At 36.3% G+C, this 57,671-nt stretch carries 46 protein-coding genes, 2 pseudogenes, 1 riboswitch and 1 other annotated feature (1 of these 50 only partly in view); of the genes and pseudogenes, 8 read left to right on the top strand and 40 right to left on the bottom strand.

Translation table 11 applies throughout. The annotated features are described in order from the left end of the window. Nucleotides 1-149: 149 nt before the first annotated feature. Nucleotides 150-1,376 carry a serine/threonine protein kinase gene (locus BCR22_RS14690; RefSeq protein WP_069655627.1) on the bottom strand — a complete coding sequence of 409 codons (1,227 nt, stop codon included), beginning with the start codon at nt 1,374-1,376 and terminating at the stop codon, nt 150-152. 121 nt (nt 1,377-1,497) lie between these two features. Here BCR22_RS14690 and BCR22_RS14685 point away from each other — a divergent pair, with 121 nt between their 5' ends. After that, nucleotides 1,498-1,926: a helix-turn-helix domain-containing protein gene (locus BCR22_RS14685; protein WP_069655626.1), complete on the top strand. Its 429-nt coding sequence runs from the start codon at nt 1,498-1,500 to the stop codon at nt 1,924-1,926. A 67-nt stretch (nt 1,927-1,993) separates the two neighbouring features. Here BCR22_RS14685 and nhaC read toward each other — a convergent pair whose 3' ends face one another. The 3 genes from nhaC to tyrP all read right to left on the bottom strand — a co-directional run bounded on the left by nhaC (nt 1,994) and on the right by tyrP (nt 6,834). After that, entirely contained in the window at nt 1,994-3,367 is a 1,374-nt protein-coding gene (nhaC, locus tag BCR22_RS14680; protein WP_069655625.1) for a Na+/H+ antiporter NhaC, read from the bottom strand. Between the two features lie 142 nt (nt 3,368-3,509). Further along, complete coding sequence (gene tdc, locus BCR22_RS14675; protein ID WP_069655624.1) at nt 3,510-5,363, bottom strand: tyrosine decarboxylase; 1,854 nt, start codon at nt 5,361-5,363, stop codon at nt 3,510-3,512. Nucleotides 5,364-5,427: 64 nt separating this feature from the next. Further along, nucleotides 5,428-6,834, bottom strand: a complete 1,407-nt coding sequence (gene tyrP, locus BCR22_RS14670; RefSeq protein ID WP_069655623.1) for a tyrosine-tyramine antiporter — start codon at nt 6,832-6,834, stop codon at nt 5,428-5,430. A 383-nt stretch (nt 6,835-7,217) separates the two neighbouring features. Beyond that, nucleotides 7,218-7,420, top strand: a binding site (T-box leader). A gap of 51 nt (nt 7,421-7,471) precedes the next feature. On the opposite strand from tyrP, the gene tyrS reads away from it, so the two are divergent. From tyrS to BCR22_RS14655, 3 genes are all read left to right on the top strand, one after another. Further along, a complete protein-coding gene (gene tyrS / locus BCR22_RS14665) occupies nt 7,472-8,740 on the top strand; it encodes a tyrosine--tRNA ligase (protein WP_069655622.1) in 1,269 nt (422 codons plus the stop codon). Nucleotides 8,741-8,999: 259 nt separating this feature from the next. Continuing rightward, nucleotides 9,000-9,314 carry a YerC/YecD family TrpR-related protein gene (locus tag BCR22_RS14660; RefSeq protein WP_069655621.1) on the top strand — a complete coding sequence of 105 codons (315 nt, stop codon included), beginning with the start codon at nt 9,000-9,002 and terminating at the stop codon, nt 9,312-9,314. A gap of 121 nt (nt 9,315-9,435) precedes the next feature. Next, nucleotides 9,436-10,980 (top strand): glycosyltransferase family 39 protein, encoded by a 1,545-nt coding sequence (locus tag BCR22_RS14655; protein WP_069655620.1) that lies wholly within the window; start codon nt 9,436-9,438, stop codon nt 10,978-10,980. Nucleotides 10,981-11,038: 58 nt separating this feature from the next. Here the strand turns inward: BCR22_RS14655 and lpdA are convergent, their stop codons facing one another. From lpdA to BCR22_RS14600, 12 genes and pseudogenes are all read right to left on the bottom strand, one after another. Then, nucleotides 11,039-12,445 (bottom strand): dihydrolipoyl dehydrogenase, encoded by a 1,407-nt coding sequence (gene lpdA, locus BCR22_RS14650; protein ID WP_069638714.1) that lies wholly within the window; start codon nt 12,443-12,445, stop codon nt 11,039-11,041. Between the two features lie 7 nt (nt 12,446-12,452). Next, nucleotides 12,453-14,099, bottom strand: a complete 1,647-nt coding sequence (locus BCR22_RS14645) for a dihydrolipoyllysine-residue acetyltransferase (RefSeq protein ID WP_069655619.1) — start codon at nt 14,097-14,099, stop codon at nt 12,453-12,455. Between the two features lie 138 nt (nt 14,100-14,237). After that, a complete protein-coding gene (locus BCR22_RS14640) occupies nt 14,238-15,215 on the bottom strand; it encodes an alpha-ketoacid dehydrogenase subunit beta (protein WP_069655618.1) in 978 nt (325 codons plus the stop codon). Nucleotides 15,216-15,217: 2 nt separating this feature from the next. Next, nucleotides 15,218-16,333, bottom strand: a complete 1,116-nt coding sequence (gene pdhA, locus BCR22_RS14635) for a pyruvate dehydrogenase (acetyl-transferring) E1 component subunit alpha (protein WP_010764467.1) — start codon at nt 16,331-16,333, stop codon at nt 15,218-15,220. Between the two features lie 570 nt (nt 16,334-16,903). Next, a pseudogene (mgtA, locus tag BCR22_RS14630) lies at nt 16,904-19,528 on the bottom strand (magnesium-translocating P-type ATPase); the annotation flags it as partial. 749 nt (nt 19,529-20,277) lie between these two features. Next, a riboswitch (M-box (ykoK) riboswitch) is annotated at nt 20,278-20,446 on the bottom strand. A 169-nt stretch (nt 20,447-20,615) separates the two neighbouring features. After that, nucleotides 20,616-20,816 (bottom strand): hypothetical protein, encoded by a 201-nt coding sequence (locus tag BCR22_RS15325; RefSeq protein ID WP_141706590.1) that lies wholly within the window; start codon nt 20,814-20,816, stop codon nt 20,616-20,618. 201 nt (nt 20,817-21,017) lie between these two features. After that, entirely contained in the window at nt 21,018-21,953 is a 936-nt protein-coding gene (gene trxB / locus BCR22_RS14625; protein WP_069655616.1) for a thioredoxin-disulfide reductase, read from the bottom strand. A 390-nt stretch (nt 21,954-22,343) separates the two neighbouring features. Next, nucleotides 22,344-24,128, bottom strand: coding sequence for an ABC transporter ATP-binding protein (locus BCR22_RS14620; protein WP_069655615.1), 1,785 nt, complete (start codon nt 24,126-24,128; stop codon nt 22,344-22,346). Further along, the gene (locus BCR22_RS14615; RefSeq protein WP_069655614.1) at nt 24,128-25,879 is read right to left on the bottom strand and encodes an ABC transporter ATP-binding protein; all 1,752 of its coding nucleotides are present in this window, start codon (nt 25,877-25,879) and stop codon (nt 24,128-24,130) included. The genes BCR22_RS14620 and BCR22_RS14615 overlap by 1 nt, the downstream gene beginning before the upstream one ends. 163 nt (nt 25,880-26,042) lie before the next feature. Continuing rightward, entirely contained in the window at nt 26,043-26,264 is a 222-nt protein-coding gene (locus tag BCR22_RS14610; protein ID WP_069633758.1) for a YneF family protein, read from the bottom strand. A 253-nt stretch (nt 26,265-26,517) separates the two neighbouring features. Continuing rightward, nucleotides 26,518-27,408 (bottom strand): deoxyribonuclease IV, encoded by an 891-nt coding sequence (locus BCR22_RS14605; protein ID WP_069655613.1) that lies wholly within the window; start codon nt 27,406-27,408, stop codon nt 26,518-26,520. A gap of 87 nt (nt 27,409-27,495) precedes the next feature. After that, on the bottom strand, nt 27,496-27,948 hold the full coding sequence (locus BCR22_RS14600) for a DUF1801 domain-containing protein (RefSeq protein WP_069655612.1): 453 nt from the start codon (nt 27,946-27,948) through the stop codon (nt 27,496-27,498). 430 nt (nt 27,949-28,378) lie between these two features. Between BCR22_RS14600 and BCR22_RS14595 the strand changes: the two are divergent. Then, a pseudogene (locus BCR22_RS14595) lies at nt 28,379-28,707 on the top strand (iron chaperone). A gap of 150 nt (nt 28,708-28,857) precedes the next feature. Beyond that, a complete protein-coding gene (locus BCR22_RS14590) occupies nt 28,858-31,320 on the top strand; it encodes a transglycosylase domain-containing protein (protein WP_069655611.1) in 2,463 nt (820 codons plus the stop codon). Between the two features lie 111 nt (nt 31,321-31,431). Here BCR22_RS14590 and ccpA read toward each other — a convergent pair whose 3' ends face one another. Next, nucleotides 31,432-32,433: a catabolite control protein A gene (gene ccpA / locus BCR22_RS14585; RefSeq protein ID WP_069655610.1), complete on the bottom strand. Its 1,002-nt coding sequence runs from the start codon at nt 32,431-32,433 to the stop codon at nt 31,432-31,434. A 213-nt stretch (nt 32,434-32,646) separates the two neighbouring features. On the opposite strand from ccpA, the gene BCR22_RS14580 reads away from it, so the two are divergent. Continuing rightward, on the top strand, nt 32,647-33,747 hold the full coding sequence (locus BCR22_RS14580; RefSeq protein WP_069655609.1) for an aminopeptidase P family protein: 1,101 nt from the start codon (nt 32,647-32,649) through the stop codon (nt 33,745-33,747). A 51-nt stretch (nt 33,748-33,798) separates the two neighbouring features. Here the strand turns inward: BCR22_RS14580 and BCR22_RS14575 are convergent, their stop codons facing one another. The 6 genes from BCR22_RS14575 to hprK form a co-directional block, all read right to left on the bottom strand. Beyond that, the gene (locus BCR22_RS14575) at nt 33,799-34,389 is read right to left on the bottom strand and encodes a YtxH domain-containing protein (RefSeq protein WP_069655608.1); all 591 of its coding nucleotides are present in this window, start codon (nt 34,387-34,389) and stop codon (nt 33,799-33,801) included. A 28-nt stretch (nt 34,390-34,417) separates the two neighbouring features. Next, nucleotides 34,418-34,855, bottom strand: a complete 438-nt coding sequence (locus tag BCR22_RS14570; RefSeq protein ID WP_069655607.1) for a DUF948 domain-containing protein — start codon at nt 34,853-34,855, stop codon at nt 34,418-34,420. Nucleotides 34,856-35,293: 438 nt separating this feature from the next. Next, a complete protein-coding gene (gene galU / locus BCR22_RS14565; protein WP_069655606.1) occupies nt 35,294-36,190 on the bottom strand; it encodes a UTP--glucose-1-phosphate uridylyltransferase GalU in 897 nt (298 codons plus the stop codon). A gap of 19 nt (nt 36,191-36,209) precedes the next feature. Further along, complete coding sequence (locus BCR22_RS14560) at nt 36,210-37,226, bottom strand: NAD(P)H-dependent glycerol-3-phosphate dehydrogenase (RefSeq protein ID WP_069655605.1); 1,017 nt, start codon at nt 37,224-37,226, stop codon at nt 36,210-36,212. A gap of 376 nt (nt 37,227-37,602) precedes the next feature. Beyond that, a complete protein-coding gene (lgt, locus tag BCR22_RS14555; RefSeq protein WP_069655604.1) occupies nt 37,603-38,433 on the bottom strand; it encodes a prolipoprotein diacylglyceryl transferase in 831 nt (276 codons plus the stop codon). Nucleotides 38,434-38,682: 249 nt separating this feature from the next. After that, nucleotides 38,683-39,621, bottom strand: a complete 939-nt coding sequence (gene hprK, locus BCR22_RS14550; RefSeq protein ID WP_069655603.1) for an HPr(Ser) kinase/phosphatase — start codon at nt 39,619-39,621, stop codon at nt 38,683-38,685. Nucleotides 39,622-39,874: 253 nt separating this feature from the next. Between hprK and BCR22_RS14545 the strand changes: the two genes are divergently transcribed. Continuing rightward, a complete protein-coding gene (locus BCR22_RS14545; RefSeq protein ID WP_069655602.1) occupies nt 39,875-40,843 on the top strand; it encodes a GIY-YIG nuclease family protein in 969 nt (322 codons plus the stop codon). A 41-nt stretch (nt 40,844-40,884) separates the two neighbouring features. On the opposite strand, the gene BCR22_RS14540 is transcribed toward BCR22_RS14545, so the two are convergent. From BCR22_RS14540 to ftsE, 17 genes are all read right to left on the bottom strand, one after another. Then, nucleotides 40,885-41,244, bottom strand: a complete 360-nt coding sequence (locus BCR22_RS14540; RefSeq protein WP_069655601.1) for a phage holin family protein — start codon at nt 41,242-41,244, stop codon at nt 40,885-40,887. Further along, nucleotides 41,244-41,567, bottom strand: a complete 324-nt coding sequence (locus tag BCR22_RS14535; RefSeq protein WP_069655600.1) for a PspC domain-containing protein — start codon at nt 41,565-41,567, stop codon at nt 41,244-41,246. Before BCR22_RS14535 ends, BCR22_RS14540 begins: the two co-directional genes overlap by 1 nt. Nucleotides 41,568-41,761: 194 nt before the next feature. Further along, complete coding sequence (gene liaX, locus BCR22_RS14530; RefSeq protein ID WP_069655599.1) at nt 41,762-43,360, bottom strand: daptomycin-sensing surface protein LiaX; 1,599 nt, start codon at nt 43,358-43,360, stop codon at nt 41,762-41,764. A 262-nt stretch (nt 43,361-43,622) separates the two neighbouring features. Continuing rightward, entirely contained in the window at nt 43,623-44,924 is a 1,302-nt protein-coding gene (locus BCR22_RS14525) for a pyrimidine-nucleoside phosphorylase (protein WP_069655598.1), read from the bottom strand. 35 nt (nt 44,925-44,959) lie between these two features. Then, nucleotides 44,960-45,631, bottom strand: coding sequence for a deoxyribose-phosphate aldolase (deoC, locus tag BCR22_RS14520; RefSeq protein WP_069655597.1), 672 nt, complete (start codon nt 45,629-45,631; stop codon nt 44,960-44,962). A 105-nt stretch (nt 45,632-45,736) separates the two neighbouring features. Continuing rightward, nucleotides 45,737-46,675, bottom strand: a complete 939-nt coding sequence (locus BCR22_RS14515) for a sugar-binding transcriptional regulator (protein WP_069655641.1) — start codon at nt 46,673-46,675, stop codon at nt 45,737-45,739. 70 nt (nt 46,676-46,745) lie between these two features. Continuing rightward, nucleotides 46,746-47,507, bottom strand: coding sequence for a tyrosine-protein phosphatase (locus tag BCR22_RS14510; protein WP_069655596.1), 762 nt, complete (start codon nt 47,505-47,507; stop codon nt 46,746-46,748). Between the two features lie 15 nt (nt 47,508-47,522). Then, a complete protein-coding gene (gene uhpT, locus BCR22_RS14505; RefSeq protein WP_069655595.1) occupies nt 47,523-48,902 on the bottom strand; it encodes a hexose-6-phosphate:phosphate antiporter in 1,380 nt (459 codons plus the stop codon). Between the two features lie 200 nt (nt 48,903-49,102). Then, entirely contained in the window at nt 49,103-49,774 is a 672-nt protein-coding gene (gene phoU / locus BCR22_RS14500) for a phosphate signaling complex protein PhoU (RefSeq protein ID WP_069655594.1), read from the bottom strand. Nucleotides 49,775-49,792: 18 nt separating this feature from the next. Next, nucleotides 49,793-50,551, bottom strand: coding sequence for a phosphate ABC transporter ATP-binding protein PstB (gene pstB, locus BCR22_RS14495; protein ID WP_069655593.1), 759 nt, complete (start codon nt 50,549-50,551; stop codon nt 49,793-49,795). Nucleotides 50,552-50,561: 10 nt separating this feature from the next. After that, nucleotides 50,562-51,362 (bottom strand): phosphate ABC transporter ATP-binding protein PstB, encoded by an 801-nt coding sequence (gene pstB / locus BCR22_RS14490; protein ID WP_069655592.1) that lies wholly within the window; start codon nt 51,360-51,362, stop codon nt 50,562-50,564. 16 nt (nt 51,363-51,378) lie between these two features. Then, complete coding sequence (gene pstA / locus BCR22_RS14485; RefSeq protein WP_069655591.1) at nt 51,379-52,263, bottom strand: phosphate ABC transporter permease PstA; 885 nt, start codon at nt 52,261-52,263, stop codon at nt 51,379-51,381. Then, complete coding sequence (gene pstC / locus BCR22_RS14480) at nt 52,263-53,183, bottom strand: phosphate ABC transporter permease subunit PstC (protein ID WP_069655590.1); 921 nt, start codon at nt 53,181-53,183, stop codon at nt 52,263-52,265. Before pstC ends, pstA begins: the two co-directional genes overlap by 1 nt. 371 nt (nt 53,184-53,554) lie before the next feature. Next, nucleotides 53,555-54,409 carry a phosphate ABC transporter substrate-binding protein PstS gene (locus tag BCR22_RS14475; RefSeq protein WP_069655589.1) on the bottom strand — a complete coding sequence of 285 codons (855 nt, stop codon included), beginning with the start codon at nt 54,407-54,409 and terminating at the stop codon, nt 53,555-53,557. Nucleotides 54,410-54,590: 181 nt separating this feature from the next. After that, entirely contained in the window at nt 54,591-56,039 is a 1,449-nt protein-coding gene (gene cls, locus BCR22_RS14470) for a cardiolipin synthase (protein WP_069655588.1), read from the bottom strand. A gap of 204 nt (nt 56,040-56,243) precedes the next feature. Further along, nucleotides 56,244-57,128, bottom strand: a complete 885-nt coding sequence (gene ftsX / locus BCR22_RS14465) for a permease-like cell division protein FtsX (RefSeq protein WP_069655587.1) — start codon at nt 57,126-57,128, stop codon at nt 56,244-56,246. Further along, nucleotides 57,121-57,671 carry the 3' portion of a cell division ATP-binding protein FtsE gene (gene ftsE, locus BCR22_RS14460; RefSeq protein ID WP_069655586.1) on the bottom strand. It continues 136 nt past the right edge of the window, so the window shows 551 of its 687 coding nt (coding positions 137-687); its start codon lies off the right edge, out of view; its stop codon occupies nt 57,121-57,123. The genes ftsX and ftsE overlap by 8 nt, the downstream gene beginning before the upstream one ends.

Here is a 57,671-nt window from a genome sequence, read left to right as displayed (position 1 = left end):
GCTGTCTCCTTTGTTATTTAGTCCGTTAATACACCTTGATATTACCCAATAAACCAAAAACAATCTTATGCATTTTGCATAATCTAATACAAAAAAACTTATTCTGTCATACGAATAGTCATGATTCGTAGTAGAATAAGCCTGTTTTATTAATTAAAATACTGGTATATAAATGAATTAAGCTCTAACCCCGCTTTTGTAAACACAAGCCAAAATAAAAATAATACCCCATATCCTAAATAATGATACAACTTATTTTCAGAAGAAAACAACGGTAACTTTCTTTGATAATCTAAAAAATTAGTGAATAAGACCGCCGGAAATCCAAAAATCAGAAGATAATCAAACAATTCTCTCATCTTCAAACTACCTGTAGGTTGATCCATTACATTTCCTGCTATCCCAATAAACAAAATACTATACCATACGATGGCAATTGCTCTTTTCCAGATTGTTTCCGTTCTAAAACCTGGGATATACTTCCTAAAAAAACGAGCAACGGCTTCTGTCAGAGGATTTTTTATGCGAACAAACTGCCTCACGTGTTTGTTTGTGGACCATCTAGCGGTAATTAATCTAGTAGTGGTAGACATTTTTGTTGGTTTGTTTTCATAAGTAACCGCTTTGGGTTTGCTTTGTTTGGCTGCAACTATCCGCCGTGACAGTTGCTGTCTAAGAGCCAGATGCATTTCTAAAGCAGACTGATAACGTTCTGCTGGTTCCAGTTTTGTAGCTTTACGAATGATTCCTCTCAGTGCATGATCTTCTGTCAAATACTTTTTGGGGTACTCTTGTACTGAGCAAATATTCATCACAACTCCTAATGAATATAGATCACTGCGTTCATCAGATTCTGCAAAACCAAACTGTTCTGGTGAAGCAAAACCCATTGTGCCTAACTGGACCGTATCATTTTCTTTCCCTCCGTCAACAGCCCGAACTGCATCAAAATCAATCAATTTTACATTTCCCTCATTTGTCATCATAATATTCCCAGGTTTTACATCTCGATGGACTAACCCTTTCTTATGCAAGGCACCTAATGCCTCTAAGATAGACATTGCAATCGTTATAATTTGATTTGTTTCTAACCTTTCAGATGTTTGAATCACTTCAGTCAACGTTTTCCCTTGAACAAATTCTTCATACAACCACAGCTTTCCTTCTTGAACAATCAGCTCTTGAATTTTAGGTAAATGAGCATGTTTGATTTTTTGAAGTGTGAGTAGATGCTCTTCTAAATATAATGGATAGCACTTTTTCACAAAAAATTCTTTAGTGTCCTTCTTCCGAACAAGAATGGGTCCATTGGTTTTATCTGTTAAAGGTTCTATTTCTTTATAGCAAAGAGCTGGCTCACTTTTGATGTTTTCCATGATTACACTCCATTGATTTGATTTACTTTTTAATTATAGCAAATAAATAGTTGTAATAGGATTTATCTTTGTTAAAATCGATGTATAGTATAATTTAGTTCAACTATAGGGGAGAACAAATATGCATGAAAAAGATACAGACAAATTGCTGCACTCACTCAAACAAGCCGAAGATTTTCAAACGGTTTTATCCGAAACACGCCAATATGTCATTGATCAAAACCTAAAAAACTATTTAGCTTATTGGTTACATGAGAAAAAACGCTCAAAAAGTGTTGTACTAAAAAAGGCTGGGATTACTGAGGCAACTGGCTACCAATACTTTGATGGTAAACGGAATCCCTCCAGAGAAAAAGTCATTGCCTTGACGATCGGCTTGGAATTAACTTTGGAAGAAACCAATGAACTGATGAAAAAAACTGGCTATGCTCAACTTTATCCGAAACATCCTTGGGACGCTGTCGTTATTTACGGTATTTCACATGGACTAGCTATTCCAGAAATCGATGATTATCTGTATAATGAAGGTCTTAAAACATTTGGTGAATAATTGCGTTTATCCGCATACAAACATGAGAATGGGATGCAATGCCGTGAATCCCAACCTCATGTTTGTTTTATTCTGCTTTAGTTTTCTTTTTGTCAATAATCGTGACTAAAAATGACACTACCGGTAATATATAACAGAATACCGCATATGACAGATAGTCTATTGTGCCAATCCCTAATGTTGCTGAAATAAAGACACCACTTACGCCCCATGGAATCAGTGGGTTAACTACTGATCCTGCATCATTCAAACTTCTAGACAGCATAGACAACGGAATTTTCTTCTCTTTAAATTTAGCAATAAATGATTTTCCTGGTAAAATGATTGACAGATATTGTTCCCCGATCAGCACATTGATTCCGATTGAACTCATCATTGTAACAAAAATCAGCTTTTGACGGTTATTAATCGCTGTTTCAAACTGATAAAGCAAACAATCAATAATTTCCATTTTTACTAATAGTCCACCCAAAGCTAAGGCTAAAATAATCAAAGATACTGACCACATCATACTTTGGATACCACCTCTAGAAAGTAATTCATCAACTTGTGTATTGCCAGTATGAGACACAAAACCATTTTGGATTATCTCTGCTGTATCGATAAATGAAAAATGAGCATTCGTAAAGAACATCAAACTCAATGATGTAAAAATACTCAACAGTAATGTAGGAATTGCCGGAATTTTCTTCCACGCACAAACAAATAAAATTGCCAATGGAATTAACTCAACAAAAGAAATCGTAAAATGATTATCTAGTATAGTTACAATATCGTGAACGCTTGTATTATCCAAAGCCCCATCATAGTGTAATCCCATGACTAAAAAATAACCGAACGAAAGCACAGCTGCTGGAATTGCTGTTTTATATGTATTTTTCAAATGGTCAAATAAATCGACTTCTGAAATCGCCGCTGCTAAGTTCACTGTGTCTGAAAGTGGCGAAATCGAATTTCCTAAAAATGCACCTGAAACAATGGCACCTGTTGTCAATGCAGGATCGACTCCAATCAAGCCACCCATTCCTAAAAATGCAATCCCAATCGTTGAAATCGTAGTGAAAGAGCTTCCGACTGCACCACCTACGATACCGCAAATAATAAAAATAGTTGGAACAAAATAGTTCACCGACAAAAAAGAAAAGCCTAAAACCATGATGGTTGGAATCGTTCCTGCCGCAATCCAAACGCTAATCAACGCGCCGATTAGAATAAAAATCAACATGGGGATGATACCTGAAGATACCCCATCGACTAATGCACCATGAATGAAATCCCAAGAATACTTTTTATACACCGCAAATAAGAGCAAGTAACCAATCCCACTCAAAATAGCTACATGAGCAGGAATACCAAACCCAATAATACTAGTTCTGATCATCAATAATAGTGTAATCAATAAAAAAACAGCTTCATTAAAATTTACTTGATATTTTTTCATACAGTGTTCCTCACATTTTTAATAGAGAGTTTAAAAACAACACTTCTCTCTATTCTATTTTTTTATAGAAAAGCTGTGGCTATGGCAAAGCGAATTAATCGCTTTGCCACACCCACAGTGATCAACTGCTTTTCTTGTTTATTTATTCAGCGTAGATTGCCTCTAATTTTTCTTGTATGGCTTGTTTAATTTTTTCACCATACTCATCGAAAACATCTTTGTCATTCATGTATGGAGACATTCCAGCGGCACGTAAAATCGTTACTTTATCTGCACGTTCCCATTCTGCTCGTGAAAATCCTAAGCTATTAACAAATTCAAACGGGCTGTGACCGTATTCTTCGATAGCAAAATCTGTATGTGAAGTGATGAATTCATTGTTATATAATCCACCTTTTGCATAAGATGCATAATCATAGAAATCATGATTTAATTTGTTCATTTTCACAAGGTCTGTATTGTCTTTTTCATTGAATACATAATCCACCATGTTAAAATCAGGTTTTGTTAACGCATGGATCTCGATTGTTTTGTCGCCAACTTTAAATTCTAAGCCATCGATAAAGTGATAGAAATGATAAGCTCCTTCAATACTTGCTCCCATTAATTTACCATAACCTGTTACGTTCAATGGTAATACTTTATGAGCAGTCCAAACGGCTGCAGCTGTTGCGCCCGCTTTAGAGCCTTCAAGAATATACGCACCTAATAACGCTGGAATATCTGCTCCTTTTTCAAATACATAAGTCGCAAAGTAAGAGATCACGTCACGCATACGGATATCTTTGATTACGACACCACCAGCTGAATACGGAATATAGCCCATTTTATGTGGATCAATCGTTACAGATTCAGCTTGTTCGATTGCTTTGAAAGAGTCATAAACTTCTCTTGTTAACCAATCATTTTTTTCTTGAAAGATGTTATGTTTAGCAAATGTTTCTTCAATTTTATCCCATTCGATAAATTGATTATTTTCATCTAAGAAAATAGAGCGTCCATAACCGCCATATGCTGCATCAACATGTACATAGAAGTAGATGCCTTCTTTGGCTAATTTATTACGTAAAGCAATGATTTGATCAATACGGTCAACTTGCCCTTCTTCAGTTGAACCAACAACGCCAACGACACCAAGTGTTGGAATACCTTGAGCTGCTAAATTACGAATTTGTACTTCTAATTTGTCAATATCCATACGGTATTCGCTATTGACTTCACCCGCAATCACTTGATCTAACCCAATCCCAATAATGTCAGCGGCTTTTAACCATGAATAGTGTTTCGTTTGTGGTACGATCCATTTACCTAATTTATCCAAGTTTTTACCGCTACGAGCTGATTGCGCTTTGATTTCGTCAACATTATCTTGGACTTGATCTAACATATCTAAGACTTCTGTTGTTGACATATTCAATAATTCCCAATCTGTTTTGCCTGCAACCATTTCTGGCACAACGGCTTTGATGGCAAATGGTAAAGATTTCATATTGCGGGCATACCATAGACCTTCTAAGTTTGCGATAGAACCATCTGCTGCGATATGACCCCAACCATTTTTGTACCCCATCAATGTAGCAAATTCCAACCCAACTTCTTCTTCCATTTGTGACGTTGCTGGTGATGATTCATACGCCACGTTATTGCCGTTCCAAAGCATTGCAGTTGTATAGGCAATAATGGATGGCATTAACGTTTCAGCGTTCATATGTCCCCAAAAACGCCCTGCTGAGTGCCATGGAAGTGATTCTGTACGTAAACGAGAAGACAGCACATTGAAGACACTTCTCATATTATCTGCTGTTTCTTGGAAACTTTTAGAACTTCTATCTTGGGGTGAGATAACAGGTAAATCTTGTGGCATATAGTTTTGTCTCCAGCCAACATGCTCATCGATCATTTTATTTAGCAGTTCTTTGAATAAATCAACGTTTTCACCTTTATCCCCGATAAATAATGCTTTTAAATTTGTATCATCAGTGTTGAAATCTTTCATGATATTTTCCTCCAATAGTTTCATAATTGATCATGCTAAAATATTTATTTTTAATTGTCGTCTCTTATTTATCCGTTTTCTTCCATTCTGGTTTCTTTCTCTTATAAATGATCAAGGCAATACCGACCATGATGACTGTTGCTGCTACTTGATAAATAACATAGGCTACGTGTCCACTTTGAGGAACGGAGGTTGGCGGAATCAAGCTGACTAGAATCGTGATAATAACACTCACAATTGCTAGAGCTGAAACAACCCACATCAAACCGTTTCCTTTACTGCCTAATCTAAATGGACGTTCAACTGTTGGCATGCTATAGCGCAATTTGATAGCTGAAAGTGCAATCAATAGATACACCACACAATAAAGGATCGTTGTTGTAATCGTGATGATCAAGAAAGCGGCACTAATATCCGGAACTACTACGTATAAAAAGGACACAAGTGAAATAACAATCGCTTGGATCATAACAAAAACAATTGGAATCCCTTTTGCATTCCGTTTTTGGAAGAATGGTGGTAAGTTTCCCTCTTCTGCTACTTTGATCATTGATTTACTTGGACCTAAGACCCAAGCACTCAATTGAACTAAAACACCTACCAAGATCATCAGTGAAATAATATTATTGAAAATAGCTGGAATCCCAAGATCTTGTGTCATAATGACAAATGGTTGGGTAATATTGGCAAGTTCCATTTGTCCAGCTGGAACACTGTCAGCCACACTTAAACCAGCAGCTAAGTTGAAGACAACTAATAGTAAAACAGAAGCAATAACAGCGATTGGATAATTGCGTTTTGGATTATCAATATTATTCGCATGAACAGAAGAAATTTCCACTCCCGCAAAGATAAAGATGATTCCAGTCAAGGTTGGTAAGCTACCTAAATCACTAAAATCTGGTAATAACTTACTTGCTTCAAAATGACCTAAATAACTATTTTGATTGATTCCATGTTTTGCCATATACATCATGCCTAAAACAACTAACGCAACGAATGGAATATACACACCGATCACAGCGCCCCAGTCACCAGCAATTTTTACCATGTCAAATTTCAAATTAAGTAATGTGATCCCCCAATAAGAAATCAATATCATGATGAAAATGAACAAATTATTGTGTCCTAAATCCGGACGATCGATCACATATCCTAGTAACACGCCTACAGTTGAAGCGACCATCACCATTCCGAAAAACATTTGTACCCATAATAACCATGACGTAACAAAACCCCATTTTTCACCAAATGCATTACGTACCCAGACTTGTGGTCCACCCTCTTCCGGCCAGCCAGTAGATAGCTCAGCTGAAATCAGCGCAATTGGTAAAGCAAAACAGCAAGCTGCGATCAACATATAAAATATTTGTGCCCAGCCGGTTGATGCTAATGTTGGAACACTACGAACCGTTCCAAAAAAGGCCATGGTAATTCCGATTAATCCAAATAATGATAATTTCTTATTCATGTTTCAATTTGACCTCCTGATTAAATTTATTTTTTGTTTCCCACATGTGAAATCACTCCCAAAGTATAGGTAGCTTTAGACTCCAAGTCAAAAAGAGCAGAATTAAAAAAATAGCCTGTTATTTAACATTTATATACTCTATACAGCGCGTCAACACTTTACCGCACTAAAGCGATTGTGTGAAAAAAATAACATAAACTAGCTAATTGTAAAAAGCTCGTTCGTAATTGTTAGAAATAACACTTTCATCTCTACTCATTCAAAAAACCTAGATTAAATCAGCATCGACTTATATGAGAAATAACTCATTCAAAAATAATAATAGAAAAAAAGAAGGATTTGACAAGTTGGCTTATTTGTCGTAGAATTGCTACAAAATAACATATCAAACGTTAATAAAGCGAAGTAGCAATAATGTCCCTATTTCAGAGAGTCAACATTTAGTGAGAGTTGACATATACATTTTTTGTGAATTACACTTTTAGTTTCCTACCGTAAGTAGGCGTCTATCTACGATACAGATTTGAGAGGTATATGATGACGCATATACAATTTGGGTGGTAACACGGCGAAGTTCGTCCCATAGGCTAATAGCCTATGGGACGTTTTTATTTTATTTAAGAGAGGAAGAAAAGACATGAAAAACATTATTGATGAATTAGAATGGCGTGGCGCCATCAACCAACAAACAGATAGCGAAGGTTTACGTGAATACGTTGAAACCGAAAGCATTTCACTATATTGCGGTGTGGACCCTACAGGAGATAGTATGCATATTGGGCATTTGATTCCTTTTATGATGCTAAAAAGATTCCAAGCATTTGGACACCATCCATTTATTTTGATTGGTGGCGCAACTGGAACGATCGGAGATCCAAGTGGACGTACAACAGAACGCCAATTACAAACAATGGAAACTGTTCAACACAATGTTGATTCTTTAACAAGACAGATGGAAAAATTATTTGCAGTGGATACAGACAACACATTAACGTTAGTCAACAACTACGATTGGACGCACAACCTTACTTTGCTGGATTTCTTGAGAGATTACGGTAAATTCTTCAATATCAACACAATGCTAGCGAAAGATATTGTTGCTAGCCGTTTAGAAACAGGGATTTCATTTACAGAGTTTACGTACCAAATTCTACAATCAATGGACTTTTTACATTTATTCCAAAATAATAATGTTCGCATGCAAATCGGTGGTGCAGATCAATGGGGCAACATTACCGCAGGCCTAGATTTGATTCGCAAAAAAGAAGGCGCTGATGCAAAAGCCTTTGGTTTAACCATTCCATTGATGTTAAAAGCAGATGGAACAAAATTCGGTAAAACAGCTGGTGGTGCTGTTTGGTTGGATCCAGAAAAAACAACGCCTTACGAGTTCTACCAATTCTGGGTAAACCAAGACGACCGTGACGTAATCAAATACTTGAAATTCTTTACCTTCTTAACAAAAGAAGAAATCGATGCCTTGGAAGTTAAAGTCCAAACAGAACCACATTTACGCCAAGCACAACGCGTATTAGCTGCAGAAATGACAAAATTTGTGCATAGTGAAAAAGATTTAGATGATGCTTTAGCAATTTCAGAGGCATTGTTCTCAGGAAATGTGAAAAATCTGACTTCAAAACAGATTGAAGAAGGCTTTAAAAATATGCCGACTGTTGAAACAGCGTCTCTTGGACAAAATCTTGTAGATTGGCTGATTGAATTGGGTATTGAACCGTCTAAGAGACAAGCTAGAGAAGACATTTCAAATGGGGCTATTTCAATTAATGGTGATCGAATTAAAGAATTGGATTTTGTGGTTACTTCTGAAAATAGCTTTGATGGAAAATTCATTATTGTGAGAAAAGGTAAAAAACAATACACTTTAGTTAAATTAATTTCTAACTAAAGAATAATGACGTTCGTTTAAATGAGATTAGGGCAGAAAAGCTAAACCCTTAATTTTATTTCTTAGGCTGGGATATGACTCTTAGAGTGATATCCTAGCTCTTTTTTTGATTCATTCACTCAATTCACTGGACAAAATAAAAAAAAGTTTTATAATAAACAATGCTTGTTGGAAATCAAATAGTATAGGTGAGACATCTTTACAGTATGTTGTTATCCAGCTTTACATCCCTACTCAGCTTTTAAATTAGGAGGAACTTATGAAAATCGACAAGATACAAGACGGCCACGGTGATGAGTTTTTCCGCTCTCTATTAGCTTTAGAAACATTGGAAGATTGCTACCATTATTTTGATGACTTGATGACTTTAAAGGAACTAGATTCTATGATTCAGCGGTTTGAAGTCGCAAAGTTACTCTTACTGAATAAAACGTACAGTGATATCGCAGAAGCCACTGGTAGCAGCACTACAACGATTTCTAGAGTGAAACGAATTATAGATGAAGGAAATGGTGGATTGCTTGAAATGGTCCATAGAATCGATGAACAAGATGACAGAGAACGCCATCGCTAGAAAATATAGTATTCCCCCCCACTTATTAAACTGTATTATTCACTAAAAAGGGGTGTATAACAAAAGAATCTATACTAATCTATAAAAGAACGTAACTAATGCTAATTATGAGGAGATTTAAATGAAAAAAACGATGTTTTCACTCTTAAACTATCTATTTCTGTTATCGATTCTATATACTTTTTACGGTGCTCTTAGAAGTTGTCTGTTAGATAGTTCAAACATTGGTGATAAAATTTGGAACGTGATGCTAATCCTGGTCTTTATTTGCAGCATCACGCTGTGTTCAAAAACTATCCGTTCGCATATACTAAAAAAAATAGCGAGATGTATAGATATTTTTAAAAAGAATAGAACTATAATTACTCGATTACTGTTTTGTTTAACTCTTGTTTTGCAGGTTATTATTCTATACTACATTCACGTGCCAATTGGTTGGGATGTAGATGCTATTCACGCTAGTGTAACAGAGTTGGTCAAAAATTCACCTGATTCTATCGCAAGTATTTATTTATCAAAAAACCCAAATAATACTTTATTTTTCTTTTTAATGTATTTTATAAGTCACATAGGTACTGTTTTTCATCAATCTATAGGGTATTCTTGGCTGTATTGGCAACTAATAAATACAATTTTTATGGATATAGGCTTTATTTTTATTTTTTTAGCTGCGAAAAATCTATTTAATAAAAACATTGCCTACCTCTCCTTTTACTTAGCTTTTATTCCACTTGCTTTATCACCATGGCTCTTGGTAGTTTACACAGATACTATTATGTTGCTAGTTGTTAGCCTTATTTTTTGGGTATATTCACTCGTTGAAAAAAATCAAACTAAAACCTTAATTGCTATTTTAGGTATTTTAATTGCCATCTGTTACCTTTTAAAACCTTCTTCGATAGTTTTTCTAATTGCCTTTATTATGATTAAACTCTTGGTTTTATTGACTACTCCTGGAAAAATAAAGATAAAAAAATGTGGTCTGATTATTTTACTCTTTTGTCTACCTTTTACTGGAACAATAAAACTTTTTCATATGTATGAAGACCATCAAAAACTTATTATTATTAATAAAGACCAAGCTAAACCTTGGCAACATTTTGTAATGATGGGACTAACTGGTTCAGGAGGATTCAGTGAAAAAGACACGCAAGCAATTATTTCCATCCCTACAAAAAAGGAAAAAATAAACTACGCCAATACCAAAATCATAGAACGACTTAAAAATTATGGTTTTGCAGGTTATACTAAATTTCTAATGAAAAAACATTTCAACAATACTAGCAGAGGTGATTTTGGCTGGGGCATAGATGGTGGTCCTCAGATTCATCTACAATCAACTAATCCTATACAAACCTTTTTAAGAGATACTTATTATCAGCAAGGTGAAAAAGTTAAAACTGTCCGTTTTTTCATGCATTTCATGTGGATCATTACCTTGATTGGACTGTTATTGGTTACAAAAAAACAATATAACGATGACGAGTACGATACTTTGTTAGCCATCTTTAAATTAACTATTTTGGGCGCTTTTTTATATTTACTCTTATTTGAAGGTGGTAGGTCGAGGTATTTAATTCAGTACCTCCCCACCATTTATATATTATCCGCCAATGGTTTCTTTCTGCATTTTCGACAGACGAAAACAACAACATTAAATATGTAAAAAAACAAAAGACCGAGCCTGGCCAGCTCGGTCTTTCTTTGTGTGACAAATATGCTATTTAAATATGAATTGGCAAACCTAAAGCCAATTCAGAAGCATCCATAGTAATTTCCCCTAAAGATGGGTGTGGATGGATCGTTAATGCAATATCTTCAGCATTCATACCAGATTCAACCGCTAATGATAATTCAGAAATCATATCACTTGCGCCAACTCCACCGATTTGTGCTCCGATAATGACATTATCTTCGTTTGTTGTTACCAAACGTACGAATCCTTCAGTTTTACCTAAAGAAATAGCACGGCCGTTACCAGCAAATGGGAATTTGTAAGCAGTTGCTTCTAATCCCGCTTCTTTGGCTTCAGCAATTGTCATACCAACACTTGCTAATTCTGGATCAGTGAAAGCTACAGCAGGCATTGCTTTGTAGTCTACTTCTACTTTTTTACCAGAAATTGCTTCAGCAGCAATTTTCGCTTCGTAACTTGCTTTATGGGCAAGAGCAGCGCCTGGTACGATATCCCCAATAGCGAAGATGTTTGATACGTTTGTTCTACCTTGTTTGTCCACTTGAACTAAACCACGTTCGCCAACTTCAACACCGGCTTGTTCTAAACCAAGATCATCCGTGTTTGGACGACGTCCAACTGTTACCATTACGTAGTCAGCAGTGACTGATTCTTCTTTGCCATCTACTTCATATTTAACTGTTACGCTGTCGCCGTTGTCGATTGCTTCTTTAGCCATTGCTTTGGTTACAACTGTTACATTTTTCTTCTTGAAGTCATCTGTAACTAATTTAACCATATCTTTTTCATACGTTGGTAAAATTGAAGGACTACCTTCTAAAATCGTTACTTCAGAACCTAGATTCGCATATGCGCCACCTAATTCTGCACCGATAACACCGCCACCGATGATCACAAATTTCTTAGGCACTTCTTTCAAGTTCAAACCACCTGTAGAATCTAAGACACGTCCGCCAAATTTAAATCCTGGGATTTCGATTGGACGAGAACCTGTTGCTACGATTGCGTTATTGAATGAGTAAGTTTGAGCTGAATCTGGATGGATCACACGTAATGTATTTTCATCAACGAAAAACGCTTCTCCTTCAATAATTTCGATTTTATGTTTTTTAAGAAGGAAACCAACACCGCTTGTCAACGTATTAACAACTTTGTTGTCTTTCCATTCTTGTGTTTTTGTAAAGTCTAACTCAACCTCTTTAGCTGTTACACCAAACATAGTTGAATCTAATGATTCTTGATAGTGATGTCCAGCTGCGATCAATGCTTTAGAAGGAATACATCCAACGTTTAAACATACACCGCCGATAAACTCACGTTCAATGATCGCAACTTTTTGACCCATTTCAGCAGCACGAATCGCTGCAACGTACCCTCCAGGGCCTGAACCAATTACGACTGTATCTAATTCAATGGCGAAATCTCCTACTACCATGTGATAATCATCCTTCCATTAATAATAATTCTGGATCAGCTAATAAACGCTTGATATTGTTCATTGCTTTTTGAGCAGTTGCGCCATCGACGATACGGTGGTCAAAACTCATTGAAAGTTTCATAACACGTCCAACAACGATTTCACCGTCTGCATTTACAACTGGTTGAGTAGCAATCGTACCAACACCTAAAATTGCAACTTCAGGGTAGTTGATAACTGGTGTGAACCAGCCACCGCCAACTGAACCAATATTACTGATTGTGATAGAACCGTCACGCATATCCGCAGCAGTTAATTTACCATCAATTGCAAGAGCTGCTTTTTCGTTGATTTCATCAGCGATTGCAAACATGCTCTTCGTATTCGCATTTTTAACGTTTGGTACATATAAACCATGATCAGTATCTGTTGCGATACCAATGTTATAGTAGTTTTTATATACGATTTCTTGTGCTGCGTCATCAATTGATGCATTCAAGATTGGGAATTTTTGAACTGTTGCAGTCAATGCTTTCACAACGTAAGGTAAGAACGTTAATTTCGTGCCGTTAGCTGCTGCAACATCTTTGAATTTCTTACGGTGATCCCATAATTTAGACACTTCAACTTCATCATGTAACGTAACATGCGGAGCAGTATGTTTACTGTTCACCATTGCTTTCGCAATTGCTTTACGAGTTGGTGTCATTTTTTCGCGTGTTTCAGCTTCACCTAAGTCAGAAACAAATGGTTTAGCTGGTGCTTTTGGAGCAGCTGTTTCAGTTGTAGTTGTTGCTTGTGGAACTGCTGCAGTTTGTTCAGCTTGTGCTGGTGCTGCTACTTGTCCGCCACCTGAAATAAAGCTTTCGATATCTGCTTTTGTAACACGTCCGCCTTTTCCGGTTGGTGCAACTTGTGTGATGTCTACATCTTTTTCACGAGCAAATTGACGTACTGATGGCATAGCCAACACACGTTTGTTTGGATCAGCCGCTGCTACAACACCTGTTGACGCTGCTGGAGCTGGTGCTGCTTGTTCTGTTTGAGCAGGCGCACTTGTTGCAGGAGCTGCTGAACTTGATGCAGAATTATGTCCTGGTGCATCGATTTCAATCAATACATCCCCAACGTTTGCTACTGTACCTTCTGGAACAACGATGTTTTTAACTGTCCCTGTAACTGGTGAAGGAATTTCTTCAACAGATTTGTCATTTTGAACTTCCAATAATGTATCATCCTCGTTGATTGTATCGCCTGATTTAACGAACCATTTTACGATTTCGCCTTCTGCAATACCCTCACCGATATCTGGTAATTTAAATTGGAACACACCGCCATTACTGTCTGTTGCAGGTGCTTCTGGAACAGCTGCTGGTTGAGCAGGCGTTTGTTCTTGAGCTGGAGCCGCTGGTGCTGCATCATTTTCAGGATGTCCAGGTGCATCGATTTCGATCAATACATCTCCAACATTTGCTACTGTGCCTTCTGGTACTACGATCGATTTAACTGTTCCTGTAACGGGAGATGGGATCTCTTCTACAGATTTATCGTTTTGAACTTCTAGTAATGTATCGTCTTCATTGATGGTGTCTCCTGCTTTAACGAACCATTTTACGATTTCGCCTTCTGCAATCCCTTCACCAATATCTGGTAATTTAAATTGATAAGCCATTTTTTTAAGCCTTCCCTTCCTTTATCGTATCTGTCTAACTAGTCATTTACTGAAAATAACAGCGCTAAATTTCCACGTGATAAGATATCACGTGAAAATCAAGGCATGTTTTTAAAGTAAAATTTGTTTAGTTTCTAATTAAAATTCTGCGATTTCTCTAGCTTTCGCTTCGATATCTTTAGCATTTGGCAACCAAATGTTTTCTGCTTGTCCAAATGGGAAGATTGTATCTGGAGCAGATACACGGCCAATTGGCGCTTCTAATGATAATACTGCACGTTCAGAAATCTCAGAAACAACCATAGCACCAACGCCAGCTTGTTTTTGCGCTTCTTGAACTACGACTACGCGACCAGTTTTTTCAACTGATTTGATGATTGTTTCAACATCTAAAGGAGCGACAGTGCGCAAGTCAATGATTTCAACAGAAATATTGTCTTTTGCTAAGTTGTCAGCGGCTTTGATTGCTTCACGAACCATTGCACCGTAAGTAATGATAGAAATATCAGTACCCTCACGAGTCACAGCTGCTTTATCTAATGGTACTTCGTACGCTTCATCCGGCACTTCCTCACGGAATGAACGGTACAATTTCATGTGCTCTAGGTAAACAACAGGGTCATTGCTTCTGATTGCAGAAATCAATAGTCCTTTTGCATCATATGGATTTGATGGAATAACCACACGGATACCAGGAGATTGAGCAATCAATCCTTCTAAGTTATCAGAGTGAAGTTCTGGTGTATGCACACCACCACCAAATGGCGCACGAACAGTAATAGGCATATTACGAGTTCCACCCATACGGTAACGAGTACGAGCCATTTGACCTACGATTTCATCAAATACTTCAAATACAAATCCAAAGAATTGGATTTCTGGAACTGGACGGTATCCTTCTAAAGCTAAACCAAAAGCCAAACCACCGATTCCAGATTCTGCTAAAGGAGTATCGAAGACACGGTCTTCGCCAAATTTTTCTTGTAAGCCTTCAGTTGCACGGAAAACTCCGCCGTTTTTACCAACGTCTTCACCGAAGATCAGTACGTTTTCGTCTTTCTCTAATTCAAGAGCTAAGGCATCTGTAATTGCTTGGATCATTGTTTTTTGTGCCATGATTATTTCGACTCCTTCGCTTCGTAGAATGCAATTTGTTCTTTAATGTTTTGTGGTTGAACTTCAAACATATTTTTCAAGAAATCAGATACTTTTTGTTTTGGAACTTTATCTGCTTCTGCAATTGCTACTTTAATTTCTTCTTTAGTTTTTTCAATTACTTCGTTTTCTTTTTCTTCAGACCATAAGCCTTTGTCTTCAAGATATTTACGGAAACGAACTAATGGATCTTTTTGTACCCATTCGTCATCCATATCTTTTGAACGGTAACGAGTTGGATCATCACCTGATAATGTATGTGGACCATAACGGTAAGTTAATGTTTCGATCAATACAGGACCATTGCCATTTGCAGACCATTCACGTGCTTCTTTTGCAATTGCATAAACCGCTAATGGGTCCATTCCGTCAACGACGATTCCTGGGATTCCTGCAGCTACAGCTTTTTGTGCTAAAGTTTTAGCTGCTGTTTGTTTTTCACGAGGTGTTGAAATCGCAAAACCATTGTTTTGGATGATGAACACGCCGTTTGCATGATACGCTCCTGCAAAGTTGATTGCTTCATAGAAATCACCTTGTGAAGAACCGCCATCACCTGTATAAGTGAAGACAACGTTTTTCTTGCCTCGTTTTTTCATCCCTAAAGCAACTCCTGCTGCTTGGATGTATTGCGCACCAATAATGATTTGTGGTGGTAGAGCATTTAATTCTGGTGCGTAGTGGTTACCTGCTACGTGGCCACGAGACCATAAAAATGCTTCTGTTAATGGTAAGCCGTGTTGAACTAATTGAGGTACATCACGGTAACCTGGTAATAGGTAATCTTCTTTTTCCATCGCAAATTGACTTGCTAATTGGCTTGCTTCTTGTCCAGCTGTTGGTGCGAAGAAGCCTAGACGACCTTGACGGTTCAAAGCAGTTGAGCGTTGGTCTAACACACGCGACCAAACCATACGAGTCATTAATTCTACTAATTCGTCATCTGATAAATCTGGTACAGCGTCTTTGTTTACGATTTTCCCATCTTTATCTAAAATTTGAAATGTTGGGAAATCAGCGTCGACTTTTTCCATAAGTGCTTTAAAGTCAATAGGTTTTTGTTTCTTTGCCTTTGCCATTTTGTCACACAATCCTCTCTGTTACGTTTCTTTTTTTCGTAAAAAGTAAAACAGCGTTAAAAACTGTATTACTTTTTATCGACTACTCTTACAAATTATCACTAAACAGACAAAAGAGCAAGTAAAAAGTGAGCATTTCTTTAAATTTGATTAAAATACTTGAAACCTTTCGTATCAAAGGTTAGTGATTAAAATCACAAATAGGAAACCGTTTTACAAATGGCTTTCCTAATCATATCTTTTGACAACAGGCTGTTATAGTCATCCAGTTCATTGTTATGCTACAGAAAATTCACAAGTTAGACATTATTTACTGAAAAATGAACATACTTTTCCAAAACATAAGAAAAAGAACAAAGACAAAAATTGGTGTATTTTGTCTTTGTTCTTTAAAAAACGAATATTCATAATTTAAAAATAGTTTTTCTTCATTCTTTACGAATAACAACTTCAATCACAAAAAAATTTTTCGGCATTTGCACTTGAATAGTTTGTTGTAAATGAATGAATCAAAATCTTAATTTCGATAAAAACTGCTCTTTAAAAAAATGAACTTTGTCTTTTTTTGAATTAAATCCACTCTTTGGTCATATGAATATAAAGTCTTTTAGCAACTTCCACTGTAATTAAATATAGTACAATGATCAAAATGAACCAGCCCCAATAATTAGCTGGAAGTTTCACAAAGTCGAAAAACTCGCGAATTGGTGTTAAGACAATCAATAATCCTAAAACCACTGCTCCTAAGCTGGAAAGAATTACTGCAGGTGATGCGATACTTTGGATAAATGGTAACTTTCTTGTCCGGACCATTTGCACAACTAACGTTTGACTAACCAAGCCAACCACGAACCAACCTGTTTGGAACAAATGTTGGCTTCCGATTGTATTGGCACTAAAGACAAACCACATTACGAGGTAGGTCATGATATCAAAGATACTACTTACTGGACCAATACATAAGGTAAACTTCATCAAGCCATTCGTTTCCCAACGTACAGGTTTCAGTAGATCTTCTTCATCTACATTATCCCAAGGAATAGCTAATTGCGCGATATCATAGATTAGATTTTGAATCAGTAATTGAATCGAAAGCATTGGTAGAAATGGTAAAAAGGCACTTGCAATCAAAATTGAAAAAACATTTCCAAAGTTAGAACTGATCGTGATTTTAATATATTTCATCATATTACTAAAGACTTTTCGCCCTTCTATCACGCCATCTTCTAAAACGTTCAAACTTTTTTCCAACAGAATGATTGAACTAGCATCTTTCGTAATATCAGCTGCTGTATCAACTGAAATTCCTACATCTGCTTTACGAAGTGCTGGTGCATCATTGATTCCATCTCCCATGAAACCGACTGTATGACCATTCCCTTGCAGTGTTTCAATAATTCGAGACTTTTGCATCGGATTTAATTTGGCAAATAAATTGGTTTTTTCGACTTCGTCTTTCATTTGTTCATCCGACATATTATCGATATCAGAGCCAAGTACAACATGAGACACTTCAATTCCTACATCCCTACAAACCTTTTTAGCAACAATATCATTATCACCGGTTAAAACTTTTACATTGACGCCATGTTCGTGTAAGGATTTGATTGCAGTGATCGCTGATTTTTTGGCTGGATCTAAAAATCCCATAAAACCGATCAGCGTCATTCCTTGCTCATCTTCAACACTATAAATGGCTTCACTATGCACATCTTTTTTAACAGCAACTGCTAAAGCGCGCATACCTTGTTCATTCATACGAATATTGACTTCACGCATTCTTTTTTGTAATTCAGGTGTTAACGGTACGATCTCTCCATTGATTTCAGCATGTGTACAAACTGCTTCCATCTCTTCTACTGCCCCTTTAGTGATCATAAATTGATGACCATCTGCATTGACCACCACCGTTAAACGACGACGAGAAAAATCAAACGGAATTTCATCAAGTTTTGTCACGGAATGATATGGACTGTGATTTTTATTTTCCTCATAAAAGTTGATCACAGCGACGTCCATCAAGTTTTTCCAACCAGTTTGGTAGTGAGAATTTAGATAAGCCATATCTAGAACTTGATTATTAAGTTCGCCTAGTGGATCTAAGTGTTGAACCAAAACAACTTTGTCTTCTGTAATCGTACCGGTCTTGTCGGTGCAAAGAATATCCATACTACCTAAATTTTGAATAGAAGGTAACTCTTTCACAATGACTTTATGTTTGGATAAACTTAATGCCCCTTTTGCTAGGTTACTCGTTACGATCATTGGCAACATTTCAGGCGTTAATCCAACAGCGACTGCAATTGCGAAGAAAAACGCTTCGCCCCATTCACCTTTTGTAATGCCATTGATCAAAAAAACGATTGGAAACAGAATCATCACCATTCTTAGTAAAAATTTACTCACCTTTGTCAAACCAATATCAAAAGAAGTCTTTCCACGTTGTGTCGTAGCATTTTTAGCAATATCACCAAAAAAAGTATTTTGTCCAGTCTTTAAGATAATCGCTTTTCCTTGTCCACTCAATACGTCAGTTCCCATAAAAATCAAGTCCTGCATATCTAAGGCGGAAACAGATTCTGAATTTTTATCAATAGCTGCATCCACAAATTTTTCTACTGGCATTGACTCCCCTGTTAGAGAAGATTGATTAATAAATAAATCCTTTGTCCAAATCAACACAGCATCTGCTGGGATCATATCACCCGTCGCAAGCGTTACAAGATCCCCAGGTACAACTTCGTCCATTGGAATTTCTTTCGTTTGACCAGCACGTGTTACAGCAGTCGTATTTTCGATAAGTTCTTTTAGATTCAAACTCGCTTTTTGGGAACGATATTCTTGAATAAAGGCAATAATAACACTAGCTAAAATCATGATTCCCATCACAAGTGCTGCTTCAAAATCTTTTGTTGCAGCTGAAACGACCATCAATAAAGCTAAAACATAAACAAATGGATCTTTAAATGCTTCTAAAAACATGATAATTGCTGGAGTTGGCTTCTGTGCGGATACTTCATTTGGTCCATATTCTTCCAAACGATTCTTTGCATCTTCTTCAGATAACCCATTTTCTGATGTCCGTAGTTCCATCATCAATTCACGTTCAGAAAGCATTGCTAATTTTCTTAATTCTTGGTCTTTTGTTGTTTTCTTTGTATCTACTATTTTTTTATTCATCATTTTCTTTTCCTCCTTTGCTTCATCTGTTTGAAGGGAAAGAAAAAATCATTTCATTTCCATCGTCTTCAAGATGAAGGCTACATTTAATTTATTTCTCGTCTGACTGGGGTCTTCCATGTGACTCTTCCTCTCTTTCGTTTACTTTGGAACGATGGATTTTTTGTTAGGTGGGTATTTTACTATCCTGCAGACTGTTCCTTGTACTTTTTTTACTATCTGGTTTTTCTTCTAGCTGTTTGGTTCTTTCTGCGGAACTTCTCTCCTTGCAGTCGCCAAGTACTGTTCATCATCAGCTCTGGCGTAGCCAGTACGTTCTGCTGTTCTTAAACTTTTTGTTTACTAGCTTCTGTTTTCCTTCTACACGCTTGTTTCTTTTTGCGGAACTTCGCTCCCTATGGTCGCCAAGTACTGTTCATCATCAGCTCTGGCGTAGCCAGTACGTTCTGCTGTTCTTAGACTTTTTGTTTACTAGCTTCTGTTTTCCTTCTACACGCTTGTTTCTTTTTGTGGAACTTCGCTCCCTATGGTCGCCAAGTACTGTTCATCATCAGCTCTGGCGTAGCCAGTACGTTCTTCTGTTCTTAGACTTTTTGTTTACTAGCTTCTGTTTTTCTTCTACACGCTTGTTTCTTTTTGCGGAACTTCGCTCCCTATGGTCGCCAAGTACTGTTCATCATCAGCTCTGGCGTAGCCAATCGCTGTGATTCACAGCAAAAACGCACACTCAACAATAGAGTGTGCGTGAAATAGCAACATAAATAACAGTTTCTCTATCGTTGAGCTTTAGCACTATAGGGCGTAGATAATTTCTTATCAGCTACATTATGAATAACCTTCACGATCATTCCTGTTCAACCAACTAAGAGTCTCTCGATTCTTTCGCGGCAGTAGCTTGTGTCCAAATAGGAGCCTCACCTAACAATTATTCAGTTATTAGTCCTTAACCATCATAGTTCATATTTTTACAATTGTCAAAAGAAAAAACCAACAAATTATAGTTGTTTTTCGGTGCGTTTGTCCCTTTACCAGTAAAGTCTTTTCCTCCATAATAAGCACCAATTGCTATGGTTGTGATTGCACTTGCGATAGTCGACCACCGTTACGCTTTTTCTAAACCCGTTAATGGCTTCCCTGTTTTCAGTTCTCCTGTAATTGTTTGAAAATACTCGCCAACCAAACCCTTTTCTGGTTTCGTCAAAATATCTAGGTATTCTTTGTATTTTTCATTGAATTGAACGTCTGCTTGTGTGACTTTACTTGGATCGGTCACCCACATCCATACGTAAGTTGGACACGACAACGGTAACGCCTTCGTTCTTGTCGCGGTATTGGTTGGTTCTTTTATATTGTTTAAGGCATTGGCTGATTGACTACAAGAAGCGGATACATTTTCATAACGAATAAAGCTAGACTAATTAGATGATTAAAAAATTTTTTTCGTACGAAAAAAGAGCTAAGCCAAAACTTAATAAGTTTTGACCTAGCTCTTGATCAACCAAAATTATAACGAGGATTCTTCCGCCTCAGTCATATCTTCAATATATTTATAAACTTGTTGTCCTGCAATTCCGCCTTCGCCTACTGCTGTCGTGATTTGACGTAATGTTTTTTCACGAACGTCTCCAATAGCAAATACACCAGGCATACTTGTTTTCATATCTTGATCTGTTTCAATCCAGCCTTCTGCATTTGTTAAACCAGATTTTTTGAATGGCTCAGTCAATGGATCAAGTCCAACATAGATAAAGACACCATCTGCTTCAATTTCCTTCACTTCATCGGTTAGGATATTTCTTAATTTTCCACCTGTCACGACCATATCATTCCCAACGATTTCTTCTAAAACAGTATTCCATTCAAAAGAAATTTTTTCATTAGTAAACGCACGATCTTGGATGATTTTTTGTGCACGTAGTTCATCTCGACGATGCACAATCACAACTTCTGAAGCAAATTGTGTTAAATAAATCGCTTCTTCAACTGCTGAATCCCCGCCACCAATCACTAAAAGTTTTTTATTGCGGAAAAAGGCCCCATCACATACAGCACAATAAGAAACACCGCGTCCTGCAAATTCTTCTTCGCCCTTCACACCTAATTTACGGTGTTCACAACCTGTCGCAATGATTACAGTTTTCGCTTGATACGTTTTATCATCACAAATAACTTCTTTGTAGGTACCTTGATCTTTGATATCCATCACAATACCATAGGCATTTTCAGTCCCAAATTTTTCGACGTTTTCGTACATTTTATAAGCTAACTCAGGTCCCATGATTGAATCAAAACCTGGATAGTTTTCTACTTCAGCTGTGTTGTTCATTTGTCCGCCAGGCGCACCGCGTTCAATCATCAATACCGAAAGATTAGAACGTGACGCATATAGCGCTGCAGTCATTCCAGCAGGCCCTGCCCCAATTATAATTACATCATACATAAGTCATTTCACCCTCCGAATTTTTCAAGTACATTTACTTTACAACTTAACAAGTTGAATGTCTATCTTTCTGCCCAATGATGGTATTTTCAAAATAAATTTATTTCGTTTTTTATTATAGCATGCTTTTTTTTGGATAGCATCTCTTTTGTACTTACTTTTAATAAGAAAAAAAGATTTAGAACTAACTTTAAAAGTCACCTCTAAATCTAACTGTACGATAAGGAAAAGGAACGAGTATGCTGTGCTTCGCTTGCATCAAATTCTATGTGCTAAAGTACTAAGATTTGATAGCGTCCGAAATAGGCAGAAATTCACAAAAAGTTGAAAAGTAATTTTCGTGAATCTCTTCTTATTTCTAGGAGCTAAACGCTTTTCTTAGGCTCTTTTTTATCCTTCACTATTTTGTAATTGATACATATCTGCGTACAATCCATTTTGAGCTAATAAATGTTCATGATTGCCGCGTTCGACGATCCGACCTTTGTCTAATACTAAAATTAAATCGGCATCACGAATAGTAGATAATCGGTGAGCAATTGCAATTGTAGTCCTACCTTGACGCATATTTGCTAACCCTTCTTGAATCAGCCCTTCTGTTTCCGTATCGATATTCGCTGTAGCTTCATCCAGTACAAGGATTTTTGGATCGGTCACAATTGTTCTAGCAAATGAAATCAGCTGACGTTGACCACTAGAATAGCTTGCCCCTCGTTCAATCACTTTAGCATGGTATTTTTTTGGTAAAGTTTCTATAAATTTATCTGCCTGAACAAATTCTGCCGCGGCTTTAATTTGTTCATCCGTGATTTTTGGATTCAACATTCGAATATTCCCAGCGATATCACCATAAAACATAAAAGCATCTTGTAAAACCAGCCCTAATTTTTTTCTTAATTCAGGTAATGGGTACTCACGAATATCCCGATCATCAATCAAGATTTCACCTTCATAAAATTCGTAGAATCGCATCAAAACATTAATGATAGAGCTCTTACCACTCCCGGTGTGCCCAATCAATGCAACTGTCTCACCAGGATTCGCAATAAAACTGATATTATTTAAAACATTATTCTGACCATCATAAGAAAAACTAACATTACGAAACTCAATTTTCCCACGGATAATTTCGGCATTAGCTCCGATTTTTTGCTGTGGTGTGACTTCTTCGTTATCAAAGATTTTCAATATTCGACTACCAGCTACCATCCCATCTGTAAAAACACTTAGAAAATCCATCATTTGTGTCATCGGGTTAAAGAACGCTTGGACATAGGTCACAAAAGCATAAATCATTCCAACTTCAACAGGAGAATGTAGTGCGTCATAACCAAACAAAGTCAATGTCAAACCAATCGCTAACGTATAGAGGAAATTAATGATTGGACCTAAAAGCAAAGAATTCGTTTTGATCATTGAAAAACGTGTCTGTAAATAATCATTATTGGTCGCTTCGAATTCTTTTTCCAAACGTTGTTCTTGTCTAAATTGCTGAATGATTTGCATCCCTGATATATATTCGTTTAACTTTGTATTCAACTGACTTAATTTTTCACGCATACTTCTATAGATTCTAGAACTGAATTTTTGATAATACCAAATCACAATCAATAAAATAGGTAAGAAAATCAAGTTGTACAACGCAATTTTCCCACTGATTTGAAACATCGCAATAAAGGATGAAATTACGGCAAAAATTCCTGTTAACACCATCAAAAAGACATACCAAAATTCAAACAACGTTTCTGTATCATTCGTGACACGTGAAACAATCGACCCCGCTGGTGTTTGATCGAAATAACGCATCCCTAATGTCTGTAACTTTTCAAACAACTTCACACGAATATACTGATAGGTTTTTAGTGAAGCATTGGAATATAAAAACCACTGGAAAAACCAGACGATACTTTTAACCATCACACCGAATAGATATAACCCAGCAAAAAAGAGAATCACTTGATTAGTAGCCGTTTTCGGTGTTAAATAATCATCCATGAAGGTTTGAATGATTCTTGGTAAAATAATATTGATAATTGATAGGATCAATGCAAACAAAATCGCTGTAAAAAAAGTCCGCCGAAATGGCCGTGCAAATTTTAGCAATCGTTTGACGATCGAGACTTGTTCTTTTAACGGAACCGATTTTGTCCATTCTGATTCATATTTTTCTTCCATTATGCTTCACTCCCTTCAATCTTCGCTTCTAATTGTTGTTTATCCCACATGCGCTTATACCATCCAGCAAGACTTAATAGCTCTTGATGCGTCCCACGTTCAACGATTTTCCCTTCATCTAAGACAATGATTTCTTTTGCGTGCATAACACTACTTAATCGATGGGCTGAAATAATCGTTGTTTTTTCTTTTCTTGCTTCTTTCAGATTAGAGAGGATTGCTTCTTCTGTTTTAGCATCGACCGCTGATAAAGCATCGTCCAAAATCAATAATTCAGGATCGACAATCAACGCTCTAGCAATTGAAATCCGTTGTTTTTGACCACCTGATAAAGAAACACCTCGTTCTCCAACCAATGTATCATAGCCTTTAGGAAATGCTTTGACCTCATTATTTATAAAAGCCATTTCAGCTGCTTGTTCCACTTCTGCTTCTGTAAAATCAGGATTAGCAAAACGAATATTATCCCGCACAGTCATTGAAAACAGAAAATGATCTTGAGGAACATACCCCATTGAATTCATTAACGCATCCAATGAATACTCTTTGATGTCATGCCCACCAAAAGTCACTTGACCTTCATAATGATCGTATTCACGCATCAACAATTTTAAAATCGTTGTTTTTCCGGCTCCTGTTTTACCAACGATGCCTAATGTTTCTCCCACACCAATCGTAAAGTTGATTTGTTCCAACGTTACGTGGTCATCTTTAGGATAAGTAAACTGAGTAATTTCCATCGACACCTGACCTATAGCAGGTGTTTGTATTGCATCTTTTTTCTCGATGATATGTGTTTTTTCATGCAGCAACTCATTCACACGATCATAACTTGCATTGCCTCGCTCCAAGACATTGAACAAACGACCAATGGCAAACATCGGCCAAACCAGCATCCCAATATAGCTGATAAACGATATCAACTGACCAATCGTGATCGTGCCTTCCATAATAAAACGTCCGCCTATAATAATTGTCAAAACATAAGAAATCCCAATGATCAACGTAATAAACGGATCAAATAAAGCATCTAGAAAGTTTACGCGCTTGTTTTTCACAATCGCGTCATCAATCTTTTCTGTGAAATCTTGAATATCTTCTTTTTCTTGCCCGAAAGTTTTGATAACTTTTATTCCAGTAATACTCTCTTGTGTTTTGTCGTTGATTGTTGAAAAGGCTGCTTGTGAATCACGGAAAGCATCATGTAATTTCGACCCTAAAACTCTAGACGTGACCGCCAATAATGGTAACGGAATCAATGCAATCAATGTTAAACGCCAATCCACAAATAAAATCATCGCAACAATCGTGGCCCCACCTGTGATAAGTGAATCTGCAAAGGTTAGAATCCCTGCTCCTGCAACATTCTGAATAGCATTTAAATCATTCGTTGCATGAGCCATCAAATCACCTGTTCGGTATTTCTGATAAAAAACAGTATCCATTTTTGTAAAATGATGGAATAATTGCCGTCTTAACTCTTTTTCAAGCTTTGCTGCACTACCCCAAATGTGCGTCCTCCAAATATATCGAAAAATATATTGTGCTAATGCTGCTACTAATAAAATACTGACCCAAAATAAAATAGGTTTTATCGTCAGATTTTTTGCAGCGATCTCATCCACCACGATTCCGATTACTTTTGGCGGAACTAATTGTACAAGAGCTACCATAACCAATGAAAATACCCCAATGGTATAGCTTTTTTTCTCTTGTTTGAAAAACCACCCTAACTTTTTAAAAATAGACATTTACATTCTCCTCTTCTAAATTGACTACTGTGCGCTCACATCATTTATTTGTTGTTTACTCATTTCAGTACAACTCCTTTCATTTATTAAAAAATAAGTACAAAAAAACGGACCAAAAAATCGGCCCGTTGCACTCTTGAATGTTGAATAGCAGCAAAAAAACTTATTTGTCTCCTTGGTTCTTCATTTGCTGCATCATTTGACGAATCTTCTTCTCAGAAGGTTTTTGTCCCATAGACATCATCATCATTCGTAACATATCCTCATTAACGGGAGGATTCTTTTTAAAGTAATCTTGCATATATTTGCGCGCAAGGAAAAATCCACCTGCTGCACCTACTAATAAAGCGATAATCGCGATCAATACTACTAAACCTGTTGACATATAAAACTCTCCTTTCTATTAGAAAAGCCAGACAAGAACTTCTGCGGATTTGTTGTGCAGTCACTATTCTTATCTTACTTACCGTTTCTTATTTTTAATGAGGGATTTATCCCTCTTTTGACAAATTGCTCTCAAGAAATCATTTTACTAGAAACAGACCAAAAAGAAAAGGTCTTTTGTCATATTCCTCACAAGAAATTTTCAAAAGACCACTTCCGCTTTTTTTCGCTTTTTTTAAAGAGTAAAATTGAGCCTACTGCCCTTCAATTTTTTCCAATAAATCAGGATCAAATTTTTGTGATTTTAGCATCGCAATTTCGTAGCCATATGGTGCTTTGCTCGTTTTTTTATCCGCTCCGACATAAGGTGTTTCTAAAATTTTAGGTAATTCTTTGAACTTTTCATGATGAACAACTTTATTTAACGCATCAAAACCAATTGTTCCAAAACCAATATTGGCATGACGGTCTTTATGAGAACCCATCGGATTTTTTGAATCGTTTACATGGATTACTTTCAAACGATCTAATCCAATAATTTTATCAAATTCTTCCAAAACTCCGTCAAAATCATCTTTTACGTTGTAACCTGCATCATTGATATGACAGGTGTCCATTGTAACAGATAACTTTTCATTTAACTTAACACCTTCAATGATTGTTGCCAACTCTTCAAAGGTACGACCCAATTCAGTGCCTTTGCCTGCCATTGTTTCAAGTGCTATTTGCGGAATTTGCTCTTTCCATAATACTTCATCAAGTCCCTTGATAATCTGCTTCAGACCAGCGTCTACGCCGGCTCCAACGTGAGCACCTGGATGAAGTGTGATTTGCGTTGCTCCTAATGCATGCGCACGTTCAATTTCTTGACGTAAAAATGAAGTCGCAAATCCAAAATTCTCTACTTTAATTGTATTTCCTAGATTAATAATATAAGGAGCATGAACCACAATATTGCTCAGATTGTACTCAGCCATGTATGTTTGACCTGCTTCGATGTTCATTTCTTCGATTGGTTTACGGCGTGTATTTTGCGGTGCCCCCGTATAAATCATAAATGTTGTTGCATTATAACTTGCGGCTTCTTCTGCCGAACCTAATAACATTTTTTTCCCACTCATGCTAACATGTGAACCTAATAACATAATGATCCTCCTAAATTTTCCATTCTTTAAAAGAGTACGTGAAACGAACAGAAAAAACAATCTTTTTGCCTCTTATAATAAGCACAACTACTTCTTATTTTTTTCTGTAAAATGAATATAACTCGCAATCCATTCTTCCATTGAAATTTTTCCGATCAATTCCCCAATCAGTTCATATGGAATTGTGTTTGGATTAGTAAATCGGATACAACTCTTTCCCATATTTAGTTTTGTTGGAACTACCTTTTGATATTCTTCTTGAAACCATGCCAACAATTCTTTATTTCCCATGATTCCCATATGATACAAAGATAGATGCTTTTTCTGAGCAGCTAAACTAATAAACGGTAATGGTTCGTCCGATCTGCCTAAATATCCTTCTGAAAAAACACTTAGTGGAACAACATAAGTTGGCATCCCATATTGTAAACGTAAGACAAATCCTTCAGGTATATTTTCCGTAATAACATTCGCTAATCTTAAATATGCATCTTGCCATTTTGCCTCAATGTTCTCTATATAATTTTGCACTTGATCCATCTTCAGCCCCCCTTTAGTTTAAACGCTTATTTACCAGAGCTATCTGTTCGGTATAATTCTTTAGATTTAACTCCATTTCCCAAAAACTCAATCATTTCATTTTTTTCCTTTGCGTTCTTTAATTTCCTAGCACTATAGATATACCTCGCCTAACTTTTTTATATCCTAATGTTAGTTGATTGAAGACGATTTTTGCTTCTTTGTGATTTTCAATAAATGATTCTATGGTTGATAAAAAAGAACCATTCGATTAAATTTTAACGTACTATCTGCGATATAGCTATCCTTTTTATCTACATTAAGAGCTGGAAAAATTTCGTCGCGATAGACCATTATTTCCTTCTTGATTTTTATGAATGAAAATGAATACACCACTCCTGACGCCATGGTATACTAAATACATCAACCATGAAAAAAGTAGGTAAATACCATGCCCATTATTGAAGACTATATCTCAAACGCACCAGAAAATCGCCAAGCTAAACTAAAATTACTCTATTCGACTATCAAGCAACTTATCCCAGAAGCAACTGAAAAATGTCTTATGGCATGCCCACCTTCCATTTAAACGGGAATTTAGTTCACTTTGCTAATGTTAGGTTTTATCCAGCTCCAACTGCAATCGAAGCATTCAAAAATGAACTAACAAAATTCACCACAAGTAAAGGTGCCATTCGATTTTTTCTTGATCAGGAGTTACCAATAGAATTGATTGAAAAAATCGTGTTCTTTAGATTAAAAGAAAATACTAAAAAGTAAAAATAGTTATAAAAACAAGTAAAACTTTCTTATAGATTAAAAAAATAAAACTAAGGTTATTCAGTCATTTATAGTAAGTTTTTTGATTAAGTACCCAGAAATAACTGAACAACTGTTCATTATAGATTTTTTTTGCTATAATATCACGGAATGTATCATTATATTGAGGTGAAGCTTTTGGACAATCAGAATAATTCCCGTAAAACGGAACAACATTCTACTAAAGGACCAGAAAAGAAAAAGATTTTTTTAACTATAAATGTCGTGATTCGTGTACTGCAATCATTATTTGTCTTTGCAGTTGTTGTTCTATTATTAGGAGGCGCTTTAGGCCTTGGGATTGGTATGGGGTATTTTGCTTTTCTGGTTGAAGATACACAACCACCAACAAAAGAAGAACTCCAAACGGAAATTAGTGACATCTCCGAAGTATCCCGAATGACTTATGCTGACGGTACAAATATTGCGATGATCAAATCCGATTTAGTCAGAACAAGAGTTGACTCAGAACACATCTCACCACTCTTGAAAAAGGCGATTATTTCTACCGAGGATGAATACTTTGAAGAACATAAAGGAGTCGTTCCAAAAGCGGTCATCCGAGCGCTCGTTTCTGACGCGACAGGTATAGGCGGTTCATCTGGAGGATCGACGTTAACACAACAGTTAGTCAAACAACAAATCTTGACAGATGAAACAACATTCAAGCGAAAAGCAAATGAGATTCTACTTGCCTACCGTATTGAAAAGTATTTTTCAAAAGATGAAATCGTGACAACATATCTAAATGTTTCTCCTTTTGGTCGTAATAACAAAGGGGAAAATATTGCAGGTGTTGAAGAAGCGGCGAAAGGTTTATTTGGTAAAAATGCCAATGATCTAACACTTCCCCAAGCCGCATTTATTGCAGGTTTACCACAAAGTCCGATCATCTATACGCCATATAGCAATACAGGCGCTTTAAAAGATGACGAGAATATGGCCTATGGCATGAAACGAAAAGATTTTGTTTTATTCAGTATGTATCGTGAAAAAGCCATTACTAAAGAAGAATATGAAGCGGCGAAAAACTATGACTTAAAGCAAGATTTCCAACCACAACAAGAATCTAATCAAAATACTCAAGGCTACTTATATAATGCCGTATTGGAACAAGCAACGAATGTCGTAATGGATATCAATATAGAAAAAGCTGGGGTAAAAAAAGAAACATTAGATGACCTAGGACTTTCTCAATACAAGGATCAAGCTCGAAAGGAAATTCAAAATAGAGGCTATACGATTCAATCAACAATCGATCAAACCGTATACGATACCATGCAAAATGCTGTTGCAACCTATGGTTATATGTTAGATGATGGGTATGGTGCTGGACTTGTCGAGACTGGGAATGTTTTGATGGACAATAAAACAGGTAGAATCATTGGATTTGTAGCGGGTCGTGACTTCAATGTCAGCCAAAGCAACCATGCATTAGACACCCTCAGACAAGTTGGTTCTACGATTAAACCAATTTCAGTTTATGGCCCTGCTATCGATCAGGGAATGGTTGGTTCAGAGAGTCGCTTAGCCAATTATCCTACGTCATACAGAAGTGGTGATGAGCTAACAAATGCAACAAATTCTGGAACAAACACATTCGATACTGTTCGCCATTCATTAGAGTGGTCGTATAATATTCCTGTCTATCATCTAAATGAAGCGATGAAAGCACAGATGGGCGATGATAATTTTGCTTACAATAACTATCTAAGCAAAATGAATTACCCTGCTAACGATGGATGGGCTTACGAATCAGCGCCTTTAGGTTCTATAGAAGCAACTGTTTTAACTCAAACAAATGGATTTCAAACACTCGCTAATAAAGGGCAATATCAAAAAGGCTATATGATCGATAAGATTACTGATAATAGCGGAAAAGTTATTTATGAACATAAAGATGCACCTGTTCAAGTCTATTCAGAAGCGACGGCATCTATTATGAATGATATGATGCGTTCAGTCTTAGATTCAAAGATAACTACTCCCTTCAAAAATATGATCAATGGTCTTAATCCTGCTTTTGGCAATGTGGATTGGGTCGGTAAAACAGGAACAACCGATGCCTATAAAGATGCTTGGTTAGTTGTTTCAACACCGACTATTACCTTAGGTTCTTGGACAGGTTATGATAACCCAACAGCAATGAGCCCAAATAGTGGTGATCAAAATAGTGCCTACTTAGCAAATTTGGCAAATGCAATCTATTCAGTCAGACCTGATTTATTCGGCGCTGGTGAAAAATTCACGCTTTCAAAAGACGTGATTAAATCAACTGTCTCAAGCTTCACAGGAGAAAAACCAGGTACTTTCACCTATAATGGCGGAACCTATACTGCGCCTGGGCCAAATGTCGAATCCTTCTATGCGAAAGATGGTGCTCCGAAGAGTCAATATAAATTTGGCTATGGTGGATCAGATGCTAACTATAGCGCCTATTGGGGCCGCTATGCAACACCAAAAACGCCTTCCTCTTCAACACCACCTTCTTCTTCGGAGAAAAAAGAAGAAAAGAAGAAAGAGGATGATAAGAAAGAAAATTCTACGCCAACTTCAAGCGGTAATAGTAACTAATAAAAATAAGTCAGCTAAAAAAATAGCTGACTTATTTTTGCGTCTTCACTTTCTAAAATAATAAATAAACACCTAGCCAAAAAGAATCCTTTAACTAGGTGTTTAAAATTTTTATTTAGTTGAACCTTTTTGATCCATTCCATAAGGTAAGGTAACTGTTTTATCTTCGATCTCTTCTTTGTTCATTAATTTCGTTAACAAACGCATTGCTACAGCACCGATATCATATAAAGGTTGTGTCACACTTGAAAGACGCGGACGAGAAACTTCCGTAAGCAGTGAGTTGTTGCTTGTGATGATTTCGAATTCTTCTGGTACTTTCACACCAGCATCAATCATTCCGTCCAATAAACCAATTGCTAATTCATCATCTGTCACATAAGCTGCTGTCGCGCCACTATTGCGGATACGTTCAGCTAAAGAGATACCTGCTTTAAACTTATATTCAGCTTCAAAAATCAAGCCTTCATTATAAGATAAGCCATTGTCAGCTAATGCATCTTTATAGCCTTTGATGCGATTTTGACCATTGATAGGATCAATCAATGCGCCACTAACAAAAGCAATTTTTTTATTGCCGTTTTTAGCTAATAGATTTGTAGCATCTTTTGTTGCTTCTGTATAATCAATATTTACGCTACCAACCTGTTCATCTGGATCGATTGAACCAGCTAAAACAACAGGTGTTTTAGAACGTGAAAACTCGCCACGAATTTCATCTGTAATATGGTGTCCCATAAAGATGATTCCATCCACTTGTTTTGCCAACAGATTATTCAATACATTAACTTCTTTTTGATCATTACTGTCAGAGTTTGCCAAAATAATATTATATTTGTACATTGTAGCAACGTCATCGATTCCTCGAGCTAATGAAGCAAAAAAGACATTACTCACGTCAGGTATAATAACTCCTACAGTCGTTGTCTTCTTACTAGCTAAACCACGAGCTACAGCATTGGGACGATAGTCTAAGCGGTCAATTACTTCTAACACTTTTTTGCGTGTAGCTGGCTTCACATTGGGATTGCCGTTAACTACACGAGATACAGTCGCCATGGATACATTTGCTTCACGAGCAACATCATAAATAGTAATTGTTTGTTTTTCCATGTTAATTCTCCTAAATATTTATAGTTGTTTTCATTTTCTGAAAACGCTGTTTACATTTCTCACTAAGAATAGCAGAGTTTTTTTATTATTGCAACCGTTTTATCCCATTTTCATGAAAATTTACTCTACATTTCAAAAAGCGCTTTACACAATTTCGTGGTATGATAAAGATAAGTTTTACAGTAATCAGCCTTAACAGAAAGAAGGATATTTATGAATCAAGAAAAAATGAATGAATTAAAAAAATGGATGGCCAACGAGAATATTGACCTCACTTATATTAGTGATCCTGGACATATTGCCTATTTTTCTGGTTACAAAAGTGATCCTCATGAACGAGTGTTAGCTTTATTTATCTCATTAAACCATGATCCTTTTCTATTTACCCCAGCTTTAGAAGTTGAAGATGCTGAAAAAAGCTCATGGTCTTATCCTGTCTATGGATATCTTGATAGTGAAAACCCTTGGGAAAAAATTGCTCAATTGATCAAAAAGAATGGAAATCCAAGTAAAATTGCAACTGAAAAAGACTCTTTAACGGTCAGCCGTTTTGATATTTTAACTAATTATTTTTCAAATAGCGATTTTTCAGCTAGTGTCACTCCAATTATTGAAAAATTACAATTACTTAAAACACCATCTGAAGTAACGAAGCTAATGGAAGCTGGGGATTGGGCAGATGTCGCTTTAGAGATTGGCTTCAAAGCCATTAAGGAAGGGGCTAAAGAACAAGAAATTCTCGCTGAAATCGAATATCAGCTGAAACGTCAAGGTATTCGTTCAATGAGCTTTGATACTTTAGTTCTAACTGGAAAAAACGCAGCAAGTCCTCACGGTAATCCTGGAAATACGGCTGTTGCGAAGCAAGACTTGGTTTTATTTGATTTAGGTGTTGTTTATAATGGCTATTGCAGTGACGTTACTCGAACAGTTGCATACAAAGAACCAACTGATTTCCAAAAAGAAATCTATTCAATCGTATTGGAAGCACAATTAAAGGCTATGGATGCAGTTAAACCTGGCGTTACTGCTGGTGAATTAGACGATGTTGCTCGTGGCGTGATCAGTAGTTATGGCTATGGCGACTATTTCAATCATCGTTTGGGTCATGGTATTGGTACTACTGTTCATGAATACCCTTCTTTAGTAACTCGAAATGATTTGGTGATTGAAGAAGGGATGTGCTTCTCAATTGAACCAGGGATTTATATACCTGGAAAAGTCGGTGTGCGTATTGAAGACTGTTTACATGTGACTAAAAATGGCTGTGAAGCATTTACAAAAACATCAAAAGAATTAATAATCATCGAATAACAAAAAGCAAAGCCCACATCCTTCTGCGAATGCGGGCTTTGCTTTTTACTGTTATTTACCTTTAACATCTTCAACTGTTTCTTTAACAGCCTTCTTTGTATCTTTTTTTGCTTCTTCTGCTTTTTCTGGAACATCTTTTGTTGCTTCTTTTGCTTCAGCAACACCTTCTGAAACAGTCTCTTTAGCTTTTTGCGCTGATTCTTTAACATCAATAAATATATCGTCAGAAGCGTCTTCTGCGATGTCACCTAATTCATCGACTTGATCGTTTACATCTTGCGCTGTCTTTTTAAAACGATCAGACAAATCATCTGTTTGTTTTTTGAACGATTCTAAAACTGTATCTGAAACGCCTTGCGCCTTGTCTAATGAATCTTTTGTCTTATCTTTAACATTTCCAGCTAAATCACCTGCTTGTTCACCTAGCACGCTAGCTTTTTCTTTAGCAATCGATGATAACTCAGAACCTTTTTGCACAGCGTAATCTGTATAATCCGTTGCTTTTTCTTTAAAATCATCTGCTTGATTTGCTAGATCTTCACGTAACTCTTTACCTGATTTTGGTGCCAACAAAAGTGCTGCTACTGCCGCTGCTGTTCCACCAATAATTGCTCCTATAAAAAATCCGCCTTTTTTCGCCATGTTTATTCCTCCATTATCTTTTATTATTTTATTGTTTCACTTGTTTTGGGTGATTTTTTGGACGGAATGCTCTAAATGCCGCTCCGCCTACTTTACTGACGACACCAGCTTTAGCTGTCGTCTTTCCGACTGCCCCTACTTTTCCAAGTAAATTTCTGCTAGAAAAGTTTAATTCGGAAACACTTTCACTTAACTCTGCCACTGCTTCGAACAATGGGTCAATCGTCGCAACTTTTTTATTAACATCATCTAGCAACTCATTACTTTTCACTAAAAGTCCCTCGACTTGCCTAGATAAAATATCAACATCTTTCGTTACAACCTCAATCGTTTTATTTGCTTCATCAACCGTAGTAGTAACTTTCTCTACAGTCTTACTGATTTTCATCAATACTAAAACAATAAATACCACTAATACAGCAAACGCTACTGCAGCGATAATCGCTGCAACCTCTCCACCTGTCATCTTCTTGCTCCTTCCATCAGTTATTCCATATTCTTAGAATAACACCAACTGATCTTTTTCACAAATTATTCAGTTAACCTTGTTATCTTAAGTATAATTTACAGCGCTAAATTTATAAAAAAGGGGACGTGGGACAAAAGTAAAATCACTTTTGTTTCACACCCCAGATACGAATAAACGGTGGAAGCAAAAGCAATCACTACACTACGCTTCGCTTCGATCACATCAAATTCTAAGTGCTAAAGCACTAAGATTTGAAGGCTTCGGAAATAAGCTGAAATTCACAAAAATTTGAGAAACAATTTTCGTGAATTCCTTCTTATTGCTGTAAAACACAACGAAGTACGAGTTGATGTTGCACAGTACCTACGTGGTTCTCGGGATTAAACGCTTCTGTCCCAGCATCCTTCAAATGAAAAAATCCTAAAAAACTTTAGCTTAGTTCTTTTTTTGAGTATCTTCTTTAGCAAGTTCAGCACCCAACTCAATAATATACTCACGTAAGTTGTCCTTCACTTCAGGGTGAACCAATCCATATTCAATACTTGTTTTCATAAAACCAAACTTGTCTCCTACATCATAACGTTTGCCCGTAAATTCTCTAGCAAATACACGTTGAGTCTTGTTCAAAGTGTCAATAGCATCTGTTAATTGAATTTCACCACCAGCTCCTGGTTCTTGTGATTCCAACACGTGGAAAATTTCAGGTGTTAACAAGTAACGACCGATAATCGCTAGATCACTAGGCGCTTCTTCTGGTGTTGGTTTCTCAACAAAATTATTTACATTATACAAGCCTTTTGACACTTCTGCCTCTGGATTAATAATACCATATTTCGATGTTTCTTCATGAGGAACCTTCATTACAGCAATCGTTGACGCATGTGTCTCATCATAATCGTTCATCAATTGTTTAGATAATGGGATTTTATCTTCCATGATATCATCACCCAGCATAACAACAAATGGTTCATTTCCAACAAATGCTTTTGCTTGTAATACAGCATGTCCTAATCCCTTTGGATGAGATTGACGAATAAAATGAAGATTAACATCAGTTGTTTCTTCCACTAATTTTAATAGATCTGTTTTATTTTTTTCACGAAGATTGCTCTCTAATTCGAAGTTTGCATCAAAATGATCTTCAATTGGACGCTTTGCTTTGCCAGTAACAATCAAAATATCTTCGATTCCTGCTGCCAATGCTTCTTCAACAATAAATTGAATCGTTGGTTTATCTACGATTGGAAGCATTTCCTTTGCCATCGCTTTAGTTGCTGGTAAAAATCTTGTTCCCAGCCCAGCTGCTGGAATAACCGCTTTTTTTACTTTCATGCCAATTGGCCTCCTAAAATTATATAGAAAATTCGTTTTCTGTCTTACCGTCACGTAGCATAATCTCTTTTGCCGCTTGTTTTACATCTTGACCTTCATACAGGACGTTATATATCGCTTCTGTGATTGGCATATCGACATCTAGCTGTTGCGACAGCTCATAGGCCGCCTTAGTTGTTGAGACGCCTTCGACGATCATTCCCATATTTTCAAGAACTTCATCTAGACTGTGTCCTTTTCCTAAGAGATTTCCAGCTCGCCAGTTACGAGAGTGAACACTTGTACAAGTAACAATCAAGTCTCCCACTCCACTTAACCCAATAAACGTTAAAGGATTTGCTCCCATCGCCACACCTAAACGACTGATTTCAGCTAACCCACGTGTCATAATTGCAGCTTTCGCATCATCTCCAAATCCTAAGCCACGAATTGCACCTGCTCCTAAAGCAATGATATTTTTCAATGCAGCGCCTGTTTCGACACCAATTACATCGTCATTTGTATAGATTCTAAAATAATCATTCATAAATAAAGACTGAACATAAGTTGCCTCAGCGATCGTCTCGCTTGCAGCAGTTATTGTTGTAATGTCATGAACAGCAACTTCTTCTGCATGGCTTGGGCCTGATAACACAACCACACCACTTCTTTTATTCGTTGGAATTTCTTCCATTAAAACTTCAGATATTCGTTTATGACTCCCTTGCTCCAATCCTTTACTAGCATGTATAATCAACGGTTGATTCTTACATTTCTCCGCAAACTCTTGTGCAACCGTTCGAATCGCTTTCGTTGGAACAACAAACAAGACTGCATCTGCATCTTGAATACATTCCTCTAATGACAATTTCCCTTTAATCGATTCTGGGATAACCAAATCAGGCAGATAGTGATGATTGGTATGGTGCTTGTTGATTTCATCAATTTGTGCTTCATTATGTCCCCAGATACGAACTTCATGACCATTTTCTGCTAAAACCTGTGCCAATGCAGTTCCCCATGATCCGGGACCTAAAACAGCAACTTTTTGTTTCATTGGTGAAAATCTCCTTTCAAAATAAGAAAAGCTGAATAAACTTGTCAGCTATGACTGAAAGATAGGAAAAATTAATTGAGTCGTTCTTTGACTCCTTTAATTTTTATCTTCTTTCCGAAGAGCTAGTTTGTGAAGCTAGACCATAGAAAAGCTGAATAAACTTGTCAGCTGTGACTGAAAGATAGGAAAAATTTATTGAGTCGTTCTTTGACTCCTTTAATTCTTATCTTCTTTACGAAGAGCTAGTTGATGACGCTAGATCATAACATCTCCATAAACCTTTCAAATACTCCACTTACGATCTCTTTAAATAACTAGCTTTTTAACTTTCATACTCACTTACCATTTTACCATAGCTATGTTGAAAAAGGCAGTTCTAAACTGCCTTTTTTGACGTTCCTTTATCACGATCGTAAAATTTTATAGTTCCTGTTTTACGACGAATGATCACAAGTAAAATTGCACCGAAAAATAACACCAGGGAAACTACTTGTGAAACTCGAATACTTCCGAAGGCATATAAACTATCTGTCCGCATCCCTTCAATAAAGAAACGGCCGAAAGCATACCAGATAATATAGCCGAAGAATACTTCGCCTTCTTTTAAGAAATTTTTCTTTTTCCTTAAAACAATCAACACAATAAACCCTAAAACATTCCAGATGGATTCATATAAAAAAGTTGGTTGATGATATGTTCCGTCGATATTCATATTGTCGATAATAAACTTCGGTAAATGCAATCCTTCTAAAAATGTCCGTGTAGTAGCTGGCCCATATGCTTCATGATTCATAAAATTACCCCAGCGCCCGATTGCTTGCGCTAAAATAACACTTGGTGCTGCAATATCCAAAAATGTCCAAGTGGAAATAAATCGATGTCTTGTAAAGAAAAACAATGCGATTCCTCCACCAATCAGCCCACCATATATTGCTAGTCCACCATTTCTGGTCAAAATAATTTCAATTGGGTTATCAACATAATCTTGCCATTGAAAAATCACATAATACAAACGAGCACCAATAATTGCACTTGGTAAGCCCCACAACATAAAGTCAATCACATCATCTTCTTTCAAGCCAACTCGAACGGCTTCTCTACTACTTAGCCAAACAGCTAGCACGATTCCTGAAACAATAATAACTGCATACCAGTATACGGATATTCCAAAAAAATTAAACGCCACTGGATTTACTTGTCCTAACATTTGGCTTCCTCCTAATTTAAAAGTGAAAAGGGCTCGTTTAGCTCTGAATGAAAAATAGAAAAATATGAGCGTGATGTTCTTTACCACAATCAGATTTTGTCTTTTTCCGAAGAGCTAGCCCGCATAGCTAGATAACATTAAAAGCGAAGCGGGCTCGTTTAGCTCTGACTGAAAAATAGAAAAATATGAGCGTGGTGTTCTTTACCACAATCAGATTTTGTCTTTTTTCCGAAGAGCTAGCCCGCATAGCTAGATACCCCCTGAATTTTCCTCTATCAATCGTGTCAACCGTTCTTCAAATGACTTAGTTGCATCATATCCCATCGTTTTCGCACGGAAATTCATTGCAGCCACTTCAATAATAATTGCCACGTTCCGCCCTGTTTTAACAGGAATACGAATTTGAGGAACATCCACGTTAGCAATTTCGACCATCGCATCATCTGACCCTAAACGGTCATATTTCTTGTCTTTTTCCCATGCTTCTAAATAAACAACTAGTTGAACCTGCATAAAGCCGCGGACAGCACTCGCACCAAATAAATTCATCACATCAATGATTCCAATGCCTCGAATCTCAATCAAATGCTGTAAAATTTTAGGTGGTTCACCCACAACGGTTAATTCATCTTGCTGATAAACATCTACTCGGTCATCTGCAATCAAACGGTGTCCACGCTTGATCAACTCTAATGCTGTCTCACTTTTACCAATACCGCTATCACCTTGAATCAAGACACCAAGTCCATAAACATCAACCAAAACACCATGTACGCTTGTTCTTGCTGCTAATCGACTATCGAGATAACTTGATAATTCTCCTAACAAACGCGATGTAGAGATTGGCGAACGTAAAACAGCCAAGCCTTTTTCTTTTGCTGCTTGCACCATTTCATCAGGTGCTTCCAGACCTCTAGAAATAATAAAAGCAGGCGTGTCCTTCTCACACAAACGACGCATCACCATCAATCGTTCTTCTGGTATCATACGTTCAGAAAATGTAATCTCCTTGCTACCAAATAGCTGTAAACGATTATGAGGATAATAATTAAAATATCCAGTCAATTCCAATCCCGGACGGGAAATATCTCCTGTTGTGATTTCTCTATTTAAACTTTCTTCATCGCCATAAACGACTTCTAAAGAAAGCTTTTCTACCAGTTGATGAATTTTTACAACTTCTTCCATCTTTATCATTCATTCCTTTCCAGTTTCCTACTCGTTCCATTTTATCATTTCATGTGGGAAGTTTCTAGCTATTAGGAAGATTGTCTTTGTTTTGTTTGTGTTCTCACTGGTAAATTTTTTCTGGGTCTTATTTTTATTCAAAAATTGTGCTGCCTATTTATTCCTAGTTAACGATTGACTATCCCCAATTAATTTGTATACTTAATTTGTATTACCGTATCCAGCCAAAAACAATCAATTGGATGTGTTTCTTATGAACGATAATTTAAAAGAGCAAGTAAGACATCTCCCTTTAACCCCAGGTGTTTATTTGATGAAAGATAAACACGGAACAGTTATATATGTAGGCAAAGCAAAAAAATTACGAGAACGCGTTAGTAGCTATTTTAGGAAGAACAACCAACATTCAAGTAAAACAATCCGAATGATTCGACAACTATCTGATTTTGAGGTTCTTGAAGTAGATACTGAACTTGATGCACTATTATTAGAATGTCATTTAATTCAAAAATACCGCCCAATCTATAATCGGCAAATGAATTCTTTTGAACAATATAAATACATTGAGATCAATACTGAACAACCAGAAATTTCAATCAATATACGTACTGTTCCCACGAAAAAAAATTGCTTCGGGCCTTTTTCAACAAACAGAAAATTGTCAGAACTAAAACAAATATTAGAAAACCTATACGGATTAAACCAAACGAATGATTGGCAATACTCATTCTCTGAGAGTTCCACATCTCTACTTGACTCAAAAACAATTTCTACAGAATTACTTGAGGCATTTACGCTAAATAATCAGATGCCCCAAAATCGTTTAGAAACAAAAATGATTTTAGCGTCTGAAAACCAGTCATTTGAAAAAGCGTTAAAGTTACGAGAAGATTGGCAATTTATTACACGTTTTTTCAATCAAAATAGAAAATTGATTTTAGCCTCTCAAACGAATTGGCAACTTTTAATTATTCCAATTCAATCGAAAATAAAATATTATTTGATCTATCAAGGACTTGTTGTAAGTAGTCGAACACTGACCAAACGAACTGCCACTAAATATACACCGAATGAACTTGCAAAAAAAATTCTTCCTAAAAATAAGCCTGATACTATTTACCCATTTTCCAAACAACAAGTCGATTTTATCACTATTTTATATAGCTATATTCATTATCATAAAGAATGTCAACTAGTGGAACTTACTGATCCATTTGTATAAAAATAAGGATAAAACCCAGAACGTTAAGTTGGGTTTTATCCTTATTCACTATATTTATCTAAATTACGTTCACTAACGATCATATTGACTAAAGACATAATCACTGCCATTAGAATCGCTGCTCCAAAGCTTGAAAAACCAAAGTTCATTTCTCCAACGAATGAAGACGTCATCTTCAATATGGCTGCATTCACAATAAAGCTAAACAAACCAAAAGTAAGTAAAGTAAATGGAAGGGATAAAATCGTCAACACTGGTTTTACTAACATATTCAATATGGAGAGCACAAATGCTGCGATCACCGCCATCCAAATACTTCTTACGAAAATCATATTTGGAAAAATCACAGAGAGTGAAACGAATGTCAACGTATTAACGATCAAACGTTGAAAATAGGTCATTAGAAGTCACTCCAGTCATCATCATCAACTTTCTCAGCTTGTTTTCTTTGTTTTTGTGAGTTTGCATATGGATTTGGATTACGTGTATTTCTATTATACGGATTTTTATTTCCATAATTGTCGTAATTTCTACTTCTTCCAGAAGGAAGCAATACAGCTAACGCAATGTATAGTAAGAATCCTGGAAATCCTGCAGAGAAAATTGCAAGAATAACATAAATCACACGTACTATGGTAGGATCAACACCGATCCACTCAGCAATCCCTGCTAAACTTCCTGTTAATACCACATTATTAGGAGATTTTGTCAATTGTTTTTTCATCTCTTTTCACCTCTCATCTTAAAAATTATACACTAGAATAGATAGTGAGACAAAAGTTTTTTCAACTGAAAAAACTAGATTGTTTTCTGTTCTACCATTCTTTTATTTGTTTTCCTTGATCAAAAGTTAAGAGTTGTTCTCTTAACTTTTGTTCGAAGAATGGACACTTTTTGTCGATTCATTGTTCTACACATTTATTTATCTGTGTCTTTTAAATAAATGTTTCCTGTTGTTGTAGAAGCATTGATTTGAGCCATATCATCATCATTTAAACGTCTAAATTGTAATAATTGATTGGTTCTTTCTTTCTTTTCACGAATCACTTCGTAATCACTTAATCGGCTATTGATGCTGCCTAAACTTGTTTTGACTGTCCCTTCGATACCAAGTTCATTTGGTAAAGCAATCTTTACATTGCCATTAACAGAACTTGCTTCTACTTTACGTAGTGTATTTTCTTTGGCAGTGATACGAACATCACCATTGATTAATGAAACTCCGATTGTTTGTGGTGTTGCAGTGATTGTTACAGTCCCATTGACTGTTTCAATGATATTATCTAAAATTTCTCCATCTAAGACTTTGATATCGCCATTTACACCTTCAATTTCAAGCATTGTTGCATCAATTTTATTAAATGTGATTGACCCATTTGTTGATTTAGCATAAACATCTTTTGCCTTTAATGATTCGATTGTTACGTTTCCGTTTAATAGTTTAATGGATACATGATCAAATGTACGTTCTGGTAAGTAGAAAATCAGGTCTGCCCGAACACGTTTGTTTGGAATTTGAAAGGAAATCACTTCATCATCCACATCGATTTGACTTCTTTCTAAGAAAGCTTCAAGTGGGGTTTCAGCATCCATTTTACCATACAGTTTGATTTTTCCTTCTACTTTAACATCTGGCTGATCCCAAGTTTTAAATACGATATTTCCGTTTGCTACTTTGACATCAATCAAACTCGCAAGAGGAGATGGATAATTAAATTCATGTTCAAATTTTGTTGTAGCAACACCAGGAACTTTAAAACTAACATCTTTCCATTCCATGTTATCATTCATTGTTTCTGAGAATGAGCTAAATGTTTTCTTCAAGAATGAGCCTAATTGAGATCCTGCTTCACTCATTTTTTCTCCGACTTGATTGATTGTGTCTGTGGCTTGATCTTTCCAATCATCTGGAATATCAAATTTTGATGCAACTCGATCTTTTGTACCAGACCATTGTTCTTTGCGAATATTCTTCAATTCAGCTTCTAACGCGATTTTTTCTTGCGTTCGTTCATCTAAAGAATCTTCTAATGACTTAATTTCTGTTTCAAGTGATGTTCTTAACGCTAAATCTTCGTTTGTTAATTCGCTTAATTCTTCTTTAGTGTTTAATTCCATCAATTTTTCTTGTGCTTCTTTGATTTCTTCTTTAACGCCAGCAATTTTAGCATTGATTTCATCTAGTTCAACGGAAGCACGATTTGCTTCTGTCGCTAGATCATCTAGAATTTTTTCTAAACGTTCATGATCTTGCGCTTCTTTTGCTTTGACATCTTCATCAGAAACTTCTGATTCTACTGTATCTTCTTTTTGATTTTCTAACTTATTTAATAAATCTACGACTTTATCATTTTCTTTTGTATCAACCATTGGATTTGTTACGTTTACTTGGTCGGCAGCTTTTTTGATTTGTTTTTCATCTTTTTCTGTCGCCATATTTTCTAATAAGACTAAAGCTTCCTCTGAAGATAGGATACCTTTTTTAACTAAGTCTAATACTCTTTCTCTTTCTTTCATGGAAATTGCCTCCTTAGCAAATTTTTCACCCGAGGGTGTTTTCCTTATGTACCTATTATGCCTTCTTTTTAGTTGTTTGTCATAGGACTTAAGAATGAATTTTTGGTAGTCCTAAAGGGTAACTCGTCATTTATTTTAATTTTCGAATCATATAATAGGTAGAAAGTCGTATTATATCAAAAAAAAGATAGGATAAAACTCTACGAGTCACATCCCACCCTCTTATATTCAACATGAAACTCGCACTTTTTACTTATTTTGACTAATTGTGAATTTCACGATAAATCAACTTGCTTTCTGGAACGTCTGATCCGAGACGAATGTTCTCTTTGATCATCGTTACAACATCCTCAACCTCTTCTCGATTAGCAAAGATCGTGACTAAACTTTCTCCTTTTTTCACTTGATCGCCGACTTTTTTTCTTAGGACTAAACCAACCGCCAAGTCGATATCATCTTCTTTTGTTTCTCTACCTGCACCAAGTTTCATCGCAGCTACCCCAATATTATCAGCAACTATCTCAGAAACGAAACCGTCTGAATCAGAAATAACTTCTATTTCGAAGTTTGCTTGCGGCAACAGCTTCGGGTCATCTACCCATGCAGGATTACCACCTTGATTTTTGATGAATTGTTTAAATTTAACCAGAGCTGAACCGTCTGTGATAACTCCTTGCAAGAGCTCTCTCGCTTTAACTAAAGAATCAGTCTTGCCAGCAAGGACAACCATTTGGCTTCCTAATGTTAAGACTAGTTCAGTTAGATCTTCTGGTCCATTGCCTTGTAAAGTGTCAATCGCTTCTTGCACTTCCAATGAATTCCCGATCGCATTTCCCAAAGGTTGAGACATATTGGAAATAATCGCCATTGTATTTCTACCTACTAAATTGCCAATTCTCACCATTGCTGAAGCGAGTTCTGCCGCATCTTCCTCGGTTTTCATAAAGGCTCCTGCTCCCGTCTTTACATCTAAAACAATCGCATCAGCACCGGCTGCAATTTTTTTACTCATGATCGAGCTTGCAATCAACGGAATTGAACTAACAGTGGCAGTTACATCTCTTAAAGCATATAACTTTTTATCAGCTGGCGTTAAGTTACCAGATTGACCGATTACTGATATCTTGTCTCGATTGACCATCTCAGTAAATTCTTCATCTGTCAGTTCCACATGAAAACCAGCAAAAGCTTCTAGCTTATCAATCGTACCACCTGTATGGCCTAAACCGCGTCCTGACATTTTTGCAAATGGAATATCAAGAGCCGCCACAAGAGGCGCTAAAACTAAGGTTGTTGTATCACCAACACCACCAGTTGAATGTTTATCCACTTTAATTCCCTCGATATTCGATAAATCAATCACATCACCAGAATGAACCATTGCCAATGTTAAATTAGCTCTTTCTTCATCTGACATATCTTGAAAATATACAGCCATTAAAAAGGCACTTGCCTGATAATCTGGAATCGTACCATTTGTTAAACCATCAATAAAGAATTCAATTTCGTCTTTACTTAATTCTTTACCGTTTCTTTTTTTTTCAATAATATCTACCATTCTCATAGTTCGGGCCTCGCGTTCTCCATTATTTATATTTTTTAATAGCCATCGGTTGTATTTTTGCTTGTTTCATCCACAATAGCCACACTTGAACTTGCACCTAATCTTGAAGCCCCTGCATGAATCATTGCTTTAGCATCTTCTGCCGTCCGAACACCACCAGAGGCTTTTACTCCGATATCTGGCCCTACGGTTTTACGCATCAACGCAATATCCTTGATTGTAGCACCACCAGTTGAAAAACCAGTTGATGTTTTTACAAAATCAGCTCCTGCTTGAACCGATAGTTTTGATGCTAACGCAATTTCTCTGTCCGTCAATAAACAAGTTTCTAGAATCACTTTAATTAGTGCTTTACCTTGAGCAGCCTTCACAACGGCTTCAATATCTTTTAAAACAATGTCGTCATTTCCTGATTTCAGCGCGCCAACATTGATGACCATATCAACCTCTGTTGCACCATTTTTGATCGCATCTTCTGTTTCAAATGCTTTTGTAGCTGTTGTATTTGCACCTAAAGGAAATCCAATAACTGTACATACCTCAACAGTAGTCCCAGCTAATTCTTTACTGGCTAAAGAAACCCAGTAAGGATTCACACATACCGATGCGAATTCATATTTTTTAGCCTCTTCTATCAAGGCGAATAGAGCGTCCTCATTTGCTTCTGATTTTAGTAATGTGTGATCGATCATTTTATTTACGTTCATTGTACTCTCCCTTTCAGAAAATCCGTTCTTGACGATTGAAATTCCGTTCAAATAAAATTTTTATAAAAGAGTAGAAATAACCTCTACTCCGATTTAGTAGTATAACTAGTGCTGTAACAATTTCATTGCTGTAAATTTATCAATCAACAGTACGTTAGCATAACCACCAACTAAGGCGCCATGAATCGCCTTGATTTTTCGGTCACCGCCTGCAATTAAAATTGATTTTTCTTTTGTCTTTAATTCATCAAGTTCAATACCAATCGTCCGACTATTGATTTCTTGGTCGCTGATTTGTCCATTTTTATCAAAAAATCTTGAACAGATATCCCCTACTGCATTCCCTTTAAGTGACGTTTCTTCTTGTTCCGTAAAATAACCCAAACGGAAATGCAATGATTCACTTTGGACTGTTCCTACAGTGAAGACAGCGATATTAGCTTGCCTACCTAATTCGATAACCTTGCTGATATGACGATCTTTTACAACCAAATCTTTGGCTTTCTTACTATCTAAAATGACTGGCAAAGGAAAGGTTCTTGCTTTTGTATTTAATTGTTCAGCTAATAATGTGATTGTCTCAAACGCATAGTTATTAACATCGAAATACGCAATACCACCTTTTAACTGAACAACTTCGACGCCTTTTACATCCAGTCGACTCATTTTAGAGACCGTCTTATGCATTGTCGTACCCCAGCTCACCCCGACGATATCCCCGTTTTTGATTGTTTCTTCAAGATACTCAGCTGCGTATGAAGTTAGATACTCCGATATCGAATTGTAGTTTGGATCAGGTGAAAAAGCGACATGTACTTCAATTAGTCCATATTTCTCTTTGAGTTTTTTTTCGATTTCAAATAGATCAGAAAAAGGATCAAAAATCGTGATTTGAACATAGCCTTTTTCTTTTGCATATTGCAATAGACGAGAAATCGTTGGACGTGACACATTTAATTTTTCGGCGATTTCTTGTTGACTAAACGAAGATTGATAGTACAGTCTTGCAACTTCAATACTCAGTTGTTGTTTTTCTTTATCCATACTCATTGTCCGTTCCTTATTATTTAAGCCCATTATAACAAGAACAATCAAGGAAGACAAATAGCGTTTTTTAGTCAGTTAAATAGATGTTTCTCAATTCAGCCAATTTTACTTGATCGAAATTCAAACACTCAGCCGCATAGTTTTCAGCTGTCCCAAACTGTTTCTCAATCAATTTAAAGGTATGATCCAAGTATTCTTCTTTTACATAAAGAGCCGTAGCTAAAGACTCTAGTTGTTCTTCATTAAATCCTTGCTCTCTGAAGTGTTGTACGAGTTCATCATTGGCTTGTTTTCTTTCAGTATTTGTAATTAGAAAGTCTTTGTAAATTTCTTCCTTTTCCACATCTAGCAACGATAACAATAACGCTGATGCATAACCTGTTCTGTCTTTACCAGCAAAACAATGGAAAATCGTTGCTCCCTCTTTATTGGCTAATATGTAGTCCATAAATTCTGTAAACCCTTCTTGTGCTCCTGGATTTAAAATCAAGTCTTCATATACGCCTAACATATGTTTATCAACAGCTTCAATTGATTTCAACTTAGCAAAATCAGCCAAACTAGAGTTTTTAGCATTCATTTTTCCAAGTAAATCTAAATTAACATACTCCACTTCTTGAATCGGCGTATCTGGAGATTCACTAATTTCAAAACCTCGTCTAAAATCAATGATTCTAGTCAGATTAAACCCTTCTACTAATAGCCTTTGTGTTTCTTCATCTAAGTTCACTAAATGACCTGAGCGCAATAATTTTTTGGACTTGATTGTTTTCCCTTCTTTATTTTTAATACCACCTAAATCTCTAAAATTCGTAATTTGTACGTTCATTTGTTTATTCCACCTTTATGCACTTAATTGTTTTCTTCTTTTTTCTTCTGCAAATGCCACGATTCCTAAAAGAACAGCAATGATTACGATTGAAATGTAAAAGATAATAAATGTATCATTCCAACCATGCAAAACATGACCAAAAAAATTCACTCCGTCTTTTGCTGGATCGGAAATTTTAGCTAAGAGAATCTTTGCCATTGAATCTCCAAACAGATAGGCAAAAGCTCCTAATAATCCACCTGAAACAACTGTTGCTTTTTTAGGAACAAATCCCAGCATTGATAGATTGATCAATAATTGTGGTCCAAAAACCATCATACCTAACATAAATAATGAAGCATTGATCACAAATTCAGTTGTACCAAGCTGATATCCGATAATACCAATCGGGAGTAAAATCGTACTTACAGTAGCAACCAGTGCCGGACGCCCTTTTAGTAAATCTGAAATATATCCCCAAGCTAAACACCCAACTAAAGCACCCATTTCAAAATAAAAAATGGTTTGAGCGGCGGCTTCCTGTGAAAAATTCAAATGTTCAGTAACATATAGTGGTGCCCAGTTATCGATCCCAATTCGTACAATATAAACGAAAACATTCGCAACACACAACACCCAAATATAAGGATTGGTTAATAGATATTTTTTAAAAATTTCCCATTTCGTTAAGTTTTCAGCATCGACGTTGGCCTCTTCAACTGGCTCACCAAAGATTTCTTCACTAGAATTCCACCCTAAATCTTCCGGTCTATTTTTGCCAATAAAAAAAGTTCCTATCGCAACGACAGCAGCTACGATTGCTGGAATAATAAACATTCCTGCAACTTGACCTTTAAAGAAAGTAGTAGCACACCAGACCGCAAAAATCCCGGCGAAACCGCCCCCAATATTGTGAGAAGCATTCCATAATCCAATGTATCTACCACGATTGCTTCTTGTTGTCCATTGCGTGATGACAGAAGCGCAACTTGGTCCTCCAACACATTGGAATAAGCCGTTTAATGACCATAAAACAACAATCCAGCCCATAGGGACATTATTCATTGTGAACAGTATTCCCATACATAAAACGGTGATTGAAGATAATAATAACAAGATAGATAGGATTTTCTTTGTATTTTTCCCATCAACAATATAACCCACAATAAATTTACCGAATCCATAAACAATCGAAAAGACAAAACCAATGTAACCAAGATCTGTCGTTGTAAGGCCTAGTTGGCTTTTCAGTAATGGTTGTGCTGCTTTAAAGTTATTACGAATCATGTACATTGTGATGTAGATTACCACAACGACCAAAAACGGTTTCATAAATTCTTTGAACCATTGTTTTCTTTGTTCAGCCAACGTTGGTCGACTGATTGTACCAACAACTGCATTCGTTTCTTCCAAATTAACTCACCCCAAAATTTTAATTATAATGGTTAGCGCTTTCCAATATAATTGTATAATACACGAGGTAAGAACAAATGTAAACACGATATTGAAATTATGTTCAAATTTATTTTTTACATTTTAACTGCTAAACTGTATTAACTAAAAAGACAAGAATACAACTCTTTGAGTCATCCTCTTGTCTTTTAATTATCTTTTTATTCGTCGTGATTGCTATTCAATTCTGTGATTTTTCCTGTTGCTAGATAAACAATCCACTCACAGATATTCGTTACATAGTCACCAATACGTTCTAAATATGTCGCAACATGCAGATAATCGGTTCCACTAACAACCGTTTCTGGATTTGCTTGCATGGCTTTGATCGAATGACTATAGATACTATCAAAATACTCATTCACACGAGTATCCATCTTAGCAATCATACGCGCATCTTTTTGATCTGTTTTTACATAAGCGATCAAGACATTATCAACCATCTTCTTCACATAATCAGACATATCTGAAATTTCTTTTTCGATTTCCGGAATTCTTGTTTCGCCTTTTAAACGAATCGTAGATTTTGCGATCGATACAGCATGATCTGCCATCCTTTCTAAGTCAGAGCTGGCTTTCATCACAGTGATAATCATTCTTAAATCAGTAGTAACTGGCTGTTGTAAAGCAATCATTTCAAAGCTTTTCTTTTCTAATTTTACTTCCATATCATTGATTTGTACATCGTATTCGATCACTTCATTGGCAATCTTTTTATCATGATTAATATAAGCACGCACAGATTTATGTACGACATTACTTACCATCATGCCCATTTCATAAAATTGATTATGCAGATTTAATAACTCTTCTTCAAATTGGCTACGCAACATGTATTATCCTCCTTTTTTTTAACCAAATTTTCCAGAAATATAATCTTCTGTTTGTTTTTCTTTAGGGTTTAAGAATATTTTCTTTGTATCGTTGAATTCTATCAATTCTCCTTGTAAAAAGAAAGCCGTTTTATCGGAGATTCTAGATGCTTGAGACATATTGTGTGTTACCATGATCATCGTATATTTTTCTTTTAGCGTTAAAAGCATATTTTCGATTTTACCACTGGAAACAGGATCTAGTGCACTTGTTGGTTCATCTAATAAGATAATTTCAGGATCGACCGCTAAAACACGAGCGATACATACACGCTGTTGCTGTCCACCAGATAAAGACAAGGCGCTTTTGTGTAGTTTATCCTTTACATCATCCCACACAGAGGCTGCTTTTAAGCTATTTTCAACAGCTTCATCTAAAACTTGTTTATCCTTTTCACCTTTTAAGCGTAAACCATAAATCACATTTTCGTAGATAGAAAAGGGAAACGGATTAGGTTGTTGAAAGACCATACCGATTTCTTTGCGTAAATCTACAATATCTGTTTTTGGACCGTAGATATCTTTGCCTTTATACACTACACTACCAGTAATCGTTACGCCTGGAATCAAATCGTTCATCCGATTCAACGAGCGTAGGTAGGTCGATTTACCGCAACCAGAAGGACCAATCATCGCAGTGATTTCTCCTTGATTAATGCTCAAATCAATGCCTTTTAAAGCTTCCTTTTTACCGTAATATAAGTGCAAATCTTTTGATGAAATAATCTCTTTTGTCATCTTGCTCCTCCTAACCAAAATGTCCAGAAACGTAATCTTCTGTCGCTTGAATTTTTGGTCGTGTAAAGATTTTTCTTGTTTCATCGTATTCAATCACTTTACCTAGATAGAAAAAGGCCGTGTAATCACTGATACGAGCAGCTTGTTGCATATTATGCGTTACGATAATAATCGTATAATCATCTTTTAAATTGACTAATGTTTCTTCGACTTTTCCGGTTGAAATTGGATCTAGTGCACTGGCAGGTTCATCTAAAAGTAAAATATCCGGTTTCATGGCAATGGCTCTAGCAATGCATAAACGTTGCTGTTGCCCACCAGACAAAGCAAGTGCACTTTTATCTAGATTATCTTTGACTTGTTCCCAAAGTGCAGCTTGTTTTAAACTAGTTTCAACAATTTCATCTAGTTTTTTCTTATCTTTTTCACCATGTTGCTTTAAAGCAAAGGTGATGTTTTCATAAATAGATTTACTAAATGGGTTAGGACGTTGAAATACCATGCCGATTCGTTTACGCATTTCATAGACATCGACTTCTTTGGTATTGACGTTTACCCCTTTATACATGATATCTCCCGTTACCTTGGTATTAGCGATACCATCATTCATCCGATTCAACGAGCGTAAATAAGTCGATTTACCACAACCAGAAGGACCAATCAAAGCAGTGATTTTATTTTTTTCAAACTCTAAATCAACGCCTTTGATGGCTTCATTTTCACCATACCAAACGTGTAGATCATCGGTATGTAAAGCGATTGGTTCTGGTAATTTAATAATATTGGTGTCATTTAAATTATATTCTTTCATTCTGATTCCCCTAACATTAGGCTGATGTCATTCTTTTATATAATCTGTTTCCGATAAAACGTGCGCCGAAATTAAAGAGTAACACGACTAAAATCAGAACAGCAGAGGCTCCAGCAGAAACAGCTGCGCCATCTGGCATTGTACCTTCTGTATTGATTTTCCAAATATGGACTGCTAACGTTTCAGCTTGACGGAAAATACTGATTGGGCTTGAGACACTTAACGGATTCCAATTGCTGAAATCTAATGCTGGTGCACTTTGTCCTGCAGTATAAATCAATGCTGCTGCCTCACCAAAAATTCTTCCAGAACTCAAAATTACACCAGTTAAAATACCTGGCAACGCTTCTGGAACGACTACTTTCATCACGGTTTCCCAACGGGATAATCCCAGAGAGAGTCCAGCTTCTCGCTGTGTATAATGAACTGCTTTTAATGATTCTTCCACATTTCTTGTCAATAAAGGTAAGTTGAAAAATGTTAAGGCCAATGCTCCTGAAATAATTGAGAAACCATACCCAAGTTGCACTACAAAAATCAAGAAACCAAACAAACCAACAACAACTGAAGGAAGTGAGCTTAAAATTTCGATTGATGTGCGAATCACATCTGTAACCCAATTTTTCTTCGCATACTCTGATAGATAAATACCCGCACCTAATGAGATAGGAAAACTGATGAGCATCGTAATCAATAATAAGTACAACGAGTTAAATAATTGAATCCCAATACCGCCGCCAGCTTGATACGCTTTAGAAGGTTTTGTCAAAAAGTTCCAAGATATATGGGGGATCCCACGAATTAAAATATAAAGCAGCAATGCTGCCAAAATCAATACAATCACGCCTGAAATAGCATATAAGACGCCTGTTGCAAATTTATCTGCTTTTTTTGCATTCATTATTTCAAGGCCCCTTTCCTACCAATGATCCGAATAATAATATTAAAGAATAATGACATCAATAATAGGATCAGCGCAAGTGACCAAAGCACATTGTTTTCTACAGTTCCCATAATTGTATTTCCAATCCCCATCGTCAAAATACTTGTTAAAGTAGACGCAGGCGTTGTCAAACTTGATGGCATGATAGCCGCATTTCCGATAACCATTTGAATTGCCAATGCTTCACCGAAGGCACGTGCCATCCCAAAAACTACAGCAGTTAGAATGCCAGGCACAGCAGCGCGTAAAACCACTTTGTAAATCGTTTGCCAGCGGGTCGCTCCCAAGGCTAGCGATGCTTCACGATAGTGACGAGGAACTGATTTTAACGCATCAACTGTCATAGTTGTAACTGTTGGCAAAATCATAATGAATAGTACAAATGTACCCGCTAAGATCCCAAAACCCGTACCACCGAAAATTGAACGAATAAAAGGGACGATCACAGATAAACCGATAAAACCATATACCACAGAAGGAATTCCAACTAATAGTTCAATAACTGGTTGTAAAATTTTCGATCCTTTTTTTGGTGAAATTTCTGTCATAAATACAGCTGCTCCAATCGCAAATGGTGTTGCAATAATTGCTGACATAAATGTTACAATAAAAGAACCCGCAATCATCGGTAAAGCCCCTACCATTGGTTGGCCATCCGTTCCCGTTTCACTTGGATTCCAGTTTGTACCGAATAAAAAGTCGGATACTTTAATTTTATTTGTAAAAAAAGTCGCCAAACCTTTACTTGCCACAAAATAAAAGATCGATAAAACAACCAAAACAATCAAAGCGATACAAAGAAAACTAATAAATTTCCCTCGTTGTTCCATTCTGGCGCGCTTTGATTTTGTTAACAATTTCTTCTGAACATCTTCCAAGAAAATTCCTCCTTAAATTAAAAGCGTAACGAGCTTGTTTGACTTTGACTGGAAAATAGGAAAAATCGAATGTGGCGTTTTTTGCCACACTCTATTTTTATCTTTTTCCCGAAGAGTTAGCTCGTGAAGCTAGATATCATATGGTAACAACGTTCCGCTTTGCTTCACCTTGCACTTTCCAACATCAGCTCATTCATTCACTGTGTTTCAAAGCAAAAACGTAACGAGCTCGATCGGAATTTATTTTTTCCAACAATTCCCCATATGCTCAACACGTTCCATGATAAAAACAGTCTAACTTTTGAACATAAATTTACGTTTAATAACATGTAAATCTTATGTTAAGTTTGTAAATTTTGTGTAAAGGTTGATTATTTAATAAGATTTCCTTGCCAATCACGTTCTACTTCCATTTTAGACACAGGAATATAGCCTAATTGCGCAATGATTTTTTCCTGTACATCGTCTGACAACATGAAGTCCAAGAATTCGTCTGTCAATTGTTTTGGCTTTCCTAATGTATACATATGTTCATAAGACCAAATAGTCCATTTGTTTGTGACAACATTGTCGTCTGTTGGTTTTACACCATCAATACTTAGTGTATTGACTTCGTCATTAACGTAAGAAAAAGCAGTATAACTAATTGCTCCTGGTGTATCAGCAACAATAGAGCGTACCATTCCACTTGAATCTTGTTCTTGAGCTTGAATCGCTGTTTTGCCATCTAATACCCAACGTTCAAACGTCACTCGTGTACCACTTCCTGCAGCACGATTCAGCATAACAATAGGAATATCTTTCCCACCGATTTCTTTCCAATTAGTTATCTCTCCTAAAAAAATTTTTCTTAGGTTTTCTAAAGAAATATCTGATACACCAACCTTTTTATTAACGATTGGCGTAATTCCTACTACGGCAACTTTATGATCTGTCAATTTAGACGCGTCAATTCCTTTTTTTTCTTCCGCAAACAAATCTGAATTTCCAATATCCACTGCACCTGACTGAACTTGGCTTAATCCTGTACCACTTCCGCCACCTTGAACATTAACAAAGCGACCTGGATGTTGATTTTGAAATTCTTCCGCTGCAGTTTCAACCAAAGGCTGTAATGCTGAAGATCCGACGGCAGTGATCGATTCACCACGATCAATCCACTTAGCGCAACCTGATAAAGTTAGTACTCCAATTAAACTAAAAAATAATAGCATCTTCTTTTTCATTTATCTGATAATCCTCCAAACTCAATTCAATCAATTCATTTTAACATTAACTCTTTCCATTGAAAATTATAAGTTGCTCCAGTTCATCATTTTTTTGAATTAAATAACAAACATAGCGTTTAAGAAACAGAATAAATTAAAAAGTACAACTGAACTACCAGGTTGCACTTTTTGCACTAATTTATAATAAAGGTGAAATTAGCCGAGCTAAACCTTCTTTTAATTTGATGAGTACACCGCGATTGCAGTATTTTTCTTCTGTTAACAATTCTGATACTTTAGAATCTTCATAGAATGCATTTCGTACTTTTTCAGAAAATGTTTGATCATAAATAACTGTATTTACTTCAAAATCAAGTCGAAATGAACGGACATCAATATTTGCAGATCCTACAGATACGATTCCACCATCAATAATCATCGTTTTAGCATGAATAAATCCTTGTTCATAGGTTTCAATAATAGCACCATATTCTAGCAGTTCAGCTGAAAATGAGTATGTCGCCCAGTAAACTAGCATATGGTCTGGCTTATTTGGTATTTGCATACGTACTTTTACACCTGATAACAAAGCTAACTTTAGCGCTTCGTGAATCGAGGCATCTGGTATATAATATGGCGTTTGGATCAAAATTTCTTTCTTTGCTATTGAAATCATTTTTAAATACGTCATTTTTATTTGCTCAAGTTCTGAATCAGGACCGCTAGTAACAACTTGAACAGCTTTTTTACCATCAGAATGAATTGTTGGAAAATATGCTGCATCATAGCTGAGTTCTTTTCGATGTTGTGAATTCCAATCCATTAAAAAACGATTTTGCAAACTATAAACAGCTTCACCATAAATTCGAAGATGATTGTCTCGCCAATAACCAAATTTTTTAACCTTACCAAGGTACTCATTTCCAACATTAAATCCACCAGTATAACCAATTTTTCCATCGATCACTACAATTTTCCGATGATTGCGATAATTGATTCTTGGATTTAGATAGGGAACAAACAACGGAAAGAAAAAAGCCACTTCTCCACCAATTTTTCTTAGTTCTTCAAAAAATTTCATATTTACTTGTGTCGAACCCCAAGCATCTAAAAGCAAACGAACTTTTACGCCTCTTTTCACAGCATTGATGAGTTCTTGTCGAATTTCTTTTCCTAAAGTATCACCGCGATAAATGTAGTATTCCATATGAACATGATCTCTAGCTTGTCGGATATCTTCAATCAAGCTATCAAATTTCTCTCGACCATCTGTATATAAAAGAACCTCATTTTTTGTTGTATACAAAGAGCTTTCGAAAATAGTCAACATATAAATCAATTGCTTTGAATCTACTTCTCCAGTTGGAGGATGAGGAAATAACCCTCTTAATAATGATTGTTTCTCTGCTTCTATTTCGGCATTCATCCCGATTTTTGCCTGCATTTTCATATCAAAGATTTTATCTTTTGAAATACCTCGACCTAAGAAAATATAAAGAATGAACCCTAAAACGGGAATAAACATCAAGACCAACAGCCACGACCATGTCTGAGCTGTTTGTTTCCGTTCTCGAAAAACGATAATTAATGATAAAAGCATATTAGCAATAAAAATAATAACAAATAAATTATCATATAAAAATTTCATCTACGCACCCCAATCACTTCACTCATACATCCCCAATAAAGCATAACGAAATTATGAAAATAAGTAAAGAAAAAAAGGAGGTGGGACATGACTCTACGAGTCACACCCCACCCCCTAAGGAATCCGGATAAACGGTTGAAGCATAAGCAACTATTATGCTTTTCTTCGATTACATCATATTCTGTCCCAACTTCTTTAAGTTCACTAAATTTTTAAGAAGCGACGCATTGAGATAATAGATCCAAGTGATCCTATCGTCATACCAATGACGATCATCAATACATCAATCTGCCAAACAAATGATTCAGGTTTTAATAATGAATAATTTGAACTTAGCAATTGTGGATTGAACAATGTATAAAATTTTTGATAGCCAAACGTTAGTACCAAAATTGGAATGATCGCACCAATCAAACCGATCCAAGCTCCTTCTATAAAGAAAGGCCAACGAATATAACCATTTTTTGCTCCAACCAAACGCATGATTTGGATTTCTCTTTGGCGCGAAATAATCGTAATTCGAATCGTATTAGAAATTAAGAATACTGCAACAAACAATAGTAATATTGCGGCACCTAGTCCCCATGTTCTAACTTTTCCTGCGATACTAAAAATCTTATCGGAAGAAACGCCACCATAATCCGCTTTAAATACATTCGGTAGTTTTGCTGCTTTTGCTGAGATTTCTTTCGTATCTGATGGTTCTTTCGCACTTACGTAATACACATCGTACAATGGATTGCTGTCACCTTCAAACAAGTTCCACGCTTCACCCATTTGTTTTTGGATTTTCTTTAATTGTTTGTCTTTATTTGAATAGGAGATTGTTTCAACATTGTCGATTTTATTTAAATCTTTTTCTAGTTTTTGCATTTCATCCGGTGTTGTACCGATGTCAACGAAAACAGAAACTGTTACGTTTTCTTCAATGTCTTTTGCTAATTTTGTTGCATTAAAAATTACTGCCATAAAAATCCCAACAAGAACTAAAGTAATTGTAACGGCACTGGCTGAAGCAATTGTCATCCACCCATTACGTTTTAAACTTTTGATACTTTCTAGGACATGAGAAAAGAACGTTCTAATCATCGTAGCCATATTCTCCTTCCGCTTGGTCTCGAATAATTCGGCCATTTTCGATGGCGATTACGCGATGACGGATCGTGTTTACAATCGTGCTGTTGTGTGTTGCCATTACAACCGTTGTTCCTTGAGCATTGATCCGGTCCAACAATTTCATGATTTCCCATGAGTTTTCCGGGTCAAGGTTTCCTGTTGGTTCATCGGCAATCAACACTTTTGGTGTATTTACAATTGCTCGAGCAATAGAAACACGTTGTTGTTCCCCACCAGATAGTTCACTTGGGAATACTCTAACTTTATGTTTTAAACCAACTAAATCAAGAACTTCCATTACTCTTTTCTTGATATCTCTTGGTTTACGCCCAACAACTTGCATTGCATAGGCAACATTTTCATATACTGTTTTTTTTGTCAATAATTTGTAATCCTGAAAGACAATCCCGATTTCTCTTCTAAGGTAAGGAACTTCTGAATTTTTTATTTTCATTAAATCATGACTGGCAACTTTCAAACGTCCTTTTGTTGCTTTTTCTTCACGGTACATTAATT

Source organism: Enterococcus plantarum, from assembly GCF_001730295.1.
Classification (GTDB): Bacteria; Bacillota; Bacilli; order Lactobacillales; family Enterococcaceae; genus Enterococcus_L; species Enterococcus_L plantarum.
Note: the sequence above shows the minus strand (reverse complement) of the source record. Positions and strands in the feature narration are given on the sequence as shown.

What these genes read in the sequence shown, in the direction of transcription:
- nhaC (WP_069655625.1), bottom strand. Translation starts at nt 3,367, where the DNA reads ATGAAAAAATATCAAGTAAATTTTAATGAAGCTGTTTTTTTATTGATT.
- BCR22_RS14535 (WP_069655600.1), bottom strand. Translation starts at nt 41,567, where the DNA reads ATGAAAAAACAATTGACAAAATCTCCTAATAATGTGGTATTAACAGGA.
- BCR22_RS14690 (WP_069655627.1), bottom strand. Translation starts at nt 1,376, where the DNA reads ATGGAAAACATCAAAAGTGAGCCAGCTCTTTGCTATAAAGAAATAGAA.
- BCR22_RS14515 (WP_069655641.1), bottom strand. Translation starts at nt 46,675, where the DNA reads ATGGATAAAGAAAAACAACAACTGAGTATTGAAGTTGCAAGACTGTAC.
- deoC (WP_069655597.1), bottom strand. Translation starts at nt 45,631, where the DNA reads ATGAACGTAAATAAAATGATCGATCACACATTACTAAAATCAGAAGCA.
- pstB (WP_069655593.1), bottom strand. Translation starts at nt 50,551, where the DNA reads ATGACAAAAGAGATTATTTCATCAAAAGATTTGCACTTATATTACGGT.
- BCR22_RS14580 (WP_069655609.1), top strand. Translation starts at nt 32,647, where the DNA reads ATGAATCAAGAAAAAATGAATGAATTAAAAAAATGGATGGCCAACGAG.
- BCR22_RS14570 (WP_069655607.1), bottom strand. Translation starts at nt 34,855, where the DNA reads ATGACAGGTGGAGAGGTTGCAGCGATTATCGCTGCAGTAGCGTTTGCT.
- hprK (WP_069655603.1), bottom strand. Translation starts at nt 39,621, where the DNA reads ATGGAAGAAGTTGTAAAAATTCATCAACTGGTAGAAAAGCTTTCTTTA.
- BCR22_RS14475 (WP_069655589.1), bottom strand. Translation starts at nt 54,409, where the DNA reads ATGAAAAAGAAGATGCTATTATTTTTTAGTTTAATTGGAGTACTAACT.
- galU (WP_069655606.1), bottom strand. Translation starts at nt 36,190, where the DNA reads ATGAAAGTAAAAAAAGCGGTTATTCCAGCAGCTGGGCTGGGAACAAGA.
- BCR22_RS14600 (WP_069655612.1), bottom strand. Translation starts at nt 27,948, where the DNA reads ATGGATCAAGTGCAAAATTATATAGAGAACATTGAGGCAAAATGGCAA.
- BCR22_RS14655 (WP_069655620.1), top strand. Translation starts at nt 9,436, where the DNA reads ATGAAAAAAACGATGTTTTCACTCTTAAACTATCTATTTCTGTTATCG.
- BCR22_RS14605 (WP_069655613.1), bottom strand. Translation starts at nt 27,408, where the DNA reads ATGTTATTAGGTTCACATGTTAGCATGAGTGGGAAAAAAATGTTATTA.
- BCR22_RS14620 (WP_069655615.1), bottom strand. Translation starts at nt 24,128, where the DNA reads ATGGAAGAAAAATATGAATCAGAATGGACAAAATCGGTTCCGTTAAAA.
- tdc (WP_069655624.1), bottom strand. Translation starts at nt 5,363, where the DNA reads ATGAAAGATTTCAACACTGATGATACAAATTTAAAAGCATTATTTATC.
- BCR22_RS14660 (WP_069655621.1), top strand. Translation starts at nt 9,000, where the DNA reads ATGAAAATCGACAAGATACAAGACGGCCACGGTGATGAGTTTTTCCGC.
- BCR22_RS14545 (WP_069655602.1), top strand. Translation starts at nt 39,875, where the DNA reads ATGAACGATAATTTAAAAGAGCAAGTAAGACATCTCCCTTTAACCCCA.
- ccpA (WP_069655610.1), bottom strand. Translation starts at nt 32,433, where the DNA reads ATGGAAAAACAAACAATTACTATTTATGATGTTGCTCGTGAAGCAAAT.
- phoU (WP_069655594.1), bottom strand. Translation starts at nt 49,774, where the DNA reads ATGTTGCGTAGCCAATTTGAAGAAGAGTTATTAAATCTGCATAATCAA.
- trxB (WP_069655616.1), bottom strand. Translation starts at nt 21,953, where the DNA reads ATGTATGATGTAATTATAATTGGGGCAGGGCCTGCTGGAATGACTGCA.
- BCR22_RS14560 (WP_069655605.1), bottom strand. Translation starts at nt 37,226, where the DNA reads ATGAAACAAAAAGTTGCTGTTTTAGGTCCCGGATCATGGGGAACTGCA.
- pstA (WP_069655591.1), bottom strand. Translation starts at nt 52,263, where the DNA reads ATGAATGCAAAAAAAGCAGATAAATTTGCAACAGGCGTCTTATATGCT.
- ftsX (WP_069655587.1), bottom strand. Translation starts at nt 57,128, where the DNA reads ATGATTAGAACGTTCTTTTCTCATGTCCTAGAAAGTATCAAAAGTTTA.
- lgt (WP_069655604.1), bottom strand. Translation starts at nt 38,433, where the DNA reads ATGTTAGGACAAGTAAATCCAGTGGCGTTTAATTTTTTTGGAATATCC.
- cls (WP_069655588.1), bottom strand. Translation starts at nt 56,039, where the DNA reads ATGAAATTTTTATATGATAATTTATTTGTTATTATTTTTATTGCTAAT.
- liaX (WP_069655599.1), bottom strand. Translation starts at nt 43,360, where the DNA reads ATGAAAGAAAGAGAAAGAGTATTAGACTTAGTTAAAAAAGGTATCCTA.
- BCR22_RS14590 (WP_069655611.1), top strand. Translation starts at nt 28,858, where the DNA reads ATGTATCATTATATTGAGGTGAAGCTTTTGGACAATCAGAATAATTCC.
- tyrP (WP_069655623.1), bottom strand. Translation starts at nt 6,834, where the DNA reads ATGAATAAGAAATTATCATTATTTGGATTAATCGGAATTACCATGGCC.
- BCR22_RS14510 (WP_069655596.1), bottom strand. Translation starts at nt 47,507, where the DNA reads ATGAACGTACAAATTACGAATTTTAGAGATTTAGGTGGTATTAAAAAT.
- BCR22_RS14685 (WP_069655626.1), top strand. Translation starts at nt 1,498, where the DNA reads ATGCATGAAAAAGATACAGACAAATTGCTGCACTCACTCAAACAAGCC.
- BCR22_RS14540 (WP_069655601.1), bottom strand. Translation starts at nt 41,244, where the DNA reads ATGACCTATTTTCAACGTTTGATCGTTAATACGTTGACATTCGTTTCA.
- pdhA (WP_010764467.1), bottom strand. Translation starts at nt 16,333, where the DNA reads ATGGCAAAGGCAAAGAAACAAAAACCTATTGACTTTAAAGCACTTATG.
- BCR22_RS14525 (WP_069655598.1), bottom strand. Translation starts at nt 44,924, where the DNA reads ATGAGAATGGTAGATATTATTGAAAAAAAAAGAAACGGTAAAGAATTA.
- BCR22_RS14575 (WP_069655608.1), bottom strand. Translation starts at nt 34,389, where the DNA reads ATGGCGAAAAAAGGCGGATTTTTTATAGGAGCAATTATTGGTGGAACA.
- BCR22_RS14645 (WP_069655619.1), bottom strand. Translation starts at nt 14,099, where the DNA reads ATGGCTTATCAATTTAAATTACCAGATATTGGTGAAGGGATTGCAGAA.
- BCR22_RS14640 (WP_069655618.1), bottom strand. Translation starts at nt 15,215, where the DNA reads ATGGCACAAAAAACAATGATCCAAGCAATTACAGATGCCTTAGCTCTT.
- BCR22_RS14610 (WP_069633758.1), bottom strand. Translation starts at nt 26,264, where the DNA reads ATGTCAACAGGTTTAGTAGTATTGATCGCGATTATCGCTTTATTAGTA.
- pstB (WP_069655592.1), bottom strand. Translation starts at nt 51,362, where the DNA reads ATGAAAGAATATAATTTAAATGACACCAATATTATTAAATTACCAGAA.
- BCR22_RS14615 (WP_069655614.1), bottom strand. Translation starts at nt 25,879, where the DNA reads ATGTCTATTTTTAAAAAGTTAGGGTGGTTTTTCAAACAAGAGAAAAAA.
- lpdA (WP_069638714.1), bottom strand. Translation starts at nt 12,445, where the DNA reads ATGGTAGTAGGAGATTTCGCCATTGAATTAGATACAGTCGTAATTGGT.
- tyrS (WP_069655622.1), top strand. Translation starts at nt 7,472, where the DNA reads ATGAAAAACATTATTGATGAATTAGAATGGCGTGGCGCCATCAACCAA.